General features: G+C 49.0%; 46 protein-coding genes (2 of these 46 cut by a window edge). 24 read left to right on the forward strand and 22 right to left on the reverse strand.

Annotated elements, in window-relative coordinates:
- Both BTJ40_RS12350 and BTJ40_RS12355 read right to left on the reverse strand, forming a co-directional pair.
- On the reverse strand, window positions 1-129 hold the start of the coding sequence (locus BTJ40_RS12350; protein WP_108735257.1) for a MotA/TolQ/ExbB proton channel family protein. The gene continues 480 nt to the left of window position 1, outside the view; 129 of the gene's 609 nt are visible here — the first part of the coding sequence; the start codon lies at window positions 127-129; its stop codon lies off the left edge, out of view.
- 149 nt (window positions 130-278) lie between these two features.
- Window positions 279-2,837: a DNA internalization-related competence protein ComEC/Rec2 gene (locus BTJ40_RS12355; RefSeq protein WP_192879331.1), complete on the reverse strand. Its 2,559-nt coding sequence runs from the start codon at window positions 2,835-2,837 to the stop codon at window positions 279-281.
- 283 nt (window positions 2,838-3,120) lie between these two features.
- Here BTJ40_RS12355 and BTJ40_RS12360 point away from each other — a divergent pair, with 283 nt between their 5' ends.
- Window positions 3,121-4,056, forward strand: a complete 936-nt coding sequence (locus tag BTJ40_RS12360; protein WP_108733382.1) for a porin — start codon at window positions 3,121-3,123, stop codon at window positions 4,054-4,056.
- 109 nt (window positions 4,057-4,165) lie between these two features.
- Here BTJ40_RS12360 and BTJ40_RS12365 read toward each other — a convergent pair whose 3' ends face one another.
- A complete protein-coding gene (locus BTJ40_RS12365; RefSeq protein WP_108735258.1) occupies window positions 4,166-5,650 on the reverse strand; it encodes a bifunctional 2-methylcitrate dehydratase/aconitate hydratase in 1,485 nt (494 codons plus the stop codon).
- 137 nt (window positions 5,651-5,787) lie between these two features.
- Between BTJ40_RS12365 and BTJ40_RS12370 the strand changes: the two genes are divergently transcribed.
- The 3 genes from BTJ40_RS12370 to yegQ all read left to right on the forward strand — a co-directional run bounded on the left by BTJ40_RS12370 (window position 5,788) and on the right by yegQ (window position 8,677).
- Entirely contained in the window at window positions 5,788-6,432 is a 645-nt protein-coding gene (locus BTJ40_RS12370) for a Crp/Fnr family transcriptional regulator (protein ID WP_108733383.1), read from the forward strand.
- A gap of 87 nt (window positions 6,433-6,519) precedes the next feature.
- On the forward strand, window positions 6,520-7,089 hold the full coding sequence (locus BTJ40_RS12375; RefSeq protein ID WP_108733384.1) for a cytochrome P460 family protein: 570 nt from the start codon (window positions 6,520-6,522) through the stop codon (window positions 7,087-7,089).
- A gap of 244 nt (window positions 7,090-7,333) precedes the next feature.
- A complete protein-coding gene (gene yegQ / locus BTJ40_RS12380) occupies window positions 7,334-8,677 on the forward strand; it encodes a tRNA 5-hydroxyuridine modification protein YegQ (RefSeq protein ID WP_108733385.1) in 1,344 nt (447 codons plus the stop codon).
- 152 nt (window positions 8,678-8,829) lie between these two features.
- On the opposite strand, the gene BTJ40_RS22320 is transcribed toward yegQ, so the two are convergent.
- Window positions 8,830-9,051 (reverse strand): hypothetical protein, encoded by a 222-nt coding sequence (locus BTJ40_RS22320; protein ID WP_157954049.1) that lies wholly within the window; start codon window positions 9,049-9,051, stop codon window positions 8,830-8,832.
- A 114-nt stretch (window positions 9,052-9,165) separates the two neighbouring features.
- On the opposite strand from BTJ40_RS22320, the gene BTJ40_RS12385 reads away from it, so the two are divergent.
- From BTJ40_RS12385 to BTJ40_RS12420, 8 genes are all read left to right on the forward strand, one after another.
- Window positions 9,166-10,416, forward strand: a complete 1,251-nt coding sequence (locus BTJ40_RS12385) for an efflux RND transporter periplasmic adaptor subunit (protein ID WP_108733386.1) — start codon at window positions 9,166-9,168, stop codon at window positions 10,414-10,416.
- Between the two features lie 301 nt (window positions 10,417-10,717).
- A complete protein-coding gene (locus tag BTJ40_RS12390) occupies window positions 10,718-11,434 on the forward strand; it encodes an ABC transporter ATP-binding protein (protein ID WP_108733387.1) in 717 nt (238 codons plus the stop codon).
- Window positions 11,431-13,866 (forward strand): ABC transporter permease, encoded by a 2,436-nt coding sequence (locus BTJ40_RS12395; RefSeq protein WP_108733388.1) that lies wholly within the window; start codon window positions 11,431-11,433, stop codon window positions 13,864-13,866. The genes BTJ40_RS12390 and BTJ40_RS12395 overlap by 4 nt, the downstream gene beginning before the upstream one ends.
- A gap of 89 nt (window positions 13,867-13,955) precedes the next feature.
- Entirely contained in the window at window positions 13,956-14,852 is an 897-nt protein-coding gene (locus BTJ40_RS12400; RefSeq protein ID WP_108733389.1) for an alpha/beta fold hydrolase, read from the forward strand.
- Window positions 14,853-15,411: 559 nt separating this feature from the next.
- Window positions 15,412-16,089, forward strand: a complete 678-nt coding sequence (locus tag BTJ40_RS12405) for a hypothetical protein (protein ID WP_108733390.1) — start codon at window positions 15,412-15,414, stop codon at window positions 16,087-16,089.
- Window positions 16,090-16,232: 143 nt separating this feature from the next.
- Window positions 16,233-16,901: a hypothetical protein gene (locus BTJ40_RS12410; RefSeq protein WP_108733391.1), complete on the forward strand. Its 669-nt coding sequence runs from the start codon at window positions 16,233-16,235 to the stop codon at window positions 16,899-16,901.
- A gap of 93 nt (window positions 16,902-16,994) precedes the next feature.
- A complete protein-coding gene (locus BTJ40_RS12415) occupies window positions 16,995-17,501 on the forward strand; it encodes an arsinothricin resistance N-acetyltransferase ArsN1 family B (RefSeq protein ID WP_108733392.1) in 507 nt (168 codons plus the stop codon).
- Window positions 17,502-17,989: 488 nt separating this feature from the next.
- Window positions 17,990-18,307, forward strand: coding sequence for a heavy metal-binding domain-containing protein (locus BTJ40_RS12420; protein WP_108733393.1), 318 nt, complete (start codon window positions 17,990-17,992; stop codon window positions 18,305-18,307).
- A gap of 80 nt (window positions 18,308-18,387) precedes the next feature.
- On the opposite strand, the gene BTJ40_RS12425 is transcribed toward BTJ40_RS12420, so the two are convergent.
- Window positions 18,388-19,449 carry an NAD(P)/FAD-dependent oxidoreductase gene (locus BTJ40_RS12425; protein WP_108733394.1) on the reverse strand — a complete coding sequence of 354 codons (1,062 nt, stop codon included), beginning with the start codon at window positions 19,447-19,449 and terminating at the stop codon, window positions 18,388-18,390.
- Window positions 19,450-19,674: 225 nt separating this feature from the next.
- Here BTJ40_RS12425 and BTJ40_RS12430 point away from each other — a divergent pair, with 225 nt between their 5' ends.
- From BTJ40_RS12430 to pbpC, 3 genes are all read left to right on the forward strand, one after another.
- Window positions 19,675-19,920, forward strand: a complete 246-nt coding sequence (locus tag BTJ40_RS12430) for a hypothetical protein (protein ID WP_108733395.1) — start codon at window positions 19,675-19,677, stop codon at window positions 19,918-19,920.
- A 297-nt stretch (window positions 19,921-20,217) separates the two neighbouring features.
- Window positions 20,218-25,341 (forward strand): alpha-2-macroglobulin, encoded by a 5,124-nt coding sequence (locus tag BTJ40_RS12435; RefSeq protein WP_108733396.1) that lies wholly within the window; start codon window positions 20,218-20,220, stop codon window positions 25,339-25,341.
- Window positions 25,338-27,704, forward strand: coding sequence for a penicillin-binding protein 1C (gene pbpC, locus BTJ40_RS12440; RefSeq protein WP_202862804.1), 2,367 nt, complete (start codon window positions 25,338-25,340; stop codon window positions 27,702-27,704). The genes BTJ40_RS12435 and pbpC overlap by 4 nt, the downstream gene beginning before the upstream one ends.
- 60 nt (window positions 27,705-27,764) lie before the next feature.
- Here the strand turns inward: pbpC and BTJ40_RS12445 are convergent, their stop codons facing one another.
- From BTJ40_RS12445 to BTJ40_RS12455, 3 genes are all read right to left on the reverse strand, one after another.
- Window positions 27,765-28,577, reverse strand: coding sequence for a NosD domain-containing protein (locus tag BTJ40_RS12445; RefSeq protein WP_108733397.1), 813 nt, complete (start codon window positions 28,575-28,577; stop codon window positions 27,765-27,767).
- A gap of 432 nt (window positions 28,578-29,009) precedes the next feature.
- Window positions 29,010-29,612, reverse strand: coding sequence for a nitroreductase family protein (locus BTJ40_RS12450; RefSeq protein ID WP_108733398.1), 603 nt, complete (start codon window positions 29,610-29,612; stop codon window positions 29,010-29,012).
- A 118-nt stretch (window positions 29,613-29,730) separates the two neighbouring features.
- Window positions 29,731-30,636, reverse strand: a complete 906-nt coding sequence (locus BTJ40_RS12455; RefSeq protein WP_108733399.1) for a LysR family transcriptional regulator — start codon at window positions 30,634-30,636, stop codon at window positions 29,731-29,733.
- Between the two features lie 103 nt (window positions 30,637-30,739).
- On the opposite strand from BTJ40_RS12455, the gene BTJ40_RS12460 reads away from it, so the two are divergent.
- Entirely contained in the window at window positions 30,740-31,672 is a 933-nt protein-coding gene (locus BTJ40_RS12460) for a DMT family transporter (protein WP_108733400.1), read from the forward strand.
- A gap of 58 nt (window positions 31,673-31,730) precedes the next feature.
- Here the strand turns inward: BTJ40_RS12460 and BTJ40_RS12465 are convergent, their stop codons facing one another.
- A complete protein-coding gene (locus BTJ40_RS12465; protein ID WP_108733401.1) occupies window positions 31,731-31,976 on the reverse strand; it encodes a DUF2164 domain-containing protein in 246 nt (81 codons plus the stop codon).
- Between the two features lie 199 nt (window positions 31,977-32,175).
- Here BTJ40_RS12465 and BTJ40_RS12470 point away from each other — a divergent pair, with 199 nt between their 5' ends.
- A complete protein-coding gene (locus tag BTJ40_RS12470; RefSeq protein ID WP_108733402.1) occupies window positions 32,176-33,012 on the forward strand; it encodes a DUF4349 domain-containing protein in 837 nt (278 codons plus the stop codon).
- Between the two features lie 140 nt (window positions 33,013-33,152).
- Here the strand turns inward: BTJ40_RS12470 and BTJ40_RS12475 are convergent, their stop codons facing one another.
- The 6 genes from BTJ40_RS12475 to BTJ40_RS12500 all read right to left on the reverse strand — a co-directional run bounded on the left by BTJ40_RS12475 (window position 33,153) and on the right by BTJ40_RS12500 (window position 43,124).
- Window positions 33,153-35,792, reverse strand: coding sequence for a TonB-dependent receptor (locus tag BTJ40_RS12475; protein ID WP_108733403.1), 2,640 nt, complete (start codon window positions 35,790-35,792; stop codon window positions 33,153-33,155).
- 647 nt (window positions 35,793-36,439) lie between these two features.
- Window positions 36,440-37,618: a 2-methylaconitate cis-trans isomerase PrpF gene (prpF, locus tag BTJ40_RS12480; protein ID WP_108733404.1), complete on the reverse strand. Its 1,179-nt coding sequence runs from the start codon at window positions 37,616-37,618 to the stop codon at window positions 36,440-36,442.
- A gap of 3 nt (window positions 37,619-37,621) precedes the next feature.
- Window positions 37,622-40,219 carry a Fe/S-dependent 2-methylisocitrate dehydratase AcnD gene (gene acnD / locus BTJ40_RS12485; protein WP_108735260.1) on the reverse strand — a complete coding sequence of 866 codons (2,598 nt, stop codon included), beginning with the start codon at window positions 40,217-40,219 and terminating at the stop codon, window positions 37,622-37,624.
- Between the two features lie 126 nt (window positions 40,220-40,345).
- Window positions 40,346-41,473: a 2-methylcitrate synthase gene (gene prpC, locus BTJ40_RS12490; protein ID WP_108733405.1), complete on the reverse strand. Its 1,128-nt coding sequence runs from the start codon at window positions 41,471-41,473 to the stop codon at window positions 40,346-40,348.
- Between the two features lie 88 nt (window positions 41,474-41,561).
- Window positions 41,562-42,440 (reverse strand): methylisocitrate lyase, encoded by an 879-nt coding sequence (gene prpB, locus BTJ40_RS12495; protein WP_108733406.1) that lies wholly within the window; start codon window positions 42,438-42,440, stop codon window positions 41,562-41,564.
- A gap of 3 nt (window positions 42,441-42,443) precedes the next feature.
- The gene (locus tag BTJ40_RS12500) at window positions 42,444-43,124 is read right to left on the reverse strand and encodes a GntR family transcriptional regulator (RefSeq protein WP_108733407.1); all 681 of its coding nucleotides are present in this window, start codon (window positions 43,122-43,124) and stop codon (window positions 42,444-42,446) included.
- Between the two features lie 312 nt (window positions 43,125-43,436).
- On the opposite strand from BTJ40_RS12500, the gene BTJ40_RS12505 reads away from it, so the two are divergent.
- Window positions 43,437-43,961 carry a DUF2062 domain-containing protein gene (locus BTJ40_RS12505; protein ID WP_108733408.1) on the forward strand — a complete coding sequence of 175 codons (525 nt, stop codon included), beginning with the start codon at window positions 43,437-43,439 and terminating at the stop codon, window positions 43,959-43,961.
- Here BTJ40_RS12505 and BTJ40_RS12510 read toward each other — a convergent pair.
- The 5 genes from BTJ40_RS12510 to BTJ40_RS12530 all read right to left on the reverse strand — a co-directional run bounded on the left by BTJ40_RS12510 (window position 43,958) and on the right by BTJ40_RS12530 (window position 49,383).
- Window positions 43,958-44,365: a hypothetical protein gene (locus BTJ40_RS12510; RefSeq protein WP_108733409.1), complete on the reverse strand. Its 408-nt coding sequence runs from the start codon at window positions 44,363-44,365 to the stop codon at window positions 43,958-43,960. The two genes, BTJ40_RS12505 and BTJ40_RS12510, sit on opposite strands and share 4 nt — an antisense overlap.
- 13 nt (window positions 44,366-44,378) lie before the next feature.
- Entirely contained in the window at window positions 44,379-45,638 is a 1,260-nt protein-coding gene (locus tag BTJ40_RS12515; RefSeq protein ID WP_108733410.1) for a lipoprotein-releasing ABC transporter permease subunit, read from the reverse strand.
- The gene (gene lolD, locus BTJ40_RS12520; protein ID WP_108733411.1) at window positions 45,631-46,383 is read right to left on the reverse strand and encodes a lipoprotein-releasing ABC transporter ATP-binding protein LolD; all 753 of its coding nucleotides are present in this window, start codon (window positions 46,381-46,383) and stop codon (window positions 45,631-45,633) included. Before lolD ends, BTJ40_RS12515 begins: the two co-directional genes overlap by 8 nt.
- A gap of 72 nt (window positions 46,384-46,455) precedes the next feature.
- On the reverse strand, window positions 46,456-47,697 hold the full coding sequence (locus BTJ40_RS12525) for a lipoprotein-releasing ABC transporter permease subunit (RefSeq protein ID WP_108733412.1): 1,242 nt from the start codon (window positions 47,695-47,697) through the stop codon (window positions 46,456-46,458).
- Window positions 47,698-47,748: 51 nt separating this feature from the next.
- Window positions 47,749-49,383 carry an alpha/beta-hydrolase family protein gene (locus tag BTJ40_RS12530; RefSeq protein WP_108733413.1) on the reverse strand — a complete coding sequence of 545 codons (1,635 nt, stop codon included), beginning with the start codon at window positions 49,381-49,383 and terminating at the stop codon, window positions 47,749-47,751.
- A gap of 247 nt (window positions 49,384-49,630) precedes the next feature.
- Between BTJ40_RS12530 and BTJ40_RS12535 the strand changes: the two genes are divergently transcribed.
- From BTJ40_RS12535 to asnS, 3 genes are all read left to right on the forward strand, one after another.
- Complete coding sequence (locus tag BTJ40_RS12535; protein WP_108733414.1) at window positions 49,631-49,927, forward strand: hypothetical protein; 297 nt, start codon at window positions 49,631-49,633, stop codon at window positions 49,925-49,927.
- A 269-nt stretch (window positions 49,928-50,196) separates the two neighbouring features.
- On the forward strand, window positions 50,197-50,670 hold the full coding sequence (locus tag BTJ40_RS12540) for a murein L,D-transpeptidase family protein (RefSeq protein WP_108733415.1): 474 nt from the start codon (window positions 50,197-50,199) through the stop codon (window positions 50,668-50,670).
- A 195-nt stretch (window positions 50,671-50,865) separates the two neighbouring features.
- The gene (gene asnS / locus BTJ40_RS12545) at window positions 50,866-52,272 is read left to right on the forward strand and encodes an asparagine--tRNA ligase (RefSeq protein ID WP_108733416.1); all 1,407 of its coding nucleotides are present in this window, start codon (window positions 50,866-50,868) and stop codon (window positions 52,270-52,272) included.
- A 51-nt stretch (window positions 52,273-52,323) separates the two neighbouring features.
- On the opposite strand, the gene BTJ40_RS12550 is transcribed toward asnS, so the two are convergent.
- On the reverse strand, window positions 52,324-54,285 hold the full coding sequence (locus BTJ40_RS12550; protein ID WP_108733417.1) for a GMC family oxidoreductase: 1,962 nt from the start codon (window positions 54,283-54,285) through the stop codon (window positions 52,324-52,326).
- Window positions 54,286-54,919: 634 nt separating this feature from the next.
- On the opposite strand from BTJ40_RS12550, the gene BTJ40_RS12555 reads away from it, so the two are divergent.
- On the forward strand, window positions 54,920-55,297 hold the full coding sequence (locus BTJ40_RS12555) for a hypothetical protein (protein ID WP_108733418.1): 378 nt from the start codon (window positions 54,920-54,922) through the stop codon (window positions 55,295-55,297).
- Between the two features lie 85 nt (window positions 55,298-55,382).
- Here the strand turns inward: BTJ40_RS12555 and BTJ40_RS12560 are convergent, their stop codons facing one another.
- The gene (locus BTJ40_RS12560; protein WP_108733419.1) at window positions 55,383-56,066 is read right to left on the reverse strand and encodes a hypothetical protein; all 684 of its coding nucleotides are present in this window, start codon (window positions 56,064-56,066) and stop codon (window positions 55,383-55,385) included.
- Between the two features lie 535 nt (window positions 56,067-56,601).
- On the opposite strand from BTJ40_RS12560, the gene BTJ40_RS12565 reads away from it, so the two are divergent.
- Together BTJ40_RS12565 and BTJ40_RS12575 are read left to right on the forward strand one after the other, a co-directional pair.
- Entirely contained in the window at window positions 56,602-56,856 is a 255-nt protein-coding gene (locus tag BTJ40_RS12565) for a DUF1330 domain-containing protein (protein WP_157954050.1), read from the forward strand.
- Between the two features lie 745 nt (window positions 56,857-57,601).
- Window positions 57,602-57,671 carry the beginning of a TonB-dependent siderophore receptor gene (locus tag BTJ40_RS12575; protein ID WP_108733422.1) on the forward strand. The gene runs 2,048 nt beyond the window's last position, so 70 of the gene's 2,118 nt are visible here — the first part of the coding sequence; its start codon is at window positions 57,602-57,604; its stop codon lies beyond the right edge, outside the window.

The following is a 57,671-nucleotide window of genomic DNA, read 5'->3' on the forward strand; positions in this document are numbered from 1 at the left end:
CCATACCTCACTTAACAATGCGCTCGGTGCAATATGCTGCGAGTGCAAAGTCCACAAGCGCTCGACACAAATAGCAATAACCGCTAATGAGCAAATCACGATTGGTAACATCAACCAGCCGCCGAGCATTAATAAATCGTACAGTTTTGTTTCTTCTACCACTTTTTTCGTCCCAAACAGCGAAAGGCTTTATCGGAAAAATTTTAAGTGCATCTGAAAATGCATGGAACAGCACTTTATCACAGCTAATCCCGGCGGCTAAGTCCTCCCACACTTCCTTACTCCCTGTTGTGACTCGCATACCAAAATCGTGGCGCCAAACGAGCTTGTTGAATTTGTGGCTCCGATTCTCCTTGCCGCCAGGAAAACTCAATCGCCCCGCTCTCCGCGGTATTAAAAATACTGACGCCCAAATTCTGATATCGCTTGACCACATCCCGGTGGGGATGACCAAAGTGATGGAGAAAACCAGCGCTGAAAACAACCCTTTTGGGTCGCGCCCATTCGAGTAAAGCGGGGGATGAAGAGGAGCGAGAACCGTGATGGGGAGCAACCAAAATATCAACATGAGGGAACTGTGGATACAATTTAGCCAGCTGAAGCTCAACTGCCCTGCTGATGTCTCCAGTCAACAATAAACGAACTCCTTGCCACTCGGCCAAAATTACACAGCTGTGCTCATTTTCTTCCCCATCAAGCACCTCTTCAGGTTTCATCGGCGCAAGGGGCCACAACCATCGAAGCGATATATCACCTATATAGTCAACCTTGCCAGCTGTACACTGATCAGTGAAAGTGCCTGGTGATAACGGTAAGTTGTCGGCTAAAGCCCCCGGCGCATAAACTCTTTCTACTTCGATCCTCCTGAGTAAACCCTCCACACCACCGGCATGATCCCTGTCTCCATGGCTGACAACCAACGCTTCGAGCTCAGTTCCTCCAGCCCCCATTAGATAAGGAGCGACGATTGAGCCTCCCGCACTCCAGCCGGAGGGAATTGATGGCCCGGTATCGTAAACAATACGACTTTTTCCTGAACTGATAACCACTGACAGTCCCTGACCAACATCCAAAACAGAAAATTTCAGATGATTTTCTGCCGGTGCTAATTCAACAAGCCATGGCTCGGCAACAGGAAGAAAAAATAACCAACCCAAATGGCGACCAGGAACCCCCCTGGGAAGCAGAATAAGTACCGCCCCAAGCCCAGCAATCAAAATTACCGGTGCACTGCTGGGGATAGCAAAGCCATAAAATCCTGGTACCGAGTGATCGACACAATTAAGCACTGTCATCAGCAAATTCAGTTGCCAGCCAGCAAACTGCAACAGCCAGACACCGAGCTGGGTATCAATTAAAACAGTACCCAACATAAGTGGCGGCAAAATAGATGACCCAACCCAGGGAATCGCAACCAGGTTGACCAATACACCAGAAAAGCTGAAACCAGAAAAGTACAAAATCGACGGGATAAACAACCCGACTGCAACCAGCCACTGGCTGCGCAATAACTGCCAGAACCACTGCAGAGAAAAACGGTTCGAGCCTGGAGGCACCTTATCGGCAGCACCTGCCTTATGCATCTGTGGAGCTCCTCTGCCCAGAGGAATTCTCCCCGCAAAGCCTAACAGCAGGCTGCCGACAGCAACGAAAGACAACCAGAAGCCGGCACTGTAAAAAGCCAATGGCTGCAAGGTGAGCACTAGTGACAGTGCCAGCGAGTAGGCAAAACCCGCTCCCAGCCTCCGCCGCCAGTGCCATGCCAGCAGTAAAACCCAGGCCATTACGATCGCACGCTGCGCAGATAAAGGCGCGCCGGCTACCAGGGTATACCCCAAACTACCTATCAGGGCGAGGCCTACAGCAATACCAAAGCGGCTAGTACCTGAGAAGAGCCCCACCCCCTTAGCTAACAGGGTGCCAAGCAGCATAAAGCAGCCGGCTACCATACCCACATGAAGACCGGATATAGCTATTAAATGGCCAGTACCAGTCCTTCTCAGAAGATCTGTATCGTTTTCGCTCAACTGACTGCGATCCCCCAGAAGCAGCGCCACTATCAGGTCCGACCGCTGTATCGGCAACTGAGTGATGCGGGAGCGCAATTTATCGCGCAACTCAATAATGCCACTCCCCTGCCCCAACCACTGAGGGGAGTAATCACGGGGGCGAACATAACCAGTAGCTGTAACCCCCTCTCGCAAGAGCCAGCCTTCATAATCGAACGTATTTGGATTAACACTCCCCCTGGGGCTTCTCAATCGCACTGGCAATATCCATTGGGAACCACCTCGCAGGCGCGTCAACGTTTTATCATCAACACGATACCAGGTTAGATTGAGAAGACTGCCTGGGGCTATCCCGCCCGTAGCTAACCCCTCTGGAAAAGGGCTGGAAACAAAATCTACAATTCGAGCCCGAAAACGCACAGTTCGAGAATGTTGATCCCTGCCAAATCCACTGCTCTCCTTTACTGCAGGTAGGGAAGCCACGTCCAACTGAAGTACAAAATCTGCCCCATGGGCACCTTGAGGTAGCCGCCGATCCAGGGCTGCTTGATTGGACCAAAGCGCCCATTCCGCACCAATCAAGGAGATAAAAATCAGTGCCAAAACACCCCAACAACGCGTTATCCACCAAGCAAGTAACATCAGGGAGAGATACAGCAGCCCCAGTGTGCTTATTGCAGGCAGTTGAGCCAGGCAGCCCACTGCGATAATAGATAGCGAATAGCTCCAAAGATATGCACTGGGCCCAAGGTAGCTAATAGCATCACTCACTCGAGCCAACCGCCGAAAAGACGAATGAGCCGAGCCCCCCAAATTCCGTAATTCCATTCGCAGTGCCACTCCCTGCACCACCTTGTTGATCAATTTATAATCGATACTACTAAGAGCTGGCTATGATGAGAAACCATCCCCTCAGGCGCTTAAAACCGCGCTTAAACTAGCTAAGCTGCCATTCATAGCACTGGCTAGTCACATATTTTTAAGAAAAATGCCATTTTTAACATGTTTGTAATATTCAAAACGCAAAATCCGCACCAAATCGAAAGGCAGCCAACTAGGACGACACGGAAGGCACCTTTCAACCCAAAACCATAAACTGTGCGAGACGATTATGAATAAGACCGCTCTCTCTCTGGCCATCGTTGCCATGGTACCTGCTCTGGCCAACGCCCAAGATGAAGGCGATGTACTCGACTTTTACGGCAAAGCCAATGTCACTTTCCAGGCTGCTGACGAAGGTGACGATTCCGTTACTGACGTTCAGAGCAACGCTTCCCGCCTGGGCGTGAAGGGCGAAATCGCCCTGGCTGACGGCATCAAAGGTATCTACCGTATGGAGTACGAAGTAGATATGGATGGCGACGCTGACGACACTTTCTCACAGCGCAACATCTACGCTGGTCTGGAAGGCGGCTTCGGTCAGGTAATCGCAGGTAAATTTGACACCCCCCTGAAAGTTGCCCAGAAGAAAGTTGACCTGTTCAACGACCTGGAAGGTGACATCAAGAGCCTGATCACTAACAGCGACAATCGCGAAGAAGACGCTCTTCAGTACACTACCCCTTCTTTCGGTGGCTTCAAAGCCTCCGCTGCTTTCATCAGCAACAAAGAAGAAGTTATTGACGACGTAACTGGTGAAGAGCGCAACAACGGCGTATCCGTGTCTGTCGCCTATGACAACAATGGCGTTTACATGGCCTACGCTATGGACCAGGACGTTGAAGGCCAGGACGTTGACGTCCACCGTTTCGTAGCCCAGTACAACATCGGTCCTGTACAAGTAGGCGCCCTGTTCGAAGAGCAAGACAATGATGGTGAAACTGTTGATGGCTGGATGAGCTCTGTTGCTTACAAACTGGACCAGTGGACTCTGAAAGCCCAATATGGCCAATCTGACATCAAGGAAGACGGTGGCGAGACTTATAGCCTTGGCGTTGACTACAAGTTCAACAGCGCAGCCAAAGTTTTCGGCTTCTACACCGACGAAACTGCTGACGAAGACTACGATCGTAGCTACGCCGGAATCGGTGTTGAATACAAGTTCTAATTACTCCTGAAATGCAGCGATCCAAATTGGGAATTACGATGCGTTCGCATAGGGAAGGTTAAGCTTGGAAAAAGGCGGCCAAAGGCCGCCTTTTTTAGTTTAGGTATTTTTATATAACTAATAAATCCATAAAGCGATTAACTGGCAACTGCTTTAACTCTTGAAGATCATTAATAACTGCAAAAAGCTTATTAGCCCGCATTTGTGGGAATCGCGTGGCCAGGTTCTTGCGGAACTTTTCCTTTAGCAAAGGAATTCCTTCCCGTCGACGACGGCGGTGCCCTATCGGATATTCAACCTCAACTTTTTCTGATGTATCTCCACTTTTAAAAAATATTTGTACCGCACTGGCAATAGAGCGCTTATCCGGATCCAAATAATCTTTCGAATAACCCTGATCCTCCAGTACTTCTATCTTATCTCGCAGCTTATCGATCTCTTTGTGCCTATGATGAAAATCATCTTCGTAATAACCGGGCAGCAAGTCACCAAAAATCAGCGCCACTGCCACTACATATTGCAAGCAGTGGTCCCGGTCTGCCGGATTGTTTAATGGGCCCGATTTAGTGATGATGCGAAGGGCTGATTCATGAGTGGTCACTACCACTTTAGCTATATCATCTATACGACCTGCAACTTGCGAATGTAAAATGATTGCAGCCTCACAGGCTGTCTGGCTGTGAAACTCTGCGGGATAGGAAATTTTGAATAGGATATTCTCCATAACATAGCAGCCAAAACTCCTGGGAAACTGAAAGTGGCACTTTGATGGTGGTTTTAGCTGCTGCTCAGCATTCGTCTTGCTAAATAAGACATCATAAAAACCCCATTGCTTTGCCGTGAGCACTCCGGGCACCCCCATTTCACCACTCATCGCCAAATCTGCCAAACGAACCCCGCGGGAACTGGCATCACCTGCAGCCCAGGACTTACGTGATCCAGTATTCGGTGAATGCCTATAGGTCCGCAGCGTCCCTCCATCCACCCACGCCTGGGATACCGCCGCCATTACCCCCTCTCTTCCAGCACCTTTCAACCAGGCAGCCACAGCGGCTGAAGCAACTCGTACCAGCAATACATGATCGAGCCCAACCCGGTTAAAACTATTAGCCAGCGCCAAAACGCCTTGGATTTCGTAGGCTTTGACCATCGCTTCCAGAACGGTCCCCATTTTTATCGGGCTTTCACCCCGAGTTAATTGCTCTTGCGACAGGTAATCAGAAACCGCCAATATTGCACCAAGATTGTCAGAGGGGTGCCCCCACTCGGCCGCCAACCAAGTATCGTTGTAATCGAGCCAGCGAATAATACAGCCGATATCCCATGCGGCTTTTATAGGGTCCAAGCGGAACCGGGTGCCTGGGACTCGAGCCCCGTTCGGAACCCATGTCCCCTCCACCCAGGGGCCTAACAACTTTGTGCATTCGGGGAAACTCAACGCCAGAAAGGCACACCCCAAGGAATCCATCAAGCTTAAACGAGCTGTTTCCCAGGCGTCACTGGAGCCCACTTTAAAATGAAGCACATAATCCGCGATATCCTGTATCACCTGGTCGTAATCGGGGCGGATATTCTGGGCGGGGTCAGGGAGCATGATTGAATAGCCTGTAAAATTGCCGGAAGACATAACAGATGAAATAAGGTTAGCTGCTTCGTAATGTACAGATAGCCAAACAAACGACCGAAAAATTCTATATTGTTAGAAATCTTTAAAAACAGGAGCCGACACACTTGGAAAAAACAGGCGAACTAATAAAGAAACTTCGATTCCTCAAAGAAACGGTATTACTCCGACAAGGGGATTCTGGTTCCCAGGTTTATTTTATTCATGCCGGCTACGTCCTTATCCAAAAAGTGGACTACTGCGGCAACCTAGCCATTATCGATCTCTATGGCCCCGGATCATGGTTTGGGCCTGGTCTAACTGGGCAAGATGTAGATATCCAGGCAACCGCCAAATCCGGCAGTGAACTGGAAGTTACATCCATTCAACATCTAAACGCCATGATGGAGCGCCAATCACAGACCCACGATGGGCTATTGCAACAACTAGCCACAAGGGAGTCTCAGCTTCAGCAACGTCTTTTCCTCCACATCACCGCCCCCTTACCGGTTCGGCTGGCCAACTTGTTAGCACAACTATTTAATTACCGGGGACAGCCCTGTGGTCATGGACATCAACTCGACATCAAATTAACCCAGTCCGAATTGGCCGCCATGGCCGGTGGCAGCAGGCAAACAGTCAGCCAAAAGCTTAAACAGTGGAAGTCTGATGGAGTTATCGACTATACGCGCCAATATATCTGCCTTCTCGATCAAACCGCGTTAAACAGCCTGGCAGAAAACCAAATATATGCGCCAGTGTCAGCCAGCTGACAGTTTTACCCTTCCCGCCTTCATATACTTTCCAGCAGCTGAAACCCGGGTATAGCTCTCCCACATCAACAGCAATGGAAAAGGATTATGCGCAGCGCCTACTTATTTACCTCTTTAGTTCTGACACTCGTATTGGGTATTTCTGCAAAGGCCGATGAAAACCTCAATTCAACCTATAAAAGCATGGTTGATAGCCAGGGAAATATTACTTTGCCAGATAATTACCGCCGAGAATGGGTCTTCCTGGGCTCCTATCAGGTAAAGTCCTCGAGTGGCGATGGATGGGATACTCATAATGTTTATACCCAACCCCAGGCAGTCGAAGGGTATCGCAAAAAGGGGAAGTTTCCAGACGGGACAGTTTTGGTAAAGGATGTTAATAGCACCCAATCGGAGCCCTTAACCACAGGATTAGCTTATTACTCCTCAGACCTTCAATTCACTTTTATGATGGTAAAAGACGATAACAACCGCTTCCCAGAAAACCCGGCTTGGGCCGAAGGCTGGGGATGGGCTTTATTTAAGCCAGGAATAGCCAAAAGTGAAACTGAAACCTGGAAAGGCACCGGGCTTAACAACTGCTTTGGATGTCATTTGCCTGCCAAGAATAATGACTGGGTATACACACAGGGTTATCAGCAGGTCCTGCAGAAATAATAAGAGATAAGTAATGCCGCTTTTCGGGGACTCTCACAATTATCAGTGGAACGAGGGTCCCTCCTCAAAATAGTTTACCACCTTAACCTCAACATCAATTGATTTGTATCAATAACCCCGCCTTTAAAGTGCAGTAGTTGCACTAAACAGCAGAAATAATAAAACCCCCCTTAAACAGCTGCTTCGGACCATTGGCAGGCCATTTTTATACCGTTAACATGCGGCCGCGTCCGACTATTCCACTATGAGTTTTTCCGTGTTTAAACCTGAGTTACTGTCCCCCGCAGGGACTTTAAACAATATGCGATATGCGTTTGCCTATGGTGCCGATGCCGTTTATGCCGGCCAGCCCCGCTACAGCTTGCGTGTGCGCAATAATGAATTTAAAAATATTGAAACCCTGCGCCTAGGCATAGAAGAAGCACACCAGCAAGGAAAACAGTTCTATATCGCCTCTAATATCGCCGCTCACAACGACAAAGTTCGCAGTTACCTGCGGGACCTGGAAGAAATTGTCGAAATGGGGCCTGACGCCCTGATTATGTCCGACCCAGGCCTGATAATGATGGTAAGGGAGCGTTGGCCTGATTTGCCAGTCCACCTATCCGTACAGGCCAATGCGGTAAACTACGCAACCGTAAAGTTCTGGCATCGCCAGGGGTTATCTCGGGTGATACTTTCCCGGGAACTGTCCCTGGATGAGATTGAAGAAATTCGCCAGAGAGTGCCTGAAATGGAGTTGGAAGTCTTTGTCCACGGTGCACTCTGTATCGCCTATTCCGGGCGCTGCTTGCTATCCGGCTATATGACACATAGAGATGCCAACCAGGGCGCCTGCACCAACTCCTGCCGCTGGCAATACCAAGCTCATGAAGCCAAAGAAAATGAAGTTGGCGAATTGATTCATGTGCAAACCCAGGAACCTATCCAGCAACCCACCTCCGCCAGTGACAATACTTCCCAGGCCTTTTTACTACAGGAAGAAGGTCGCCCTGGAGAATATATGCCGGCCTACGAAGATGAGCACGGTACCTACATTATGAACTCCAAGGATTTGCGGGCCGTACAGCATGTCAAGCGCCTCACGGAAATGGGGGTTCACTCTTTAAAAATCGAAGGTCGCACCAAATCCCACTACTATGTGGCTCGTACTGCTCAGATCTATCGTCGCGCGATAGACGATGCTGCAGCAGGAAAAGACTTTGACATGAAAATGATGGACGAATTGGAAACCCTCTCGAATAGGGGCTACACGGAAGGCTTCTACCGCCGCCATCCACCAGCGGAATACCAGCAATATGAAAAGGGATTGATATCAACTCCGGGCCAACAGTTCGTAGGCGAGCTTATTGACGGAAGTCCTGAGTATTTGACGATTGATGTTAAAAATCGCTTTGAACGCGGTGATAAATTGGAGTTAATGACTCCCAGCGGTAGCTTGTTCTTCCCCTTGGAGCAAATGGAGAATACGAAAGGCAAAGCGATCGATATAGCTCCGGGATCCGGGCATATCGTCCAAATACCCCGACCAGAGGGCGTTGATGACGATCAACTTCAACAGGCGCTATTAGTCAAAGCTCTGGGATAACCCTCGGTCTGTAATTTGCACTAAGGCTTATCAAGCCCTTCGTTTTACAAATATATTTTGTTAAAGGTGTAGTGGTTTAGATAATCTACCGGATTCACTAAGCCACGACTCCTTTATCTCTACAATTTTACTTGTGAACCTACCCTCAAAATTCATTGGGTCATCGTTAAACTTCTCAAGTGACTGCCCACTTCATAATATTCAAACCGTCCTGTATTTCCCCACCATTCACCGCAAGCAACTGGTTCTTGTACCAATTTTCCTGCATTTTCAGCCTCACCTAAAGCCCTTTTAAAGCCCTGAGTTTTGATCACAAAAATATGCTCGACAGTACTAATTACAAGATAAAAACCCGCCCTCCCTTGGAGTTCCAACAGGAATACACCCTTTTTAAATAGTTATGATTTTCCACCTTTAACTCGCCCCCTCATCAAGGTTTCACAGTAGAGAAGCGTGCAACGATTGCTTAACCAAGGAAATGCCGCAATATGGATATTATTAAACCTAAGAAACGCCCCCTGATTAAGCACCCTTTAATGCTGGGTGGTGCTGCTCTTGCTTTTGTGGCATTTACCAGCCCCCTCCTGTTACTTCCTGACAGCGCCTACAAGGTTGAGCGGGAACAGCTGATGTTGGGTACCGTCCAACGGGGAGACCTGCAGGTTGTGGTAGATGGCTATGGTAGGCTGCGTTCAGACAAGCAGACGTTAATTACCGCTCTAACCGCAGCGAGCGTTGAAAAAATTATGTTGCGTCCCGGTGCAGAAGTACAAAGTGATAGCGTCATTATGCAGCTGAGTAATCCAGAGTTAATGCGCGATCTGGATGCAGCCGAAACCTCCCTGGAACAAGAGGAAGCTAATCTGCGTCGGCTTGTTCTGAACAACCAGCGCGATGTGCTCGCGGAGGAAGCCATACTCGCGGAACTGAACTCCAATTACCAAGTGATCAAGTTGCGTCGCGAAGCTGAGGACGAGCTGGTAAAAAGTGGAGTGGTTTCCCAGCTCACCTACCAAACCACCGTCTTACGCCAAGAGCAGATGAAAAAACGTGTGGACCTGCAAAAACAGCGTATCAATCACTTGCGCAAAGTCGCCGTCGAATCAGAGTTAATCCAGCGCGAGCAAATCAACCAAGCCCAGACCCAATTGCAAAGTATCCAGCAACGTACAGACCGACTGACAGTACGCGCCGGCCTGGACGGCATACTACAACGACTACCGGTAGAGCTGGGGCAAGGTGTTGATCCCGGGCAGGAGCTGGCACTGATTGGCAGCGAGACTGATCTTCTCGCTTTGGTTCAAGTACCACAATCCAAAGCAGAGCAACTGGAGGTTGGCCAGCCCGCTGAAATTGATACCCGCAGAGAAAAAGTCGAAGGTATGGTAACCCGTATTACTCCTGAGGTTCGGGACGGCAATATTGAAGTGGAAATTGCTTTTAGCGCGGGCGCCCCAGAATCTGCCAGGCCACAACTCAACGTCGATGCTCGGATCTTCACTGCCACTATGGAAGATACGCTGTTCGTCGAGAGACCTATCAATGTGCAGAGGCACAGTGAGGCCAATCTCTTCCTGATTAACGAAAACGGGGAGGAAGCGGCACTCCAGCCCATCAGCTTCGGCGAGGAGTCAGGTCGATATATCCAGATCACCCAAGGTCTCAATGAAGCGGACCGCATCATCCTCTCAGATATGGCCAATTTTAATGAAGCTGAGCATATCCAGATTGTTGACTAAAGCCTGAAACTAGGGAGCCTCTGAATAACTCCGTAATACCTCTGCGGGTCTTGAAGGCTGTAGATGTTAGGCGCAGCTCGCCGCGAATGGCCGTAGCCCTTTGCAAGAGCTGCAACGCAGCAGATGCGGCCTTCAAGACCCGCCCTTCGGGGCTTGCAGAGCGATTCACACTCCGCGTTGCGACTTCTTGAAAGGTCTAGACATTCCTGCGAAGCCGCGCCTTGATTGTGAACCGCTCTGCAAGCCAGAGGCATCACGGAGTTATTCAGAGGCTCCCCAAAGCGAGAACAGGGAGTTCGCTATGTCCAAGCCAATCCTTCATATGGCCGGGATCACCAAGGTGTTCAGCACCGAAGAAATGGAAACTCACGCCCTGCGGGGCGTTGACCTGAGTATTTACTCGGGGGAATTTGTTTCTATCTGCGGCCCCTCGGGTTGCGGTAAATCCACACTTCTCTCGATTCTCGGCCTGCTGGACCTCCCCACCAGTGGCAGCTATCAGATTGAAGGCATTGAAGTCGCTCAATTATCGCTGAGTGAGGCAGCGACTATTCGCAACGAGAAAATAGGCTTTATCTTTCAGTCCTTTAACCTGATTGACGAACTCTCTGTCTACGACAATATCGCCCTGCCCCTGCGATACCGCCGCAATCCCATTCCCAAGTCTGAAGCCGACAAAAAAGTGAAACACTGCCTGGAGAAGGTGGGAATGAGTCACCGGACCTCTCACAAACCTAACCAGTTATCCGGTGGCCAACAGCAGCGAATCGCCATAGCCCGGGCGCTAGTTGGCAATCCATCCCTGCTGCTGGTGGACGAGCCCACCGGCAACCTGGATTCCCACAATGGCGATGCAGTAATGGAAATGCTGCAGCAGCTCAACAATGAAGGGACCACCCTGTGCATGGTGACCCATGACCCTCGGTATGCAGACATGGCCAGCCGCCAATTGCATCTGCTGGATGGAAAAATCTCAACGCCGCAGCCCATAAAAGAGCCACACGAGATGGCCCTATGATCACCACAAAGGACCTATCCATTGCCCTCCAGTCCCTCAATCGGGCGCGGAGCTACGCCACCACTATTATTCTGACCCTGGGTATCACCCTCGGCGCCCTGGTAACACTATTTAATCTCAACTACCAACTGTTAGCCGCACCCCTACCCTACCCGGACGAAGATCGGCTGTATGTCGTGAATGGTAATCTCTACCAGAACAAGCAGCTGCGGCTGGAAAACAACAGCCAATACCCCGCCCTGGTTGAAATCTATAAGAACGATAGTTTCTTCGAATCCAGCGCCCTGGTGTACTTCTGGGAAGATGTGGTTCGCAACTTATCCGGATCACCACGGGTTAATGTTTCCTATGTCTCTCCGGAATATCTCCAGCTGGCTGGAGCACCCCTGGCCTTGGGCAGACAATTCAATACCGATGAAGGGCTCGACAGCCGGGTTCCCGTGGCGGTTATCAGCTATCAAACCTGGGAGCAGATGTTCCGGCGCAGCCCAAATGTCTTGGAGCAAAGCCTGCAATTTGGGGAGGTGGACTTTCGTATTGTCGGCGTCACCGCCAAAGACTTCATTGAACCCCAGATCTATAAGCAGGGCCGACAAACGGCGGTCTGGCTGCCCTGGGACTTTAACGATACACAAGTAGAGCGCAGAAATAATTGGAGAGGCTTCCTGCCTTTTCGCATGCTCACAGGAAAGCTGAAGCCGGGCATTGACCCCGCCAGTGCGGGGCATGAATTGAGCACATTAATGGATGCCCAGTATCAAGCGGCCCTAGCGGGAAGATCCTCTTCGGTAGAAAGGTCCGTTGAATACCGACTCACCCCCTTCGCCAATAAAATACTTGGCGACAGTGCCACGCGAACTCTAATGGTAATGGGCGGTACACTGGTGCTTCTGTTAATTGCCTGCGCCAATGTTACCAACCTGATTCTTTCTCGCGCAGCCAAACAACAACGCAATATGGCGATACAGGTCGCGTTGGGCGCACACAAAAAACATATCTTTTTGGCCCTGCTGTGTGAAATCGGCCTACTTATGTTAGGGGCTGCATTACTTTCTCTACTTTTAGCCCTGGGGTCGACGGAAGTATTAAAGGTGATGGCTACGGAACAAATTCCTCGCATTCAAGAGCTCACCTTAAACTGGCAGACACTGGTTTTTGCACTGTTGTGTGCCTTACTGCTCGCTCTGCTCTTCTCAGCCATAGTCAGTCGCCAGGTTAATTACCGCGCACTGAATCAAATGCTGCAGAGCAGCGGCAAAGGTTCTGGCGTACAGATCTCGCCTCTAATCCGCAAGGTACTCATCAGTAGCCAAGTGGCAATGACCAGCTTACTCATAGTCGCTAGTTTACAGATATTCCTGCAAGCCAATCGCCTGATTAACCAACCATTTGGTTTCCCTTTGGACAACGTTCAGGTAATGACTCTGAATATCGGCAATCTTAGGAGCGCCCCCACTACCGAGCGAGAGAGTTATCTGAAGGCCATCAGGCAAAGATTGCTGGAGCACCCTAAAGTACAAAATGCCAGCCTGAGCTTAAACACTCCTATCTCTATCAACCGGCCACTCTGGACCACATCCCTGAGTCATGATGCCAGCCGACAAAACCCGGTGATGGCCAAGACCACAGTAGTCGACGAAAACTACCTTTCCATTTTGCGTATGCCACTGGTAGCTGGCCGCCATATCAGTGCGGCTGAGTTTTCCGATAACAATCGCATGATGCTCGTCAACGAAACCCTGGCCCGGCAACTGGAACCGGATGGAGAAGTGTTAGGCAATCGCTACTACTGGCGAGGTGATTTGCCCTACCAAGTGGTCGGTGTAGTGCGTAACGCAAGTCTGCCCGGCAAAAAGGAACCCGCCCGCTTATTTGTGCGCGGTATCAACGTGAGCTATCCCCTACTGGTACTCAGACATAAGCCTCACCAACCACTCAGCACCACAGAGATAAATCGGGAATTTACCCAAGTAAACAGGCAGTACAAGGTTTCCGAGCTATTCTCCCTGGAGCAGGCGCGAGACCTACTCCTAAGCAATGATCGGGTCTCAGTTTGGGTAACCACCGCCCTAACATTACTGGCACTCAGCCTCGCAGCCATCGGTATCTTTGGAGTGCTCAGTTACAGTGTACAACTGCGGCGTACCGAGCTTGGCGTGCGCATGGCAATCGGCGCCCGCCCAGCGACGATTTTCTATCACACCCTGATCGATAGCCTGATTCCCATAGTTATCGGTATCGCTGTAGCGACTTTGGTAGTAGTCCCACTGGCACTTTGGCTTGAGCAAAGCGAGTTCAGTATTGAAACCAGCTTCTGGGGCTGGCTGCTACCACCACTACTTATTATCGGCCTAACCGCCTCGGTTACCCTGCTTTCTGTATGGAAGATAATCAACAAGCCCGCGATTTACGCATTGCAAGGAACAGGATAATTACTTTCCACCTGATAGCCGCTGCTTGAGGTTGCGCGCTCATCGTGCAATCTTTACAGCAAATACAACAATAAGAAATGGAACAGCCAATGCAGCCTCAGCAGTGGTTATCAAACGGAAAGATTTTTGATTATCAAAACCACCAACTCTTCTATGTCGATAGCAACCCAAGCTGCCGACATAAACCAGTACTGCTTTTGATTCACGGTTTTCCAACCAGTAGTTATGACTGGCAAAAGGTATGGGCCCAACTGACAGAGCACTATCGCTGTATTGCTATGGATATGCTGGGCTTTGGCTATTCAGACAAACCCAAACAGCATAACTACAGTATCCACGAGCAAGCTGATTTACATGAAGCTCTTCTACAATATTTAAACATCAATAAGGTCCACCTGTTAGCCCATGACTATGGGGATTCCGTTGCCCAAGAGTTACTCGCCAGAGCTAATAGCGGTGGTACCACGGGATATACCTCAGCATGCCTGCTGAATGGCGGTCTATTTCCAGAAACTCATCAAGCGCGTTTCGTACAAAAACTGCTGCTCTCTCCCGCAGGCTTCCTGGTCAACAAACTGATGAGTTACCGGCAGTTTTGCCGCAGCTTCAGTGCCATTTTCGGACCAGACACACAACCCTCTGACAGAGAATTGCGAGACTTGTGGCAAATTCTCCAATATAAGAATGGCAACCAGCTCCTCTATAAACTAATCAGCTATATGCGCGACAGGCGCCAACATCGTCAACGCTGGGTTGACGCCCTAAAGCAATACCCCGGCCCCCTATTACTAATCAATGGCTCATTGGACCCAGTTTCAGGGAAGCATATGGTGGATCGATTTCGTCAATTGATTGATCGTCCAGCAGATATTGTTAAGCTGGGAACGATTGGGCATTATCCCCAGTGGGAAGCACCTGATAGTGTGGTAAGTGCGTACCTGAGGTTTGTTAATGTGCGTCGAGCGAATGCCTCATTGCATATTTGAACTCCAAAGTAAAATCTTTGTGAGCAGGGCCATCGCTAAGGCTGCCACCTCTTGTTGAATTCACTTTTAGATTAAATCGGCACCAAACTATTTTAAAGCCAGGAAAATAGCGTTTGAGTTAATTTTTTAAAAGTGGAAATTTATCAGTTTGAATTAAAATTTGGCATATTCTATAATTTCCCGCTGCACGTTCAGAAAAAAACATCTTGCGATGAATGTGAACATTCTGAAAGTTAGAAATTTTAAACTAAATGCAGGCTACTCCTTCACGGTAGGAATTGGTAAGACTGAAGATATAGTACTCCCGAAGGGTATATCGCTTCTAATTCTAGGGAGCTTATCTTGAATTTGGCCAGATAGGGCTTCATACACCTAGATACCCATCGAATTAAAGAGTAAATCTGCGACTACATTTTTTTGAAGCACTGAAGGTGAACCTAGCTTTGTCAAAATCGAAGATCTTGGCAGACCTAGGCCTCCAAAAAATCAATTAGCTACACCTAAAAAACATAGAGACAGGCCGTAGCACTCCGAAATTTGAGGTAGAGAAGGTATTGCAATGCAAAATGTATGGTTTAGACCTATAGTCGGGTTGTTGGCGGGACTGGCATTCACATATCTTCTTGGGATAGATACTATATTTGCATTTATTATCATACTACTCTCAGGGGTCATTGAAGCCGAATACAATCTATCATTAATTCTTTTAATAGATACAGTATCAACATTTATCATCTTACTGTTTGGGGTATTTTTATCATTTTATATCTGTCGCACCTGGTATTTGACTACAAGTATATTATTTTCCACCCTATTCACTTTATGGGCACTGCTTAACCTCTCAACCTCAGAAACGACCCCACTGTGGTATGTAGCAGCTCTGTATACAATATATATTGTAACACCGGCACTTGCCTATAAGATGAGAAAATACATATTCGAGCTGCTGCCAAATTTAAGTGATGAGCAAGTAATTCGCTTCTTTCTAGCCACTATCATTTCTATGTGTATCTGGCCCATTTTTACGGTAAACATATCTGACAGCTCCTGGTTAATACCATTAAAAATGACACTACTTCTTGGCTTTACATCTGGATTTTTTGTTATAACTTCCAGGCAAATGCAGAGATGGTATGGAATAATATCTTCCGTAGCTTGTGGTTCAACTATTATGTTTGTATTCTTTGCCTTCATAATAGTACCTTTAGACAAAATTGGGTTTTTCAAAATGATGTGACTAGCCTAACAAAGCTTTCATTACTAACTTTACCTTTGCTGCTTTTATTCTGTACTCGGACAGTAGAAGCAAAAACTAAGGGGAATTACCGATTATTGCGACATTAAGACTAAGGTTTACCCATGGTGAACAAGAGGTTCCAAATGCCTAAAAGAAGGAACGCCATCAAAATCCCTCACCTTACAAGGGGGCATGAAAAATCTGTGTTATATCCAACCTCCAAGCTTCTTATTTTTTTCATCTGTTTTACCATCTGTAACTCCCTTGCTGAAGAGAAAATTAATACACATCTACCGCAACTAGATCACCCCTCAAAAGAAAATAGAAGACTAGCTGAGCTATTTAACGCAGATCAAAGTGCACGCAATATACCTCACAGTGAAATTGACTGGAGTTTACTTGACCGAGAAGACAAGAATCGACGAGAAAAAGTCTTAAAAATTCTAGCGGAAGGCCGAATCAGGACCTCAAAGGATTATCATCATGCGGCACTTATCTTCCAACATGGTAATAAGTCAGAAGATATAAGACTAGCTCATGCTCTTGCCACTATTGCAGCAACCCTGGCAGAGGATAAGAATGAAGCTAATTGGCTAAAAGCGGCCACTTGGGATCGCTTAATGATGAATCTTGGCCGGCCACAGTGGTACGGCACTCAGTTTGTTAAAGATGACTCTGGGAACTGGAGCCTGTATAACATTGATTCTGATATAGTCTCTGATCAGCAGCGAATAGATTGGTCCGTTCGTACACTAGAAGAATCAAAGGCCATGGAAAAGTCGCTAAATAGCAAAAAGAAAAGTGAGTATTAATGAAGCTCTTCAGAGCCAGCCAGTAGATACCAGGTTAGTCAGTTAACCACCAATCTCTGGCCACTGTTATCAAACATAGGGAGAGACAATAGTATGATACGAGCAGTTAAAGCTTCTGATTCTGCAGGGATTGCTAAAATCTACAATTACTATGTAGAGAATACTTGTATCACTTTTGAGGTAGAGCCAGTTTCTGCGGAAATTATCGCCGACCGAGTCGAAGAATGCTCAAAAAACAATCTTCCCTGGTTAGTTGCTGAGAATGAGGGCCGTTTAATTGGCTATTGTTATGCCAGCAAATGGAAAGGACGCTGTGCTTACCAATATTCGGTGGAGGCTACCGTGTACTTGGACACGAACTATTCTTCAAAAGGCTGGGGCTCGAAGCTCTATAATGAACTGTTTAAACAGTTAAGTGAACTCAATGTCCACGCGATAATCTGCGGCATAGCTCTACCAAATGCAGGCAGCGTAGCACTTCATGAGAAGTTTGGAATGGAAAAAGTTGCTCATTTCAAAGAGGTCGGCCGAAAATTTAACCAGTGGATAGATGTTGGTTATTGGCAGTGCTTACTCCCCTTAAGAAAGGAGAAAGCATGAAATAAGCACTTCATGAAGGGGTACATCTTAAGCAACTTCTGTGTACCCACATTTACCCTATTAGGGATTTTTAACCTAAATACTACCAAACCCTCTCTAAGGTCATAACTGCGAGCTTTTACGCAGCAAGAGCTATTACATAGAGTTATCGAGGCATTATTTAGGGCAGTGATTTCCCCCTCACATTTATACTCAAAATAAAAGTGGATGACTTGCTATCGAGAAAGCTGCAGCAATTACTGGATTACATTTAATTTAGCTCATATTCCATCAAAAGTTACTGGCTTATATGATCATTACACTTTTCACCCCGGAACCCTACCCCATTTAATGTAAGATAAAAGCTAAAAGCCAGAAAAGACACAGTAGCTGAAAACAAACATTCGACTACCACCAAACAATTAAATATATTCGCATAACAGATCCAGGTTAGAGTAAGATTACCAATAGAGCCGAAAATATAAGTATTTATAATTAAGGGAAATGATATGATTTTTTCAACTACAGAAACAATACCAGGAAGAGAAATATCGGAAGTACTGGATATCGTTACGGGAAACGTTGTTCAATCAAAACATATCGGCCGTGACTTAATGGCAGGTATAAAGAGTATTGTCGGTGGAGAGATACGAGGCTATACGGAGATGCTGACCGAAGCGAGAAACAAAGCTTTTCAAAGATTGAGTGAAAGTGCCCAGCAAAAAGGCGCTGATGCCGTGGTAGGCATTCGTTTTACTACAAGCGCAATTATGGATGGCTCCTCGGAAATTCTTGTTTTTGGTACAGCTGTAAAACTAAAGAGATAGGTTGGAATATCCCTAAGATTTGACTCACATACTCGCAGATAACTTGCTCAACCTACAAATGAATACAAATTTATTAGACCCTAAAGTTCTACCGCAAACTGCCCCAGTTTTCTCCGCACCGCAGGAATAGAACTGGCGGCAGCGATTAACGCTCGAAATTCAAATCTTGCTTTCAGGGATTGTCCAGTGATCATTTTCCGGCCACGCTCAGTAACCTCAATAACCTTTTTATCTTCTTGATGGCGCAATTCAGAGTAGCCTAAGAGCTGCCCCTCAGTGATTCGTTTTGCCAATTCGGCTGCATCAGCTATCCCAAGGTTCATACCTCGACCTCCAACCGGAGAGTGACAATGGGCAGCATCCCCAGCTAGATGTATCCTGCCCTTTGAGTAAGTTTCCGCTTGCCGAATTGAAATTTTAAAGGTTCCCTCCCGCCTAACCCTCTTAACATCCACCGCCATCGGAAATGCTTTAATTGCATTATCACAGCTAGCTACCAGACGGTGTCGGCCTTCTCCCAATGGCACTGCAACAGCGACCACGCCAGATTCCATTTTGACCAAGGTGAACTTTCTTCTAGGGGGCCAATCCCCAGTATCAACATCCGCGATTGACCACACTTCTTCCAAATCAAATCCAGGATAACTGATACCTGCAGCTTCACGAACAGTACTGCGAATACCATCCGCTCCTACAACCAGGTCAAATCGCTCCTCTTCACCATTATCAAAAAAAGCCACTACCCCACTCTTTTCCTCGGTAAGGGTTTTGAGTTCTTTCCTGTATTCAACTTCGACTCCCATACCAGATAAAACCTGAGCCATGAGAGCTTCAGTTCTGTCTTGAGGAAGTCCAAGAATGGCTGGAAAATAGGTCCGGTCGGAATGAAGGGGGAACTCTAGCGCTAAATGCGTATTTAGGTAAATGCATGCGCTCTGAACCGCGATCCCCTCAGCAATCAACTTTTCAGAAACGCCAGAGTACGAAAGTAACTCAAGACTGCGAGAAGTAACTCCCACCGCTCGACTAAGAGTTGAAGCGCTATCCCGGCGGTCCACAATTCTTGGCAATAGCCCTCGCCGAGCAAGCTCGACTGCCGTTGTAAGGCCCGTGGGCCCAGCCCCAACAATCAGTACTTTCACAGGCTACCTCATATAACCCCATATAACAGTAAGATAGTACATATGAAAGAGTATGAGTGACTACAGGGTCTAAGACTCTTAATGAAAAAACCAGGCCGCAACCTATAACTTCTTTAGAGCAATACTGGTCTCGCTTTGTGAGAACATAATTAAAAAGGCATGGCCGCCACAAACTCTATCTGCCTTTAGCGTTCTGTTCCATGGTTCTATGCGTGGGAATTATTTATGTTGGGTTTAAGTCTGGTATTCAGTATCGTCTTTGAAGTAGGACAAGCTTTGACTAGCACTGAGACGCCACAAAGGGGTATCAAATTGAAAAGAATTGCCACCGCACTGCTATTTTTATTAGCGGCGATTGCCTGCTACGCTTTCGGAGTCCCTGCGGGAGGAGTAATCTTCCTTGCTCTTGGCATTATCTTTGAAGGAATCTTCTGGATTAAGCTATTTAAACGTAAAAAGAAGCCAACATAGGTGTAGTGATATAACGTTATTTCGGCTAGATTCAAACGAGCTAGTGATTGTCGAATAAACTGCACGCCTCAACCTGGCACCATAGAACAGGAAGATCGCTTACTCCCTAAGCCACCTAATTGCCATCCCATCATTCTATAAATTTATTTTCCAGCCATCAGTAATCCCCACCTCACTATTGGTACACACTTGCATCAGAAATAGATACCGAGCACGGAAACCATGTAGGAAACTTGAGACATATTTAAAGACGGACTAAATTGTGCGCCGTTAAATGGATTCTATAAGGAAATACCCATGTCTCTTCACCGCTCACCACGCTGGATTGCGGTCATTCTTCTTTGTCTTATTGCTATGGCTTGCTCACAAGAAAAGTCAGAGAAGAAACTCGCTGAAACCCCCAAGTTCGCGGAAGGCGGGAGCGTTGAAGAGGGTAACAACCAGGCACAAGCTCTCAGCGCCACTGAGAAAGTGCATAAAAAAGAAGCGGCCTCTGCTAGTGAAGTAAGCTCGAAAGCTGATGAAGCCCAGCGCACTTCTGAAAGAAATTCTACTGAGCTGACAGAGAATGATGCTACCCCTTCACAAGTCACAGCCAGTGCCAGCACTCAAATCTCCGGGGATCACTTCCTAAAGGTCCTCCATGTTGGGGAGCGGACGTTTAAAGATGCACGGGCCATCGCTGTTATCTTTTCTGAACCTTTACTGGGCAATGCCCATTTTGCCTCCTACTTGAATCTATCCCGCGACGATGGCGAGCGTGTAGATGGCGGTTGGGTCCTCTCCGATAACCAAAAAATTCTCTATTTTCCTCATGTTGAACCTGATACTCGCTATAGACTCACCGTACTCCCAGGTCTGCCCGGCGAAAACGGCTTGGAGTTACAGGAAGAGAAGCAGGAGAGGATCCGTACCCGACGGATTGAGCCCAGTATCAGCTTTGCCAGCAATGGAAGTATTTTTCCCGCGACGGTAACTCCCGGCCTACCTGTTACTGCAGTCAGTGTTGAGGCTGCACAGATTCACTTCCATAGAGTGAAACCTGAGCATTATTCCGAGTTCTTCAGGCTGATCAAAAGCCAGTCACTAAAATACTACTATCGCTTAAAGTCCCTCAATCAAGTTGCCGATTTTGTCTATAGTGCCCAGTTCGATCTCACCAAGGAGAAATACGTCCAGCGAGATTTCGACCTCTCTATCGGGCATATAAAGCCCCTGCAACAACCAGGTATCTATGTCGCGGTTATGCAGCCGGCAGGCATGTATGACACCAATCTCTATGATGTCACCCACTTCTCTATCTCCAACTTAGGCCTTCATGCGCGGTACTACCCAAACAGTGTGGACCTCTATGTTTCATCTCTAGATGAAGGGCAGGCTCTTAAGGGCATTGAAGTTGAGCTGCTCAACAACAAAGGGGAGCTAATCCAGCAATACACAACCGGCCAAGACGGCCAGGTGCGCTTTGCTCTGACGCAGGAACAGGAAGACTCACAGCGCTTCTTCATCGCAAGAGATCCTGATACCGGTCACTTCTCCATACTCGACCTGCGTGAACCTGCATTGGACCTTTCGGATTTTCAGTTGGGCCAGCGCCCTTCGAGACCGCTGGAGTTTTTCATGTATGGCCCGCGAGATCTGTATCGCCCCAATGAATCGATCCAGGTGAGCGGACTGCTGCGCAACTATGATGGTCGCTATATCAAAGACCTACCGATCAAGGCAGAACTCATAAAACCGGACAATACCAGCGCGCGCGCATTCACATGGCACGCCAGCGCGCCCGGATACTACGAAAAGCTTATCCCACTTCCACAAAATGCACCTACCGGTGACTGGCGCCTGGATGTTGAGCTAGCCGATGGGCGCAAAGTGAAATATCCATTTAAGGTAGAAGAATTCTTGCCAGAGCGAATGAAGCTGGTTTTGCAAGACGGTGAAGAGCGCAGTCTGGTAGAGGGCCATAAAGAATCTTTCGAACTTCAAGTAGAAGGTAGTTATCTCTATGGTGCGCCAGCGGCAAAGAACCGCCTGGAAACTCTGGTGCAAATTAGCCACTATCGCGAGCCCTTCCCCCAGTGGAAAGGGTTCTTATTTGGGAACACTAATGAATCTTTGCCCACGCGACAGTTTCATGCCCCAACGATTGAGCTCAATGAGGAAGGGTTGAGCAATCTGAGCTTGCGCTCTCGTTGGAAACGAGCAAAGAGCCCGCTGAAAATCAACTTGGTTTCCAGCCTGTTCGAATCCGGCGGCCGCCCGGTAACTCGCCAACATCCAGTCCTGGTATGGCCCACACACCCGGTGGTAGGTATTCGCCCAAATTTTGGAGAGGAAAACCCATCGGCCAACAGCAGGCCTGAATTTGAAATAGTGGTTGCCGACGCACAGGGCGAGCCTGTTATCGGGCGGGATCTCAAAGCGGTGTTAATTTCCGAAGACCGCCAGTACTTTTGGGAGTACTCTGCAAATCGGGGCTGGCACTATGAATACTCAAGTGCTGAATTTGAAACTTTCAGTCGCCAACTCCAATTCACCGAAGAGCAGCCCCTGAAGCTCACAGTCCCAGTAGAACATGGCCACTACCGCTTAGAAGTCACTGATACCAATACGGGGGCAACCAGCAGCTTACGCTTCCACGCCGGCCGGGACTGGTATTACTGGTGGCGTAAGGATCAAGTAGCCAAAGGCCAGGCTGCGCGCCCGAATACCGTGGCCCTGTCACTGGACAAACCAAGGTACTCTTCTGGAGATCTGGCGCAACTCACCATAGTACCGCCCGCTGACGGAGAGGCGTTGGTGTTGGTGGAGAGCGACCAACTATTGTGGTCCAAACGACTACCTGTAGAAAAGTCGGGCACCAATATCGAAATCCCAATCTCTCCTGAGTGGGATCGCCACGACACCTATATTTCTGTTACTGCTCTGCGCCCTGCGGACAAGAATGAGCGTATCGCCCCCAATCGCGCTTTTGGTCTCGCCCACCTGCCCCTGGATCGTGATCCTCGGCGTCTGCCCATTTCACTAGAAGCGCCCACGAATGCCCTGCCCGGCTCGGAAATTGAAGTTACCATTTCTGCCGACGAAAATTCTATCGAACAAAACGGAGGCAAAGCCTGGGCCACCCTGGCCGCCGTCGATGTCGGTGTACTCAATATCACCCGCTTCAAAACCCCGGATCCCTTCGAGGCCTTTTTTGGCCAGCGCCGTTACGGTGTGGATGTAAGGGATATCTATCATCGCATTATTGAATCCAACAGTGGCAAACTGGTGGAGCAACGTTTTGGCGGCGATGCGGAACTGGCCCGAGGCGGCGACGAGCCCAACTCCGACGTACAAATAGTATCTTTATTCTCAGGACCCGTTGAATTTGATACTCAGGGCCAAGCAAAGGTCGCGCTACAACTACCGGAGTTTAACGGACAGCTGCGCCTGATGGCGGTTTCTTTCAGCAAAGACCGATTCGGTAGCACCGACGGAGAAGTAACAGTCGCCTCACCGGTTGCCACCCAAGCCGCCTTGCCTCGCTTTATGGCCCCTGGTGATAACAGCACACTGGCCCTTGACCTCAATAACTTAAGTGGCCGCTCCCAAAAACTCACTGTAAATATGCAATCAGTGGGCGCGGTAGATTTGGAAATGGGTGAGCGGATGCTGGAACTGGCGGATGGTGAACGCAAAACTTTGCGCTTCCCAATCACCGCCAAAGATGCCACCGGAGATGCAGAGTTCAAACTGGTCGTGCAGGGTACCGTCGATAAAGATGGAAATGATATCGATATCGAACAGCAGTGGCGCCTGGGCGTGCGCCCCGCTTGGCCGGCAACCACACGCAACCAGCGCAGACTCCTGTCCCAGGGCGAGAGCTTCAGTGCCGATAGCAGCTTCCTGGATTCCCTAATGCCTGGAACTGTTCAAACCCTGGTATCCCTGGACAGCCGACCGCAACTGCAGTTACAGGATCACCTATCCAACCTCCTGCAATACCCTTACGGCTGCCTGGAACAAACCTCCAGCCGGACCTTCCCGCTAGTCATGGCAACGCCGCAGCGACAGCAAAAACTGGGCCTTGAACCTCTGGATGAGAATGAGCGGGCCGAACGTATCGACGCAGGTATTGAGCGCATTTTCAGTATGCAAAAAGGGAACGGCAGCTTTGGCCTATGGAGTTCCGAGTCTTCCGAAAGCCAGTGGCTAACCGCCTATGTAGTCGATCTTCTATTGCGGGCCCGGGACCAGGGAATCGTATTTGACGATAACCGCCTGGAATCCGCACTCAAGCGCCTGCAGGACTACGCCCGTGAGCGCGGTGCTTTCTATCAGCAACGCTATAGCTATAGTCCCGATTTCTATGCTTATGCCTCAAGAGCTTACGCAGCTTATGTGCTCTCACGAGTACAAAAAGTGTCTCTCGGGCAACTGCGTACCCTTTATGAAAGCGGCTCAAGCCTGACCCAATCTCCCTTACCAAATCTGCATATGGCAATCGCTTTGCACACCACGGGCGATGCTACCCTGGCCCAGGAGGCCCTGCAAAAAGCGCTTAAAATCGAGCGCAAACGCCGCAGCTACTATGGCGATTATGGGTCAGACCTACGGGATACGGCCCAAATGATCTCCCTGCTCCTAGAGCACAATTTCGCTGGTGATAAAACGGAATCCCTGGTGTTCGAACTGGCAGATCTTCTCCACAGTCGCCAATATCTCAGCACCCAGGAGCGCAATAGTGTGTTTATGGCTGGAGCACAGTTGCAACTTAATAGCAGTGCAAACTGGTCTGCGACTTTGGCCAGTATTGATGGCTTGCGCGAGCTCAATAGCGATAACCCGCACAGCGCATTATTCCGCGGGCGCGAAGCCGCCAGCGCACTTGAGGTAACCGCACAGATAGAAAAACTCTATGCAGCAATTACCATCAATGGTTACAGCAAGAAGTCACCTGAGGCGGCGATGGATAAAGGTGTCAGAATCAAACGCAGCTACCACAATTTGGATGGCACGGAAGTCATTCCCAACCAGGTTCGTGAGGGCGAGCTTTACCTGGTGCGCTTGCAAATTGATGCGGACCAGCGCCTGCCCGACCTACTTGCAGTGGACCTATTGCCCGCAGGTTTTGAGCTGGAAAATCAAAACCTGGCCGACAGTGTCAAAGTGGATGAACTCGAGTTCGATGGCAAAAGTATCGCCCAGTGGCAGGACACCCAGGACAATATCCAACACACTGAATATCGCGATGACCGCTTTGTGGCGGCACTGGATCAGCTGAGATACAAAACCACCAATCTCTTTTATATCGCCCGCGCAGTAACCCCCGGCAACTATCAGGTGCCCCCACCCTACTTAGAGGATATGTACAAACCGGAACGCTTCGCTATCGGTGAAAATCCCCTAACGCAAATGCGGGTAATCGGTAAACAGTGAAGCTGTTGGCCACTATCCGGAAAGCCTGGCAAAGCAGCAGTCGCAGAGTTCGCGCACTGCTGCTTGCGCCCGCCGCCCTCACCGCGGTACTGCTACTGCTCGACTTTGCTTTCCCTCCACCTCTTCCCGAAACTCAAGATTTTGCACGGGTCGTTGCAGATCGTTACGGCAAACCACTACGTTTCTTTGCCGACAGTCGCGGAGTTTGGAGATACCCAATATCTCGGGAAAATGTATCGCCGCGCTTTATCGAAGCTCTTCTCACCTACGAAGACCGACACTTCTATCGGCACCCCGGAGTAAATCCGCTAGCCCTATTGCGAGCTTCAGTCCAATACCTTCGCAATGGACGAGTCGTTTCCGGGGGTTCCACTCTCACTATGCAGGTAGCGCGACTACTGGACCCCCACCGCAAAACTCTCCCGGGCAAAACCAAGCAGATATTGCGTGCATTGCAATTGGAGTGGCACTTCAGCAAGGATGAAATTCTCGATCTTTACCTGAACCTGGCACCTTACGGTGGCAATATTGAAGGCGTGGAAGCAGCCAGCCGCCTATACCTGCGTAAATCGGCCTCCGACCTTACCCATGCGGAGGCTGCACTGCTAGCTGTACTCCCTCAGGCGCCGAGCCGCCTGCGGCCAGATCGGCATCCTCTAAAGGCACAAAAAGCCCGGGACAAAGTTCTGGATAGACTGCAATCATTTACCGTCTGGAGCGCAGAGGATGTTGAGCGCGCTCAACTTGAGCAGGTCTATGCGGAACGCTTGGAATTCCCGCAAAACGCCCCGCACCTAGCCCGCAGGCTGGTGAATACCATCAGCGATCAAGAAGTTATTCGCACCACAATCGACGGCAACATCCAGCGCGGATTGGAAGATTTTCTGCGCGATCATATGGATAGCTATCCAGCCAAAACATCTGCAGCTGTTGTAGTTTTGGAGAATTCCGATTTATCCGTGCGCGCCTACGTGGGAGCTTCTCATTTTGGTAACGGGCGCCGCTATGGCTATGTGGATATGGCCAGGGCTGTACGCTCACCGGGCTCTACGCTCAAGCCCTTTTTGTACGGACTTGCCATTGATGAGGACCTGATCCACAGCGCCTCCCTACTCAGCGATGCGCCCCGCATCTACGGCGATTACCGCCCTGAGAATTTCCATCGAGGCTTCGCCGGCCCTGTCACCGCTACCGCCGCCCTTCAGAAATCTCTCAATGTCCCTGCAGTACAGCTACTGGAACATTACGGCCCCGGTCGATTGGCTGCAGCCCTGGAAAATGCCGGACTAGCACTGGAGTTTCCCAGTAACGGTAGACCCAACTTGTCCATGATTTTGGGGGGCGTAGGTGCTCGTCTTGACCAACTGACAGGTATTTATGCCGCACTGGCACGGGGAGGCCAGACTGCAGCTCCCCGCTATTTACCCGAGGAGCCCGTACGTGAAAGGCATCTAATGTCTCCTGAGGCGACTTGGATTACATTTGAAATGCTCGCTTCCAATCGCGGAGGTTCCCGCCGTTGGCGCAATCTGGTGCGACAAAACAAGGCAGATATCGCCTGGAAGACAGGCACCAGCTACGGCTATCGGGATGCCTGGGCGATTGGCGTAACTCCCGGCTACACCGTCGGCATTTGGGTAGGCCGACCGGATGGCACTCCCCTACCCGGTTACTATGGCTCCATTAGTGCCACACCTCTGTTGAACGCAGTTATCGCCGCATTACCAGACAACAAACAACAACACCTGAAAAAGCCAGACTCAGTAACTCAAGAGACTATTTGTTGGCCGCTTGGAGGCCAGAAGACGCTCACACAAACCAGCCACTGCCATCTGCAACACAACGCCTGGTTAATCCAAGGGCGCACACCCAGAACACTATCGCCGCAAGGTGAACCTCTGCGGGCAGCACAAACCTTTAGTTTCTTTACAAATCGGCAAGGTATGCGAGTAAAGCCCAGTTGTATGGATTCTTCTACTCAAAGGCATAGCCTAGCCCTTTGGCCAAAAGAACTGGAATCCTGGCTACCCGCAAACCAAACCCGTGCCCAGCAAATTCCTCCGACGGCTCCCGAGTGTTACACCCCGACTGCAACAACAGGGACTCCACTAAAAATTATCGGAGCTGGAGATGGTAACCAGTATCGACCTAACGGCAAAAATGCCCCTCTGCCGCGTTTAACCCTGAGTGCGATTGGCGGGCAGGGAAAGCGCTATTGGTTCCTAAATGGAGAGCCCAAGGGCGAAACCCTCGGTAACGAAAACCAGGCACTACTTCCGGGAAGTGGTAAGCACCAAATTGCTGTACTGGATGCTAGCGGGAATGTCGATCGGATTGAGATTTTTGTGGGAATTGGCGATTGATAGCGACTAACCACCTCCCCAAAATATGAATTCTTAATGTTGGTTACCCAACTCGAATCATCAAGGATCTACACAAACCCCATCTGAAGTATCAAACACATTGCCTATCCAAGTGTTCAGGCAAGGTGCAGAGTTCAGATCTTGCAAATCAAAAGCAAGGTTATTCTCTGCTTGATTTCCTAAAATCCTGTTACCTGATTGCCCCAAAGCAGGCATATAAATACCTGCGTCCCCTGGACCATTATCCTCTACAAAATTTTGTGCAATTAAATTATTGGAAGATTCGATTACGATACCTGAATTTAGGCTTGAATAGACGTGGTTATTTACAACTACAGAGCCACTGGCTATATCCTCCAATCGAATGCCTTCAAATTCATTTTGTCCCACTTCATTATAAGAGACATTATTGTTAATGCCTGTGACAACAACACCCACACCTGCATTATTTATGATAACTGACTGAATCAAGTTGCTGTTATTTGCAGGGAATAAGATGCCCAGACTCTGGTTATCCATGACATTCACGCCAACAATATTATGGAAGTCCCCAAGCACAACCATACCTGCACCACAGTTAGTGATCACACCATCCTGTAAGGCCCCACCTGTCAGGTTTGCAGCCGTTCCCTCTAGCCGGATACCTACACCAGATCCGTTACAACTTACTGTAAAGCCGTTTAAGTCCAGGCTTCCCGGCCCTACTACTGTGACAGCGGGATTTGTTGTACAGCTGAGGCTCTGGTCCAACACCTCAGCCAAAGTAACTATGTCACCGCAATCCACAGCTTTAGCGCTGATGGGCAAAAATGCGCTAAAAACAAATACAAAAATAGCTATTCGCTCAATAAACCAATTGCCTGATACCTTCATATCCAATACTTCCTACCCTGCTACTTGCCAAAGCCCAGACCTGCCTAAGCTTGGTCCAGGCTTCAAAAAGAACCATAAGAAATTTTTCTTATTTCGCAAAGTAGGAATATTAAATAAAGCACAGGGAAATTATTGCCAGTTATTAATTCCCAACTGAATATGGCCAAACTTACCCCGCCGCCAAGCCTTTTATAAAAAGCAAAAAATTCTGAACTGAACGAATAAATAGCTAGGTAAGAAGCTCTCTATAATTTAACAGTAAAAAATTGTCCCGCGTATGTGAACGTTAAAAATCAAACAAGATATATCTTAAAACACCATGACCTCAAGCTAAATTTATTTAATACTTATAAAAACAGCTAATATTCCGATTTAGTTAGATACTGATTCTAACGCGGCAAATGACCTGGGAAGATTTACCGCAACAAAAACTCAAAACGTGTTTTCAAACAAGACCTCATCTATCGGCAGCTGCCCACCACGCCCATTCGCAACTTTTGCCGCTTTTCCAATCACAATCATCATCCCGATCAAATAACCTTCGGGCAAATTAATCAGCTCAGCAACCCTCTCAGGATCAAACCCAACCAATGCACCTGTGTCATATCCCATAGATTTTGCAGCGAGCATCATAGTTTGTGCCGCCAATCCACAGCTTCGAATGGCCTCGTCCCGCTGCAACTGCTCCTTACCCTTATAAAACTCAGTTAGCATTGGTACGAGCACATCCCGGGCCTCTTTCGGCGCATCGGCCCAGTACCGCTCCGGCCGGTCGCTCCAGGCATTAATATCTGCACAAAGTATGATCAACTCAGAAGCACCTTCTACTTGCTGCTGCCCCCAGGCTGCATCTTTAAGCTGGCTGCGGAGGGAAATATCGGTGATGCGCAGGAAGCGCCAGTGCTGAATATTGTATGAAGTCGGCGACAACATGGTCGCCTGGACCAGGCGGGTAAAGTCCTCGGCGGGCATCTCTGCGGTGACATCGAAATGCTTTACCGAGCGGCGGGATTCAACTGCTTTAAACAATTCCATAAGTTTCTCTCTGACTATTGTTCGTTGATTGAATGTCGATGAGAAGAAGCTTATTAGGTTTCCTTATAGTTGATAATGGGTTGTCCTAGAGAATTATTGTTGACAAAAAGTTAACAGTTTACCGATCCCAATAAGGTGTATCACCACCAAAGTACTCTATTGCAAAGTCTATAAAGGCGCGGACTTTGGCTGGCATAAACTGTCGCTCAGGGAAAACCGCATAGATAGACTTGGCAGGCATCTGGTACTCCTCGAATAGAGGAATTAGCTTTCCAGCCTCAATATCTGGTCCAGCTACGAAGGTAGGTAAGCGGCCAATTCCTACCCCTCGAAGAAGAGCTTCCCGCAGTGCCTCGCTATTATTTACCTGGTAGTTACCCTTCACCTCGATGGTATGTAAGTGATTATCTTTGATAAAACCCCACTCTTTCACATCCCTGGAATAAGTAAAAATCAGGCAATTATGGGCACTCAACTGCTCCAGTTCTGTGGGCTCTCCGAATTCCTTCAAGTAGTCAGGTGACGCACAGAGTATACTTTTCAGAGGTGCAAGTTTGCGGGCAATCAGGCTAGTATCGGGAAGGTCACCACCGCGAATGGCGATATCAAAGCCTTCCCCCACCAAATCTACAACTTTATCGTCCAGTACCATATCAATACTGATTTCGGGGTAACGCTTCAGAAATACAGGAATTAACGGAGCCAAATGCAGTCTGCCAAAAGACATAGGAGCATTTATCCGCAAGCGACCCCGGGGCTCACCCTGTAACTGCATAACCGCGTCTTGAGCATCTCTGGCCGCTTTATAAGAAATACGCGCGTGCTCATAAAAATGCTCCCCGACCTCCGTCAGGCTCAACTTTCGCGTAGTTCTGTGCAAAAGCTTCACCCCAAGCTGCAATTCCAGCTGGGTAACCCGCTTGCTTACCGCTGACTTTGAGATACCAAGTAACTTTGCCGCCGGGGAGAAGCCACCGGTTTCTGCCACAGTCACAAATATTGGAATCGCTGAAATTGTCTCCATAAGTGACTGTTTCCTTCTCCTCAACAGTAAGTGTCTAAAATGCTGGATTATCAGTTTACCAGAAACGACATACACTTATCTCTCGCAGATAGAGGGGAGAAGCATGAGTGAACTTACCAGGGGATTAAACCCATCAACCGCAAGCGCTAACACATCACTATGGTGGGTTCACTGCCTGATGATACTTAGCACACTACTGGTCGCCGGCTCATTTCCCGTAGGTGAGTTAATCGCCGATTCACTCCCGGCGGATTCCATGATGATGGTTCGGTTCTTAATTGCGACAGGGTTATTTGCACCATTTATATTCTTAAAGCACGGGCTCCATCTGCCTCAACCCAAAAAACTACTCGGCTATGCACTACTCAGCATCCCATTAGTTATCTTTTTCTGGTGCATGTTTGAAGCACTGAAATACACGACCGCAGTGAATACCGGCGCCCTTTTTACAACCGTTCCGGCAATGACTGCCATCTTTGCCTTGATCATCAATGGTGAGCGAAGCAACACCCGAAAAATCATCGGCCTAGTCCTTGGAACACTGGGTGCGGCTTGGATAGTGTTTAAGGGGAGTATTACTACAGCAATAACACTGGACCTAAACAAAGGAGACTGGATATTCACCTTAGGTGCTATATCGCTCAGCTTATATAACCCACTTATCAAGAGAGTTTACTCAGGGGAGCCTGCAGAGGTCATGACATTCTGGGTTATTCTATTTAGCGCCCTCTGGCTACTATTGCTCTCTTTTCCAAATTTGAACCATATAGAATGGCGAAATATACCCACCGAGACTTACGGCGGGCTGTTCTATTTAGCCTTATTCTCAACTTTAATCAGTTTTTTCCTTCTGCAATTCAGCACATTAAGGATCGGGGCAACCAAAGTTGCGGCATATAGTTTTTTGAATCCGATATTTGTACTAATAGTGGCCATAGTAATGGAAATGGCAAACTTTAATATCAAGTTTATACCAGGAATAGTTTTGGTTTTTACAGCCATGCTATTTATCCAGGCAGAAAAACCTAAGAACTAATATCGCTGAAAAACTCTCAAGAGATAGAATCGTACTGCCATCAATAAGGACTGTATTTCTAATCGACAGACTTTTCTATCTCATAAATTGCATCAGAAATATCTTCCAACTTAGAGGACACTATTACCTGAGCATCGTGCAAACCTTGATTATAAAACCCAGCCCCCATCTCCTTTGCAAGGAAATCAATAAAGAACTCCGCTTCAAAACCGCCAATTTCCAGCTCAAATTCTTTAGACAGATAACCCCTAACCTTTTCGATTAGCTCTAATTTACGTCTTTCTTCCAGCTCTATTGTAGACATTACTTATTTTCCACCAACACACAGATTTAGAACAAACACCCAAACTCGCAGGAGAATAACACAAATATTCAGCCCGTTAATGAAACCCAGATACACAACTCCAAATAACAACATGCACACCGATGCTAATCTTTATTAGCAAAACGAAGGGTGTTAGATTCAAATATATTCGGATTAACTAAAATAAAATAGGATCTAAATGAGACTCTTTAACTACTTACTTGCCTTATTCATATTGTGTAGTAACTACGGCTGCTCCGAATCAGGCAGCGAAAGCTCAGTAACCTCATACAACCACAATGCTCGCGCTTCCAGTAAGGTAGTTGCAGATATCCGGTTCCCGGAACCTATCACAGGGGTCAATCAAGGAGAGCGAGGTGAATATATTGCTTACGAACACTTCCTGACAACTGAACTACCTGCTGAAGAGGTTGAACCTGTATTCCACAAACTCCAATTACTCTGCCAACAAGAGATGGAGAAAAAATGCACTATATTGCATTCTAGTCTCAGTAATGATGAAAAGCCCTACGGAAGGATTCACCTTAGAATCCACCCCACCGGGGTCGATAAAATCATTGATCTGGCATCAGAGCAAGGAGGAGTGATACAACGAGAAACCAAAGCAGAAGATTTACAAGATGTCATTATCGACAACCAAAAGCGCCTTGAAATGTTACTCCAGTATCAATCGAGACTTATAGAACTGGAACAAAAATCTGCCAGTGATATCGACACACTAATCAAGGTTGCTGAAAAGTTAGCATCGGTACAATCTGATATTGAGTATTCACAGGGGAAAAAAGCTAAACTGCTCAAGCGAACTCAGATGGATGTAGTTCAAGTTGAGTTACACTCAAAATCTTACACTTCTTTCTGGAACCCCATATCAGACTCCCTATCTCACTTTGGTGAAAACTTGTCTGACGGGCTATCTGAGGCAATCACTGCAATCGCATACCTTTTTCCCTGGACACTTATCGTCCTGTTTTTATTTTATCTGATTCGCATAATCTGGCGTAAAACCAGAAGTTAGCAGCTTATATAATCCAACTTAGTAAGAGCTTTTTAACAGAATTAAACCACTTTCTAGAGGTACCAACACCACACGCCAGATATAAAAAAGCCGAGCCACCCAAAATGGCTCGGCTTTTTACTAGGAAGTACTGTAACTACTTAGAAGTTGTAGTTAAAGCGTACACCGTAGCTCATTGGAGTAGAGAATGGTCCAGATACGAGACCATCACTTCCATCTGCATAATACGGAACAACCTCATCAGTTATATTGTTGCCGTAGGCTTCAATATTCCATTGATCATCCGGGCTCACATATTTGATAGATGCATTAATCATCCAGAAGGAATCACGGCTATCATCATAAGCAGAAGTATCACCAACTGGGAAGTCATGCTTATCAACATTCCAGTAGGTCAGGTAAGACTCATCTTCCCAGTGAATTCCGATAAACGGAATAATTGCTCCACCATGAGCCAGCTCAAAGGTGTGATCGTAATTGATGGTGAAGCTGAACTCCGGTGATACCGGCAGCTCATTGCCCTTCAGGTTGCGGTACAACTCTTCATTACTATTGTCGTGAGCTGCACCCCAATCATCAATCTCAAACAGAGACTGGTTATTGAAGTTCCAGCGGTTCCAGAAATCAGAGGTAATCTCTGTTTGCATCCAGGTAGCAAAACCACTGATTCGGCCATTCGGGTATGGGGCCCAGTCAAACTCAAGCTCCAACCCCATGATGTCTGCTCTGGCAGCATTTTTGGTGAGATAAATTACATAAGGCTCAGTGGTAACTTCGCCTGTTAAATTACCCTCTTCATCTCGCTCCTCAACATAATAGGTATATGCCGTATCCGGTGCAGCCAGCTGCATATCCTTATATTTTGAAAGAAAAAATGTGCTAGCAAGATTCAATCGACCATCAAGGAATGTACCTTTTGCACCCAGCTCCCAGGTTATAACCGTTTCTTCATCGTAGTTGGTACTGATTTCTCGTTGAATGATACGGTTGCCATCGCTATCCAAGATATATTCAGCAGTATCGGCATCTTGCTCGTACTGAATTATCGTGTCTCCAAGGCCACCTGACTTAAATCCTGATGCAATATACGAATAGAGCATTACCTCATCAGTTAAATCGTAATCTATACCGATACGGAAGTCTGTATTTTCCCAGTCATCACTAGCATCATTAGGCGCAATGGCAGTGTAAATTGAACTATCGACAAAGTAATCTGTAGACAACTCATTAAAGAGGGCTTGGTCATATGCAGGGAAGCAACCATATTCCCCAGTTGTTTCAGTATCAGCGGACCAATCTCGGACACAGCTTAAATTGTAGCCGCCCTCGTCACTCTTCTTATCTTTGGTATAACGTGCGCCAACTGTTAAATGTAAAACATCGGTAAGATCATAAGTAGCCTGTGCAAATGCAGCACTGGCTTCGATTGTCCTATCCGGTTGATCCCAAAATGTCGCATTATCAAGTGATGCAAGGAAGTAGCCATTCAGATCTGTAGTCTCATGGAAGTAGAATAAACCTGTAATCCACTGAAGGGGGCCATCTCCAGTTGATTGCAGCTGTAATTCATGAGAATAAGAGACATTTTCTGAGTCAGTAATACTCATACTCATATCCCAGGTATTGCGACCTGCATCTACATCAATCAGGTTACTACGCTCTTGAACTGCGTAACCCGTGTTATAAACAAAAGCCATGGTATCACTGAAATCCCAACGGAAATTAGACCGAAGCGAAGTCATGGTGAGATCAAGTTCACCGGGAACGTTTACAGCTACCGTATACTCATCGGCTCCAGAACCGTAATAGGTTTCGCAGTTTACGCCATCTTCACGTTCATCAGCCTTATCGCAGTCAATAGTGTTAATACCACCCGCACTACTGTCCTGATAATGCTCCGCAACAGCATACCAAGAGATATCTTCTGTTGGCTCCCACAAGGCACCAAGACGCACTGCCTGTTGGTCAACATTGCCATAAAAATCTTCAGGATCGGCTTTTACCAGGGAGACATCCTCAGATGCCCACCAATTACCATTCTGGGTAAAGGTGCGCTCAGCATCATCTGAAAGCGCGGTCGCTCCAATACTATCCGCATTAATATAGCGGTTGTCATACTGATTAGCATCGTAGTAACCAGTCAGGTAGGAATCCCGCGTTTCATCCATAAAGGATGCACGAAGAGCAAAGGTGTCTGAAACCGGGATATTAATAACACCCTTAACCAGCTCTTGGTTCCAACGGCCAAGCTCAACGCCTACGGAACCTTCAAACTCATCGATTACCGGTCTTTTTGAAATAACATTGATCGCGCCTACTGTGGAGTTACGTCCGTAAAGGGTACCCTGGGGCCCACGCATGGCCTCTACCCTTTCAGAGTCAAACATCATTGCCATAGCAGACTGCGGACGGGACGAGTAAATACCGTCAAAGTGCAAGCCAACGGCTGGATCACCAAATTCCGTAGTATTAGTAGAACGCACGCCGCGCATAGAAATCACGGGGGAAGACTGGGAAGCGTCGTAGCCGATATCAACATTAGGGATTGTATTCCCCAAGTCTTTTACGTTTTTTACCCCTTGTCGATCCAGCTCTTCTTGAGTAAATGCACTGATCGCTACGGGGGTTTCCATCAGGTTAGTTTCACGCTTGGTTGCGGTAACCGTCACCTCTTCCAACGCCCAATCATCATCCTGTTGGCTTTCTTCCTGAGCCCAAGCCGACACTACCGCGACATTTGCCATTGCAATTGCAAAGGTAAGTGGTTTTTTAATTCTCATTGATGTCTCTCCAATCTGCTGCAAAAGGAAAGCCACATTTATTTTTTAATGCATGGCCATCCCAGAGGGCCGTCGGCAGTACGGCGGCTAGGCTAAAATCTCAAAAAGAAGGGACGTAAGAAACTCAGATACGATAGAGCGGGTCGCGACTAGGACAAATAGGACTAGCTCACAATTTGTTGTCACCCGGTGCCGACCAACAAGTCAATCAAGCGCCGGTACCATAGGACATATACACCAGCTCTCTACGAATATTGGGAGTTTATTTTAAAATATACCCGCTTGTTTTCCCAACGCCTCGCATCCCAACAGCAGACCTTAAATATACGTTCCCCGGGCTATAAAGGCCACATTTGGGGGGGACTAGATGTGACTCTTAAGCCAAGAGCTGTCCTGCAAGGATAAAAAGACACTATTAATTCTTAGTTTTACAGCCCTATTTAAAATATGAATAAACCTCAGGAAACGTATTTACTAAAATGCCTGAAAAAAATAAATCTTAGATATAAAACCCAAATAAAAAATAAAATTAGAAACAAAATTCCCAATTATATTTATGCTTTTGATATGCGGTTTATGTAAGAACATAAAGAGACGGGAAAAGAAAAGGGGCCGGAAGGCCCCTCTATGCAGAAGCTCCGCAGAGCCTAAAAGCTATCGCCCGGTACTCGCACCCACCCTTCCATCAGGATTCGGGCGCTACGACTCATGATTGCCTTGGTTGCTGTCCACTGCCCATCGACCTCATTGGCTTCAGCACCCACACGCAAGGTACCCGATGGGTGGCCGAAGCAAACAGAATTCCGCTCCCCCCCGCCAGCTGCAAGGTTGACCAATGTGCCCGGAATCGCCGCGGCGGTACCAATGGCTACTGCTGCCGTGCCCATCATGGCATGGTGCAACTTGCCCATAGATAAAGCGCGCACGAGGAGGTCGACCTCGGAAGATGCCACTGCCTTACCACTGGATGCAGCGTAATCCTGCGGTTTAGCGACAAAAGCAATCTTAGGGGTGTGATGGCGATTGGCAGCTTCTTCAATGGTAGAAACCAATCCCATCTTTACCGCACCGTGAACGCGAATACTCTCAAACATCGCCAGTGCTTTGCTGTCACCATTAATGGCATCCTGCAATTCAGTGCCGTTATAGCCAATATCTTCTGCATTGACAAAAATCGTGGGAATGCCGGCATTGATCATAGTGGCCTTGAGCACACCTACATCGGGCACTTCAAGATCATCGACCAGGTTACCGGTAGGAAACATGGCACCCTCACCGTCGGCGGGGTCCATAAATTCCACTTCCACTTCAGCCGCAGGAAAAGTCACACCGTCCAGCTCAAAGTCTCCGGTTTCCTGCACCTCACCATTGGTCATAGGTACATGAACAACAATGGTCTTGCCAATATTGGCCTGCCAGATGCGCACGGTGCAGATGCCATTTTCTGGCACTCTGGCGGGCTCTACAAAACCGCTATTGATCGCAAAGGCACCCACGGCGGCGGTGAGATTGCCGCAGTTACCACTCCAATCAACAAACGGCTTATCGATGGAAACCTGACCAAAAAGGTAGTTCACATCGTGATCGGCTTTATCGCTGGGCGATAAAATTACCGTTTTGCTAGTGCTTGAAGTAGCGCCACCCATACCGTCGGTTTGCTTACCGTAGGGATCCGGGCTGCCAATCACGCGCAGCAGCAGGTTGTCACGGGCCTGCCCGGGTACCTGGGCAACTTCGGGCAGGTCTTGCAAGCGGAAGAAAACACCCTTGCTGGTTCCCCCGCGCATGTAAGTCGCGGGGATTTTTACTTGAGGAGCAAACTTCATAACTCAGGCCGTCGCTTCTGCTTCGAGGAAGTCTTTGGCAAAGCGCTGCAAAACACCCCCAGCCTCATAAATGGAAACTTCTTCTGCGGTATCCAGGCGACATGTAACAGGAGCCTCAATCGTCTCACCATTAGCGCGGTGGATAAGCAAGGTCAGCGTGGCATGAGGAGTGCGCTCACCGATTACATCGAAATTCTCGGTACCGTCGATACCCAGGGTTTCACGGGTAGTGCCCGGCTTAAACTCCAACGGCAATACACCCATGCCAATCAGGTTGGTGCGATGAATTCGCTCGAAGCCTTCGGCCACAATCGCCTCCACACCGGCAAGGCGCACACCTTTCGCAGCCCAGTCACGAGAAGAGCCCTGCCCATAATCAGCGCCTGCAATGATAATCAGTGGCTGCTTGCGATCCATATAAGTCTCGATGGCTTCCCACATACGGGTAACCTGCCCATCCGGTTCGACACGAGCCAGGGAGCCCTGACGGATCTCGCCGTTATCATCGCGCACCATTTCGTTGAGTAACTTCGGGTTAGCGAAAGTTGCACGCTGGGCAGTGAGGTGGTCGCCTCGGTGGGTCGCGTAGGAGTTAAAGTCCTCCTCCGGCAATCCCATCTTAGCCAGGTATTCACCAGCAGCACTGCTGGCCAGAATGGCATTGGACGGAGACAAGTGGTCGGTAGTGATATTGTCACCCAGCACCGCCAGCGGGCGCATGCCCTTCAAACTGCGCTCGCCTGCCAGGGCACCTTCCCAATAAGGTGGACGGCGGATATAGGTGCTCATCGGGCGCCAGTCGTAGAGTGCGTGGCCCTGCTCTTCTGCGGCATCCCGCTCTTCGAACATGGGAATATACACATCGCGGAACTGCTGTGGCTTCACGCTCTGACGTACGATCGCATCGATCTCTTCATCGCTGGGCCAGATATCTTTCAAGGTAATCGGGTTGCCATCGGCATCGTATCCCAGCGCATCTTTTTCAATATCGAACCGGATGGTGCCGGCAATAGCGTAGGCAACGACCAGTGGCGGTGAAGCCAGGAAAGCCTGCTTGGCATAGGGGTGGATACGACCGTCGAAGTTGCGGTTTCCGGACAGGACAGCGGTTGCATACAGGTCGCGGTCGATCACTTCCTGCTGGATTTTCGGGTCCAGGGCACCGCTCATGCCGTTACAGGTAGTGCAAGCGAAAGCCACTACGCCAAAGCCCATCTGCTCCAGATCCGGTAGCAGGTCAGCCTCTTCCAGATACATTTTTACCGTTTTGGAGCCCGGTGCCAGGGAGGACTTGACCCAGGGCTTGCGGGTCAGGCCGAGCTTGTTCGCATTGCGGGCAATCAGGCCTGCGGCAATCATATTGCGCGGGTTACTGGTATTGGTGCAGCTGGTAATCGCGGCAATAATCACAGCACCATCGGGCATCTCACCGGCTTTCTCTTCCCAGGCTTTAGCGATACCGCGATTAGCCAGTTCCGAAGCCGGCAGAAGCGCATGGGGGTTGGAGGGGCCAGCAAGGTTGCGACCCACTGTGTCCAGGTCAAACTTCAGTACACGCTCGTATTCGGCATCCTTCAAGGTGTCGGACCAGAGGCCCGTTTCCTTGGCAAACTTCTCTACCAAAGCTACCTGCTCATCATCGCGGCCGGTGAGTTTGAGGTAGTCGATGGTTTGCTCATCGATAGAGAACATGGCCGCAGTAGCGCCATACTCCGGAGTCATATTGGAAATAGTGGCGCGATCGCCCAGGGTCAGGTTGGAAGCCCCCTCACCGTAAAACTCCAGGTAGGCTCCGACCACGCGCTCGCGGCGCAGGAATTCAGTGAGAGCCAATACCAAGTCGGTACCAGTAATACCCGGCTGCAACTTTCCGGTGAGCTCCACTCCAACAATATGCGGCAGACGCATATAAGAGGCGCGGCCGAGCATCACGCTCTCAGCTTCCAGGCCGCCAACACCCACAGAAATCACACCCAAAGCATCTACCATCGGCGTGTGGCTGTCGGTACCGACACAGGTATCCGGGAAGGCCACGCCCTCGCGCACCTGCACCACCGGAGACATTTTCTCCAGATTGATCTGGTGCATGATGCCGTTACCGGGGGGAATCACATCGACGTTTCCAAATGCGGTTTTGGTCCAGTTGATAAAGTGGAAGCGATCTTCGTTACGACGCTCCTCTACCGCACGATTTTTTTCAAAAGCATCCTTCTCAAAGCCGGGGTGCTCTACCGCGAGGGAGTGATCCACAATCAACTGGGTGGGAACCACTGGATTTACCTTGGCGGGATCACCGCCTTTATCGGCAATGGCATCGCGCAGACCGGCTAGGTCTACCAGCGCAGTTTGGCCGAGGATGTCGTGGCACACAACCCGGGCTGGAAACCAAGGGAAGTCCAACTCGCGCTTGCGCTCAATAATCTGTTTCAGGGAGTCGGTCAGTTTTGCCGGCTCGCAGCGACGCACCAGGTTTTCCGCCAGAATACGTGAGGTATACGGCAGTTTGGCATAGGCTCCGGTCTGGATCGCGTCAACAGCGGCTCGGGTATCGAAATAATCGAGGTCTGTACCGGGCAGTGATTTGCGGTAATCAGTATTCATAGCAGGTAAATCAGTCGAATCTTTTTTTAAAATCGTGTCTCTTCTGAGGGTGGCTCCAGGCCACTCACCAAAGGCAACCTGGAGCCGGCACACCGGGTGTGCCTCATTTCAAAAGTGAAATGAAAATTAACCGCGCTCAGCGATTGGAGTTACTGTACGGGGCTCAACACCTACGTACTCCGCACTCGGGCGAATAATGCGGTTATCAGCGCGCTGCTCGAATACATGTGCAGCCCAGCCGGTAACGCGGGACATTACAAAAATCGGGGTAAACAACTTTGTGGGAATACCCATAAAGTGATAAGCGGAAGCGTGGAAGAAGTCTGCATTACAGAACAATTTTTTCTCACGCCACATTACTTCTTCACAACGAACAGATACCGGGTACAGCACAGTATCACCGACATCCTCAGCCAGTTTTTCAGACCAGGCTTTAATGATCACATTACGTGGATCGGACTCGCGGTAAATCGCATGTCCAAAACCCATAATCTTTTCCTTGCGCTCCAGCATACCCAGCAGTTCTTTTTCTGCTTCATCCGGGCTGGAGAAACGCTCGATCATTTCCATCGCCGCTTCGTTAGCACCACCGTGTAGTGGACCACGCAGGGTGCCGATGGCTCCAGTGATACAGCTAAACAGGTCGGACAGAGTGGATGCACACACTCGCGCAGTGAAAGTCGACGCGTTGAACTCGTGCTCTGCATACAGGATCAGGGAAACATTCATGACCTGCTCATGCAGTGCATTGGGTTTTTCATCGCGCAGCATATGCAGGAAGTGCCCGCCGATGCTGTCATCATTGGTTTCAGTTTCAATACGCACATTGTCGTGGGTGAAACGGTACCAGTAGCAGATTATGGATGGGAAAGCAGCCAACAGACGGTTGGCTTTTTCCAATTGCTGGGCGAAAGACTCTTCACCTTCCAGGTTACCCAGCATGGAGCAACCGGTACGCATTACATCCATCGGGTGGGCATCAGCGGGGATGCGCTCAAGAACTTCTTTCAGCGCTTGCGGCAGGCCGCGCATGCTTTTTAACACCGCCTTGTACTCAGCAAGCTGACCGCTAGTAGGTAACTCTCCGTAGAAAATCAGGTAAGCCACTTCTTCAAACTGACAGTGCTCAGCCAGATCTTTGATATCGTAACCACGGTAAGTCAGGCCGGAACCGGATTTGCCCACCGTAGACAGTGCAGTTTTACCCGCAACCTGACCACGTAGACCGGCACCACCCAATGCTTTATCTACCATCTTCTTTATCTCCCCTGTTTTGCACACACTTGATGTGTTCATCCAATTGAATGCGAATCCCCGGACACAAGGCCCGGGAAACCCATCCTTACTTGTTGAAAAGCTCGTCCAGCTTTTGCTCAAACTCGTGATAATTCAGATAATCGTACAGCTCCTCACGGGTCTGCATGGTATCGACAACAGCTTGTTGATCACCATTTTGCAGAATGCTGGTGTATACGTTTTCCGCCGCGCGGTTCATCGCACGGAATGCCGACAGTGGATACAGTACGATATCTGCGCCCGCTTCGCCCAACTCTTTGGCGTTATACAACTTGGTTTTACCAAATTCGGTAATATTGGCCAAAATCGGCACATTTAACGCATCTTTAAAGGCACGATAGTGCTCCAATTCAGTTACGGCTTCCGCAAAGATGCCGTCTGCTCCAGCCTCGATACAGGCCTGGGCACGCTCAATGGCTGCGTCGAGCCCTTCCTGCGCAAAGGCATCGGTGCGGGCCATCACAAAGAAGTCATCATCGGTGCGTGCGTCCACTGCCGCCTTAATGCGATCGACCATTTCCTGCTTGGAGACAATCTCTTTGTTGGGGCGGTGGCCACAGCGCTTTTGCGCTACCTGATCTTCGATGTGTACCGCAGCGGCACCAGCACGGATCATTTCTTTAATGGTGCGAGCAATATTGAAAGCGCCACCCCAGCCAGTATCAATATCCACCAGCAGCGGCAATTCACTGGCGCCAGTAATTCGACGAACATCTTCCAGCACATTGTCGAGGCTGGTCATACCCAAATCTGGCAGGCCATAGGAGGCGTTAGCGACACCAGCTCCAGATAAGTAAATCGCCTTGTGACCAATACGTTCAGCCATAATGGCGAAATAGGCGTTAATGGTTCCAACCACTTGTAACGGTTGGTTCTCGGCGAGTGCAGCACGGAAACGTGCGCCAGCAGAAGGCTTTTGACTCATGCTCTACCTCAGTTTCTTTTCAATGTTTATTCTTGAGGCGCGGATATGCCGGCGCATCAACAGCTCTGCCAGCTCTCCATCCCCTGCCTCAATGGCTTCAATAATATGGTTGTGCTCGCGAAATGCCCGCTGAGCCCTGGGACTGGCCATTCCCAACTGGTAGCGATACATACGAACACGGTAATAAAGTCGATTGCATAGGGTGTCGATCAGGAGATCATTTTTTGATGCCTGCACTATGCGGAAATGAAAGTCGAAATCCCCTTCCGGCTGGAAATACGCCTTACCGGCCTGCAACTCTTCCTGCTGTTCATGGTGATAGAGCATTTGGCGCAACTCAATCAGGTCTTCCTCGGTGCGCTGCTCTGCCGCTAAACGGCAAGCCATACCCTCCAGAGCTTCACGAACTTCATAGAGCTCCAGCAAACCGCGCTCACTTAACTCTACAACCCGGGCCCCTACATTGACCTTGCGTTCCAGCAGCCCCAGAGACTCCAGGCGCATCACAGCTTCGCGCAAACTCCCGCGACTGGCATTAAAGCGGCGCGCCAGTTCCGGCTCGCTAATTTTACTGCCAGAGGCAATTTGCCCCTCCACAATTTCAGCGCGCAAAGTCAGAAATAAACGCTCAGCCAGGCTTTGGCGTTCCTCCGAAGCTGAACCGGTAGTACCAACTACAGTCATGTAAAACCTGGATTGTCGACAATCTTTAAGGGGGCAGACATTAAATCACCAGCATTGTCCCGTCAACCGCCGAAAAATCGGTGTAAACATTAAGGATTGTTGACAGTAGGGCAAAATGGGTGACTTTCAACAGAGCAGTAGTCTTGCCATGCTTAAGTGGGCATAATAGCGCCCGCGCCAGATGAGCCTGTTCGACTAAAGCGAGCGCTCTATGCTTTATTTGGGGCTTAGGGAAAAACCCACAGAAAGAATATCCAGGCCTCGGAACAGCGCTTGTTTTAGGCTGCCACCACCCAGGTTACAGACAGAGTTATGCCGAAGAGTATTATCAGGCGATGGCTGCCAAGCCCCGAAGAAGTTAGAGCCAACAACGGCCTCAAATTTCTGGGGACTCTTCTCCACGACCCCAACCTTTTCCACCTGAACCGACACTCAGTATCGGTCGCATTTGCAGTTGGCGTATTTACCAGTTTCCTCCCACTGCCGGGGCAAATGGTCATTGCCGCCCTGCTCGCACTCTGGCTGCGCTGCAACCTGCCTCTGTCGATGATTCTTGTTTGGATCAGTAACCCGATTACCATGCCGGCCATTTTCTTTAGCACTTACAAGCTCGGTGCATGGGTTCTGGGAACACCACCAGTGGATTTCAGCATAGAACTATCTTGGGAATGGCTGACCAGTGAAGTCGGGAAAATCTGGCTGCCATTATTTACCGGCTCACTGATTGCCGGGGCATTCTTTGCAACGCTTGCCTATTTTGCAATGCGCGCCCTATGGCGCTGGCATGTTGTGAAGAGATGGAAACTCCGAATCCAAAGGCGGTCAGCCGTCAGTTAATGCTTCCCGCTGAAAATTCGATGTACGACCCAGCAGGCAAATGCCCCTGAGGCGATTGCCAGCAGTGCCTGCAGGTAATATTCAGTAAAAAACCCCAGCACTGAGGCTGCGACAGTACCGACAAGAAAAGCTCGATGAGCCACTTTGATTTTGGCGGTTGCCGCAGCCAGGACTGCCACGCATACCACCATAAACGCTGAAACTATTGCCCCAAGAGCAACAATCCAGGCGGACCAGATCTCCCAACCCTCTTCATAACAAACCGAGCCATCACGCATATCTGACGGACAAAAGGTCAGCAAATGCCACTCATCCAGCAGCAAAGTAAAGCAAGCGGCCAAAACCCAAGCCAAAACCGCAGCGGGCACTGGCAGGTATCTGCGAAAAGCAGCGCCCTTTTTCAAACCCCTACCCTAATTACTCATTGCGCAAAGCCGCTGCCGGCTGCACCTGGCTGGCCTTAAGGGCCGGATATAACGTTGCCAACAGGCTGAGCACAAAGCCCGCAGCCACTACCAGGGCCACATCTCCCCACACCAACTGGGACGGCAGATAATCCACGGGATACACATCGGACTTTAAAAATTGAATGCCCAGCATTGACTCAAGCCCCGCCACCAAATTGGTGACCGTCAGAGAGCCCAGCACCCCCAATGCACCACCGACCACAGCACCCACAAGCCCAACCAAGGCTCCCTGACTCACAAACGTCAGCAGGATTTGTCGGGTACTGGCCCCCATAGTGCGAAGGATGGCGATATCGCTGTGCTTATCGATAACCACCATCACCAGAGTAGAAACCACATTGAAAGCGGCAATAGCAATAATCAGAAACACCAGCAGCCCCACCAGATTACGGGACATCTGGATAGCCTGATAGAGATTACCGTGGGTTCGGCTCCAGTCAGTACCGTAGAAATTTCCACGGGGCAGTTCCTGCAAAAGGCGCCGCATAATCCAGTTGGCCTCAAGCATTTCATCGACCCGTAACTGGACCCCTGCCCCACCACTGCCTCCAGCAAGGGCCTTGGCCTGCTGCCACGAAACCAGAGCAAGGGACTGATCCAAAACCGTGCCGGAGTGAAAAACCTCAGCCACCTTAAACCCGGCAACCCGGGCAGCCCTGCGCGCGCCGGTGGCGCTATCGTTGTTCGGTACTATCAGGGAGAGGTAGTCACCGGCCTCAACACCCAATTTTTCCGCAATACCTTTACCCAGGACCACACCTGGCTCTGACGGATTAACCAGAGCATCGAAGGATGTGGATTTAAGGAAGTCTCCGATATTGGAGACTTCGGTAATCGTCTCCGGATTAACTCCCTGCACCAACAGCGGCGTCACCTCGGCACCACGCCTGGCCAGTGCATTGACTTGCCACACTTCAGCCGCAGAGAGAACGGCCGGATCGGAAACCACCTGTTGGCGCACCTGACTCCAATCCACATCGGGGCTGGCGTTATAAATAGTGACATGGGGCATAATCCCCAGAATCCGCTCGCGCAACTCCCGATCAAAACCATTCATTACCGACATCACCACAATCATCAGGGCAACACCGAGGATCAGGCCGATCATCGATAATCCGGAAATAAATGACACCAAACCGGCCGAATCATCGTTTCGGCGCTGGGCTCCGGCGTAACGCAATCCAATAAAGGCGGGAAGTGGCTTAAACATGGTCACCCTGGTGCCAGTCAGCGGTTAACTGCCCATCAATCAAATGGAGACAGCGATCCAAGGCCGCCGCAAGATCAGGATCATGGGTAACGATCACAAAACTGATGCCCATTTCCTGATTCAAGCGGTCCATCAGCTTGTGAATTTCTGCCGCCGTCGCCCTATCCAGGTTACCGGTAGGCTCATCCATTAATACACAGGCGGGCCTTGTCACCAATGCCCGGGCAATAGCTACTCGCTGTCTTTCGCCACCGGAAAGCTGGGATGGTTTGTGACCCATTCGCTCGCCAAGCCCAACCGCCGTGAGCATCGCCTGGGCCTCTTTGCGGGCGTCAGCGACAGAGCGCTTGCCGATCAACAGCGGCATAGCGACATTTTCCAAAGCGGAAAACTCGTTCAGCAGATGGTGAAACTGATATACGAAACCGAGACTGCTGTTGCGCAACCACCCGCGCTCATTGGCATTGAGATCGGCAAGATTCTTCCCCGATACCCAAACCTCACCGGAGCTGGGGGTATCGAGGCCGCCGAGCAAGTTGAGGAGAGTCGACTTGCCGGAGCCGGAAGCACCGACGATAGCCAATTTTTCTCCCCGCTTAACCTCCAGTTCGACGCCACTCAGGACCTCCAGGTCCCTGCCTCCCTGGCGATAGTGCTTGCGCAATTGCCGGCAAGCCAAAACAGCATCACCCGGGGCCGGTGCTGGCCGCGCTTTTTCCGTATCTATTTCCACTCGACTGTTCATCAATCTATTCGCTGTCTCTCAACATCTATAAATCGCGCCGATCAAACAGATCGACCATGGATTTATACAAATTTATTCATAACGGAGAGCTTCCGCCGGCTCAATCTGTGCCGCCCGCCAAGCGGGAAATATGGTTGCCAGCAAGCTCATACAAATTGCCGCCGTCAGCACCACTACCGCATCGCCAACACGAAATTCAGATGGCAGGTAACTGACAAAGAAAACTCGGGGGTCAAAGATCTTTGCGCCTACCACTGACTCAATCCAGGTCACCATCTCGGTCAGATTCATCGCTATGAGGATGCCCAGTAGAGCGCCGGAGAAGGCGCCGATAATTCCTATAGCACTCCCCTGGATCACAAACACCGCCATAATCTGGCGCGAAGTCAGCCCCAACGTTCTCAATACGGCGATATCGGAGCGTTTATCCGCAACCATCAGCACCAGCGCCGAGACAATATTAAATGCGGCTACCGCGACAATAATCATCAGCATCAGTGTGACAACTGTCTTCTCCATCTTCACCGCCTGAAAAAGACTTCCCTGGGAATCCCCCCAGTCTTCACCCTGAAACCCTTCGCCAAGCTCATTTGCATAAACGGCAACTCGACCCAGCGCATTATCCATATCGTCAAAACGCAGCTGTAACCCCTGGACTTTGCCGCTCATACGGGTCAAGCGAGCAGCATCTTCAATATTGATCAGTGCAACATTCTGATCCACCTGCGCACCCACAGAGAAAACGCCAGCAACGGTAAAACGTTTGGTGCGAGGAAATATACCCGCCGGCGTGACAGCCACTTCCGGCAGCGTCAGGATTACCGAGTCTCCGGGAATTACATTGAGCTGGTGAGCGAGGATTCTCCCCAAAACCACCCGGTAGCTGCGGGGCTCCAGCAGATCCAGGTTGCCCATCACCATATGTTCGCCAACTGTCGACACTTTGCGCAACGCCCGGGGCTCCACACCCTGGAATTGAGCGCCGTGACTGCTCCCATGGGCACTCAAAAGGGCATAGCCATTCACAAAAGGACTCGTTGCCTCGACATGGGGCTGTGCTTCCAGCTGCCGCGCGGGCTCCTGCCAGTCCACAAGGCCGCCTTCCCTCTCAACAAAGCCGTGAGGTACAACACTCAAGATTCGGGTTTTAAGCTCACGATCGAAGCCGTTCATAACAGAAGCTACAACGATCAAAGCAAGAACACCAAGAGCCATCCCCAGCAGGGAGAAGCCGTTGATGAAAGATATAAACTGCTGTCTGCGGCGGGCAGCCACGTATCGCAAGCCAATAAAAAGGGGAACAGGTTTTAGCATAGGGCCGATTTAAACGGAAAAACGTCAGGAAATCCAAAGATTTAGGCAAGTTTACCGCACGTTGTAGGTCTTGAGCTTCTTATTCAGCCGCTCCAGGGTCTCTTCATCCCAGCCATCAGGCTCCGTCATGGCGACCCAAGCCATAGTGTAACCCTTTGGAGTATATCGATGGCCAAAAGACAGAGGAGCTAAACCTACATTCAAATCTGCCAATAGCTGCAGACCTGTGACCAATGGGTACCATTCAAGATCAGGCGACACATCCGGCCCCCGGGGGTGATTCAGCCAGTCCGGCCTCTCAATCGCCCAGCGCACACGAAAAAACACGATGGGATCACTGGCGTGCTGGAGAAATACAATCCTGAATTCCCCCCAGGGCTCACTGCCAATATATCCGCCGTACTGGTTACCAAAACGAACAACTTCTCCCCCCTTGTAGATAGGCAGCCAGGCAGGTGTGCCAGGATCACGATTATTGACTATCCGACTCCAAATACCATCTCCCAATGGAGGGCCCGCCCACAGTGCGCCATCGATTGGGTCATCAACAATATCGTAGAAGTCGAAAGAATCCTCGGATAACTGAGCCCCAAGGCTAAGACCGAACAAATAAACTCTCGGGCGATCTTCAGCCGGCAACTCCGTCCAATAATCATAAATTACTTTAAACAGTGTTCTCGCCGATTCGAGCCCCTCTGAGTCATCCGCCATCAGTGCGATAGGGCTGGGCAAATACGAGTATTGAGTAGCAACAATCGCCGTGTTTCCCCGGTATAGAAACTCAAGGGAATTGACAGCACCCGGGTCTACCCAACCAGCACCGGTTGGTGTTGCCACCAATAGGATCTCACGCTTGAATGCGTCCACCCGCTTCAATTCCTCAAGAGCTAGTTGTGCGCGCTTTAACGGTGTCTCAGCACTTTCAAGCCCAACAAAAACTCTTATAGGCTGGACTGCAGAACCTGCCACTTCCTGTATGTCCTCAACTGCTGGTCCAAGTGTCAAAAAACGGCGTCCCTGGTGCCCGATACCTTTCCAGTTAACTAACGAATTTGCCCCTCCCGGACTATCCGGGTTTTTTGGCTGCACAATATTCGCTGCGACAGCGTCATCGAAGCGCTGATAGATAGACGAAATAACATCCAGGCCCGCATTCAGCAGCACCCCGGTAAACAAGCCCCAGTAAAGCAGAACAGCAGCAACCACCCCTACCAGCAGCGCCACACGTTCCGGCACATGCTGCTCAACATAACCCGCTACAAGGCGCATAACACGCTGGAACCCTTTGCCCAGCAACCAGAAAACAAAAAAAGTAAACAGTGCGACTGCAGCGACAGTTATTGGTCCTATAGTCGTCACAGGCTCCATTCCCATCAATGCGCGAATAGAGTTTTGCCAATAAACACCCTGCCAAAGAAACGCGAATATCAGGAGAGCACAGAAAATCAACACGGAACGATCAAACGTACGTCGCTGCCAGGGCGTTACGGGTAAATTAGGAATTTTCAGGAACTTCCAGAACCAACAAATGAAAACACCCAATGCATAGCCAAAAGTAAATGCCACACCGGCCAAGAGCCCCTGCATAGGGCTACTGCGAGGAATAAGAGATGGAGTCAAAGAAAGGGCAAAACAGATGGAGCCGATAAGCAGACCGAGGATTGAAAAAGTTTTTACCAGCCTCATTCTTATCCGCTCGACAAACCAAGCCCAACTATCAGCCTAGCCCTAACCCCATTTCTGTGTTTGATCGACACAAAACTCAGCGCCATAACCTTACCAGTATTTAAACTTAACCAATTGGCACCTAATCACTTGGATAGGCGTATTTTTCTCCGGTTATGGCGTTAAAACGTGAAGAAAAACAGGAGCTTTGGCGGAAATTCTGTTCTAATGGGACGGCTAATGGAACATCTAAATCGGAGAACAAAAAATGTTCAGCAGACTCCGCAGCGGATTGAATTGTCTCGCTGGCTCAATGGCCCTACTCCTTTCTTTTGGCGTCCAGGCGACAACAATAGAGGTACCCGTAGGCACCCAGGGTGGGGAACTCACCATTGAAGAAGTCCGTGGGTTAAAAAAAGATGATGTCACCTCGCGCCTGGGAGAGCCTCTCGGTATCCAGGGGCCAATTGGCGAGCCAGCCATCACTCGCTGGGAATACAATGATTTCTACGTCTTCTTTGAGCAGGACACTGTTTTGCATACCGTCAAAAAACCCAGCGGCTGATCATGAAAATTTCCCGGCAGGCACTCAACTTGAGCTGCCTGCCCTCTAGCTGTTCCCCTCCGTACAAAAAAGATCATTCAAAATTTTCTCCGCAAAAGTGGGTTCAGCAACCCCTGGGTAGCAGGTAAGAGCCCAGTCCACCTAAAAACTAACCGTCAGCGGTTTATAGTGCCACCAAGACAAGCCACGCGAACCCCCCTCTTTTCCAGAATAGGTAAAGCAAGTTCACGATAACCGGGCTCGACCACTTTCAAATGGAGTAGAAAGTTGTGCGTTATATCGTCATCCTTTTTTTAGCATTAGCCAGTTTTGCCCAGGCAGAAGTCACTCTGGTGCAAGTTATTAAATCGCAAAACAGGATGCACTTGCTCAACGGAGATAAAATTATCAAGAGCTACCACGTAGCCTTTGGCGGACAACCCCAGGGACACAAACGGCAAGAGGGCGATGAAAAAACACCCGAGGGGCGCTACACCCTGGACTACAAAAAAGAAGACTCATCCTATTATCGGGCAATGCATATCTCCTACCCCAATGCCGAAGACCGCGCCCAGGCTGAAGCCCGAGGAGTCTCCCCAGGTGGATTCATAATGGTACACGGCCAGCGCAACCGACTCGGCTGGCTCGCCCCGCTCACCCAGCGCTTTAACTGGACCGATGGCTGTATTGCCCTTGCCAACGACGAGATGGATGAATTTATGCTACTCGTGCAAACCGGTACTCCCATTGAAATCCACTGGTGACATATCTGTACCAGACAGACCCTAAAGGGTCCAAGAGAACATTGCAGGGATATTCAGCCCCCCAATTACCAAGGGACTGGATTTCCCCTCTACAACCAGTCAATATGCCCGCCGTAACTTCACCTTGGTGGTTGGTCAACTTTTAGGCAAGCTGGCAGAACACCACCTTCCGGACTAACGAGAAACCGATAGAAAATGACAGTAAAAGTCGAATCCGTAGATAGCCTATTGAAATCCAGTGGTCGCGAGGGCGAAGAAGTCCGCGTTCAGGGCTGGATCAGGACACGCCGCGACTCTAAAGCCGGCCTCTCTTTCCTGGCCGTACACGACGGCAGCTGCTTCGATCCAATTCAAGTAGTAGCAGAGAATCATCTGCACAATTACCAATCAGAAGTGCAACGTCTGACTACCGGCTGCGCGGTAGATATCCTCGGCACTATCAAGCCATCCGAGGGCAAGGGACAGTCTATCGAGCTGCTTGCCACTGAAGTCCAGGTTGTAGGTTGGGTGGAAGATCCGGACACCTATCCCATGTCCCCCAAGCGCCACACCATGGAGCACCTGCGCGAGCACGCACACCTGCGCCCGCGTACCAATGTCAGTGGTGCCGTCGCCCGCGTGCGCAACTGTATCGCCCAGGCTATCCACCGTTTCTATCACGAGAACGGCTTCCTCTACGTGCACACCCCAATTCTCACCGCTTCTGATTGTGAAGGTGCCGGTGAGATGTTCCGGATCAGCACTCTGGATATGGAAAACCTGCCACGCACTGATAAGGGTGCTGTGGATTACAGCAAGGATTTCTTCGGCGAGGAGAGCTTTCTCACCGTATCTGGCCAGTTAAACGTAGAAAGCTACTGCCTGGCTATGTCCAAGGTTTACACCTTCGGTCCAACCTTCCGTGCAGAAAACTCCAACACCACTCGCCACCTGGCAGAATTCTGGATGGTTGAGCCTGAAGTCGCCTTTGCGGACCTGGCAGATGTGGCCGACCTCTCCGAGCAAATGCTGAAGTACGTTTCCAAGGCGGTACTGGAAGAGCGCGCCGACGATATGGCCTTTTTCGCCCAGCGCATCGACAAAGAGGCTATCAGTCGCTTGGAAAACATCGTCGATAACGATTTCGCCCGCATCAACTACTCCGAAGCGATTGAGATCCTGGAAAACTGCAAAGAGAAGTTCGAATTCCCCGTATCCTGGGGTATCGACCTGGCCTCTGAGCACGAGCGCTACCTGGCTGAGAAGCACTTTAAGAAGCCGGTTATCGTGATGAACTATCCCAAGGACATCAAGGCCTTCTACATGCGCATGAACGACGACGGCAAGACTGTTGCCGCTATGGACGTTTTGGCACCGGGCATTGGTGAAATTATCGGTGGCGCCCAGCGTGAAGAGCGCCTGGAAAAGCTCGATGAGCGTATGGACGAGATGAATGTACCCAAGGAGCATTTGGACTGGTACCGCGACCTGCGCCGCTACGGCACAGTGCCCCACGCAGGCTTCGGTCTCGGCTTTGATCGCATCGTGTCCTACGTGACTGGAATGGGCAACATCCGCGATGTTATCCCCTTCCCGCGCACCCCCAAGAATATTTCGTTCTAATCAAATAGCCCCGCTACGCGGGGCTTTTTTTTATCCCCACAGCAAGACCTGTCAGGCACTCAGCCCAGACGCTGCGGCAATAATGTCATCGCTCGCCTTTTCACTGATCATGTAAACCGGCACCACAATAAAGAAGCCGGGAATTCGAGGAAATACCGAAGCATCAACGACTCGTAAATTATTGGTGCCATGCACTCGGAATTTACTGTCAACCACCGCCATAGGGTCACTGGCCGGCCCCATTTTATTGGAGCAGGAGGCATGGTGCCCCCATGCTTGGTTTTTCACAAAATCACCGATTTGCTGATCTGATTGCACATCATTACCAGGTAGTAACTCCCTGGAAACACGCTTACTCACAATGGGACCCGACATAATATCTCTGGAGATTTTTACCCCCTCAATAACCGCCTGAAGATCCTCCCCCAAGGCATCATTACCTTCACCAAAGTAATGGAAATTAATCTCCGGTGTATCTCTTGGGTCTGCAGATCGCAGGGTCACACGCCCAGCAGTATTATTGGTATGCCCTTTAAGCACGACCCAGGAAAAGCGATCCTTGTAGTCTCTCAACGCCTGGGAGTAGCCGGGAAAGTAGCCATGGAAGTCTGTCGGTACCCCAAAAATAAACAGGTCCGGATCTTCCAGCTCCGGTCTTGAGCGCTTCACCAGTGATAATACCGGGCCATTCCCACTGTAAGGGCCCTGGTTAAACCAGCCATATCGATAGCGATTCAAACAGGGATCATTCCCCTCCCCCCAGGTGCAATCTTTCAGCAGGGAAAGATCTTCACTCATCTCACTGACAATACCGACTTCATAGCGGTCCTGAAGGTTCTCTCCGACTCCGGGCAGATCTACCAAAGGTTCTATACCGTGATCTCGAAGCTCATGTGCGGGACCTATCCCCGACAGCTTCAAAAGCTGCGGACTATTAAAGGCCCCGCCCGATAAAATGACCTCCCGATTTGCACGCACTTGCCTCAGGACTCCGGCAGTGCCACCTTCGTCGTGGTGTGGGTCCGCTTTATACAGGCTCGCCCCCTCTAGAAACTCCACTCCAACAGCAGTATTTCCTTCAAACAACACTCGGGTGGCCAATGAATTTGTGCGGATATGGAGCAGGTTTGGGTAAATGGCCTGAGTCTCCAAAAGGTGTTCTCGCACACTGGTACGCCGGTTTCGGCTATCCGCTGCCATAGGGGCAATAAAAGGTCCCTCCTGCCCACTGGCAACATCCCAGTGATTAATATCCAAACGGAGATTGCCACTGACAATCTGCTCCAAAGCCCCCTCAAGCCCATACTTGGCCAGGGCTGCCTGCACGACTTTCAGGATGGTAGGGTCTTCAAACAGTAAAGCGGGGTTGCCACGATTGGTTGGCAGCCAACCATCAAAACCATGGCGGGAGGGGTTAGAGAAGATTGGGCGAGGCACATATTCACAGCGCTCCAAGCGCTCAAAATATCGTCGCATGTTTGCGCTGTCCCAGGAAATATCCCCTGTATCCTTCGCTATGCGATCAAAGTCATTATTATGCGGATAAACAGTAATTAATGCGTGGTGTGTGGTACAGCCGCCGATAGTACTAGCGCGAGGGTAGAGAATCCCCTTCCCTGAAACATATTTATCGTCTAGTTGCTGCTGGTTGATATCCGCATAGTGCTTAACAAAAAAGTCCCAGCTCAATTTGGGGTCTTCAGAAGCAAAGGGGTGCCACGCTGGGATATTATGAGTGTCATCGCTGGGGTCATCTGCACCAGCTTCCAGCACCAAAACAGAAAATCCCGCTTTCGCCAAATTTACCGCTAAGGGCCCCCCTCCCGCTCCCGAACCAACAACCACATAGTCATATTGATCATAAAAGTCGCGATCTAACATTGAGAGAGCGGAAACCAATCCCGTTGAAGCGGCACTGGCAGCGATACCTAATTGAATCGCTCCCTTAGTAAAATTTCTACGACTAATTTTTTGAGCCGATACTTTCTTTTTAATCGCATCCTTCTCTTCCATATTGCTTGATCCATTTTTTATAAGCTTTATTCCGGTCAAGCATTATGCGCACGAGATTATTATGTTTCGCGTACCTGAATAACGTTTATTCTTAAAACCCGACTTACTTATCAGAGTAAAGATGCAATAGGTGCCTGCCCTTATGGATCGTAGAGGGAAAGATAATCACACAATCAATAGTAAAATTTTCTGTAATTTAATATGCCCCAACCAGATTTGTAGAGGACGGATATTGAGCCTCAATAAACGAACCAATCCAGGGTACACCTCCCCGTGAGCTCAAGCCATTAAAATAAAATTGAATAAAAAGGGGACTAACTACCAAATAATAAAGCGAAAAACAGTGACACCCTACTTAAATTGAGTGGGTAACAAAACCAAGGTTAAACTAATTTTTTCGTGAATTTTCTACACACCAAGTCGCCTCAATTCACTTTTACTACCTGATTAGCACTTAAAATATTGCCCATAGTAGCAATCCATCGCTATGATTAATCTCATTGAAATTTCTTGTAATACAACTACCAACAACTAAACCTATACATAACAAAAAATACAACTATCAAAACCCAATAGAAGCACTCAGAAAAATCGCATTTCTGTTTTAGACGATGAACGTGAGAAGGAGATCAGTATGTCCGGGAAAGAGCTCTATATCACCTACGAAGAACTTTTGAAACTTGAAAGTTTTAGAACCCCCGATTCAAGCATCAGAAAGCCACAAAACATAGACACCACATACCTTGACACCATGCAGGTAGTTATCGCTAATGGAAAAGGGGTACTAGCTCTTGATCGAGAAGCTATTAACCAACTCCCTCTAACGGGGTGGGTGTGCAGGTTTCCAGCTCATGTTCACCCTCCCAAAGGGTTGAAGCTGGTTCGGGTAAATGAAAATCAGTTCAATATTGCCCCTGCTCGAAACATGCCACTGCAAAAATTTGAAGCTCTTGTGAAAGAGCTTACCGTAAGTGCTATTACCATATTCAAAAAACAGGGGCGCGCCGTCTAAAACTGGAGATACCTCACAGACACCAAGGGAACAACAAGCTGTGCGGGCTTGTTGTTTCCTATTGGAAATCATCCCAAACAGCTTTTCATTTTAGCAATTCTTGGAAGTCTATTAGACTCCTAAGATACGCTCGCATCTCAGGCGTATCAAACTGCCCCTTATAGCGATCAGGTGCATCAAGTGACCGCCCTTTAATGCCGGGACAGCCTCCGAAACGAATTAGCGTTGAAAATGCCGGCATTGACTGCATTTCTTCAATTGCAGCCTTAATCTTCAGATCCAAATGATCAGAGTACTCATCAACATATCGAGAAATCATTCCCATCCCGGTCAAAGTTTGCGAGCAAACCATGTTCCCTACCGTTCCAAATTTGGGAAAACGGTGGACTGCCTTGAAATCCAATTTATCAAAAGCAGACAATAAATTGTCTCCCAATACCAGCTCAGCAAACTCTACATGATCCCCTTTTTTCGGTTTGTTGCCTGTCACTTGATAGTGAAGTGCCTCAAAGGGAACAAACAGATTGCTCCAACCCTTTTCAATCTTTGAGATTGCATATTCCTTATAAGCTGCCTTTTCCTGATATTTATCGACAGTCTGAAAGATAGAAAGCGCCAGACCAACAACCGCCACTCCAGCTGCAATACCACCTGTTCTGGTCACCCTCCTCAGGCCAACTTGAGCTTCATCCCATGTCTTTCCATGAATCGCTAAAAGAGCTGCAATAGCGGTTAGTGCATGCCCTAAAATAGAAATAGTCAGATCCATACAACCCTCCTTGCATTACCCAGGTTTCAACGTGAACTAAAAATCAAGGATTATTTTCACACCCTATCAATATCACGTAATTTCAAAACGGTAGACACACGCCACACTACTGTTAAAAAACGCCAGTCAGCGCTTTTACAGTTAACAGGAGCAGATAGAAGGATGCCCCTGCTCGCAAAAAATTAACGTACCTGTTTCTTTTCATATCAACCCATAGGGTCAAACATTGATATCCAGAGCGAATACTTTTCAAGTAACTTTCTTCAGTAAGCAGATAAAGGGATAAGGGATATAAACGTCGAGTTATGAGGTAGCGCTCTGAAACACCTCGCCGGACAATAAAGTTACCCCCTCACCAGCTTCATTGCTGACAGCCTTGAATTAAAAGTCAAACTATCCATTTACAGTCGAGAGACTATCACTTGGAACCCTCTTTAGAACTTGACCCTTGATGGCTAACTACTATAACTATTCACAGGGTTTTATAACACTCAGTATCTACTGACCGGCTGGTATCCATATGATACATCTATTTATGCACGCGAATGTTAAGGACTTCAACGAATGGCACAGAGTGCTTAAGGATTTTATGCCTACCGTGGAGAAAATGGGAGCTACTTCTACATCCGTATACCGCGAAATTGACAACCATCACAATGTAACCGTAATTCACGAATTCCCTTCAAAGGAGCATGCAATAAAGTTTGTCAATAGCAGTGAGCTTGAAGAAGCCAGGAAAAAGGCTGGCGTGCTTGTAACTCCGAAAATCTGGTATACAGAAAAATTATAGTTATACCCCACTCTTGGTATAAAAATTCTCAAAGCTATATCTGTTCCACATTAGAGCATTCACTCAAGGTGTAAATCTTTAAAGAAAGCATTCCCTTTATGAGCGAAGCAGCTTGAGTGTGCTGCTACCATTGCAGCATCCATTAAACGACACTCATAAACCCTACTCTCAAAGTAACCTCAAATACTTAATTGAAACACTACCAACCATCCACACATTATTAGCAGAATTATAAAATGCAAAGCCATCGCGAAATATAGACCTTGTCCCGAAATTCTATCGCAACCTAATATCTAACATCCCCTGAGTTAAAATACTAAGCAGCTGCTCGCGCATACTTATAACCCCACAAAAAATCCGCTGCACGCAATTCCCTCCTCTTTACTACCCACATCAACCCACCAAAAGGCATCTTTACTATAAAAGTGGGGAATTCTCGATGACAGGTACTTAAGCACAGCATCATCAATTAGACATCGGACCAGTAATGTTTGATCATTCTTTTCAATAACCCTAAGCTCAACCATTTGCAAACCGTCACCCCTTTTGTATTCAATCTATATGCCCTAATAAAGAAGCAGGGCTCTAAAAGTCCTATCCCATAAACACGTTATGTTCCCACTGCTACTGCTGCAAACGCTCACAGTATTTAGCTTTACATGACTACTTAGTACCAACCACTTCACCCAGTTAATGATAACCATTATCATTTGAGAATCATTCTAACTGTACGGACTCCACAAATATGCACCCGCACCCACTCAGCCTAGCGGTCCTGGTCTCACTGGCCCCAGCAACTTTTGTATCTGCCCAGG

Source organism: Microbulbifer sp. A4B17 (assembly GCF_003076275.1).
Taxonomy (GTDB): Bacteria; Pseudomonadota; Gammaproteobacteria; order Pseudomonadales; family Cellvibrionaceae; genus Microbulbifer.

What these genes read in the sequence shown, in the direction of transcription:
- BTJ40_RS12465 (WP_108733401.1), bottom strand. Translation starts at nt 31,976, where the DNA reads ATGTCTACAATAGAGCTGGAAGAAAGACGTAAATTAGAGCTAATCGAA.
- BTJ40_RS12410 (WP_108733391.1), top strand. Translation starts at nt 16,233, where the DNA reads ATGCCTAAAAGAAGGAACGCCATCAAAATCCCTCACCTTACAAGGGGG.
- prpB (WP_108733406.1), bottom strand. Translation starts at nt 42,440, where the DNA reads ATGAGTCAAAAGCCTTCTGCTGGCGCACGTTTCCGTGCTGCACTCGCC.
- BTJ40_RS12400 (WP_108733389.1), top strand. Translation starts at nt 13,956, where the DNA reads ATGCAGCCTCAGCAGTGGTTATCAAACGGAAAGATTTTTGATTATCAA.
- BTJ40_RS12475 (WP_108733403.1), bottom strand. Translation starts at nt 35,792, where the DNA reads ATGAGAATTAAAAAACCACTTACCTTTGCAATTGCAATGGCAAATGTC.
- BTJ40_RS12525 (WP_108733412.1), bottom strand. Translation starts at nt 47,697, where the DNA reads ATGCTAAAACCTGTTCCCCTTTTTATTGGCTTGCGATACGTGGCTGCC.
- BTJ40_RS12505 (WP_108733408.1), top strand. Translation starts at nt 43,437, where the DNA reads ATGCCGAAGAGTATTATCAGGCGATGGCTGCCAAGCCCCGAAGAAGTT.
- BTJ40_RS12405 (WP_108733390.1), top strand. Translation starts at nt 15,412, where the DNA reads ATGCAAAATGTATGGTTTAGACCTATAGTCGGGTTGTTGGCGGGACTG.
- BTJ40_RS12515 (WP_108733410.1), bottom strand. Translation starts at nt 45,638, where the DNA reads ATGTTTAAGCCACTTCCCGCCTTTATTGGATTGCGTTACGCCGGAGCC.
- BTJ40_RS12375 (WP_108733384.1), top strand. Translation starts at nt 6,520, where the DNA reads ATGCGCAGCGCCTACTTATTTACCTCTTTAGTTCTGACACTCGTATTG.
- BTJ40_RS12455 (WP_108733399.1), bottom strand. Translation starts at nt 30,636, where the DNA reads ATGGAGACAATTTCAGCGATTCCAATATTTGTGACTGTGGCAGAAACC.
- BTJ40_RS12430 (WP_108733395.1), top strand. Translation starts at nt 19,675, where the DNA reads ATGTTGGGTTTAAGTCTGGTATTCAGTATCGTCTTTGAAGTAGGACAA.
- BTJ40_RS12385 (WP_108733386.1), top strand. Translation starts at nt 9,166, where the DNA reads ATGGATATTATTAAACCTAAGAAACGCCCCCTGATTAAGCACCCTTTA.
- BTJ40_RS12360 (WP_108733382.1), top strand. Translation starts at nt 3,121, where the DNA reads ATGAATAAGACCGCTCTCTCTCTGGCCATCGTTGCCATGGTACCTGCT.
- BTJ40_RS12470 (WP_108733402.1), top strand. Translation starts at nt 32,176, where the DNA reads ATGAGACTCTTTAACTACTTACTTGCCTTATTCATATTGTGTAGTAAC.
- BTJ40_RS12530 (WP_108733413.1), bottom strand. Translation starts at nt 49,383, where the DNA reads ATGAGGCTGGTAAAAACTTTTTCAATCCTCGGTCTGCTTATCGGCTCC.
- BTJ40_RS12420 (WP_108733393.1), top strand. Translation starts at nt 17,990, where the DNA reads ATGATTTTTTCAACTACAGAAACAATACCAGGAAGAGAAATATCGGAA.
- BTJ40_RS12560 (WP_108733419.1), bottom strand. Translation starts at nt 56,066, where the DNA reads ATGGATCTGACTATTTCTATTTTAGGGCATGCACTAACCGCTATTGCA.
- BTJ40_RS12500 (WP_108733407.1), bottom strand. Translation starts at nt 43,124, where the DNA reads ATGACTGTAGTTGGTACTACCGGTTCAGCTTCGGAGGAACGCCAAAGC.
- BTJ40_RS12395 (WP_108733388.1), top strand. Translation starts at nt 11,431, where the DNA reads ATGATCACCACAAAGGACCTATCCATTGCCCTCCAGTCCCTCAATCGG.
- BTJ40_RS12355 (WP_192879331.1), bottom strand. Translation starts at nt 2,837, where the DNA reads ATGGAATTACGGAATTTGGGGGGCTCGGCTCATTCGTCTTTTCGGCGG.
- BTJ40_RS12460 (WP_108733400.1), top strand. Translation starts at nt 30,740, where the DNA reads ATGAGTGAACTTACCAGGGGATTAAACCCATCAACCGCAAGCGCTAAC.
- BTJ40_RS12445 (WP_108733397.1), bottom strand. Translation starts at nt 28,577, where the DNA reads ATGAAGGTATCAGGCAATTGGTTTATTGAGCGAATAGCTATTTTTGTA.
- BTJ40_RS12535 (WP_108733414.1), top strand. Translation starts at nt 49,631, where the DNA reads ATGTTCAGCAGACTCCGCAGCGGATTGAATTGTCTCGCTGGCTCAATG.
- BTJ40_RS12415 (WP_108733392.1), top strand. Translation starts at nt 16,995, where the DNA reads ATGATACGAGCAGTTAAAGCTTCTGATTCTGCAGGGATTGCTAAAATC.
- BTJ40_RS12565 (WP_157954050.1), top strand. Translation starts at nt 56,602, where the DNA reads ATGCACGCGAATGTTAAGGACTTCAACGAATGGCACAGAGTGCTTAAG.
- prpC (WP_108733405.1), bottom strand. Translation starts at nt 41,473, where the DNA reads ATGGTAGATAAAGCATTGGGTGGTGCCGGTCTACGTGGTCAGGTTGCG.
- acnD (WP_108735260.1), bottom strand. Translation starts at nt 40,219, where the DNA reads ATGAATACTGATTACCGCAAATCACTGCCCGGTACAGACCTCGATTAT.
- BTJ40_RS12550 (WP_108733417.1), bottom strand. Translation starts at nt 54,285, where the DNA reads ATGGAAGAGAAGGATGCGATTAAAAAGAAAGTATCGGCTCAAAAAATT.
- prpF (WP_108733404.1), bottom strand. Translation starts at nt 37,618, where the DNA reads ATGAAGTTTGCTCCTCAAGTAAAAATCCCCGCGACTTACATGCGCGGG.
- asnS (WP_108733416.1), top strand. Translation starts at nt 50,866, where the DNA reads ATGACAGTAAAAGTCGAATCCGTAGATAGCCTATTGAAATCCAGTGGT.
- BTJ40_RS12435 (WP_108733396.1), top strand. Translation starts at nt 20,218, where the DNA reads ATGTCTCTTCACCGCTCACCACGCTGGATTGCGGTCATTCTTCTTTGT.
- BTJ40_RS12390 (WP_108733387.1), top strand. Translation starts at nt 10,718, where the DNA reads ATGTCCAAGCCAATCCTTCATATGGCCGGGATCACCAAGGTGTTCAGC.
- BTJ40_RS12555 (WP_108733418.1), top strand. Translation starts at nt 54,920, where the DNA reads ATGTCCGGGAAAGAGCTCTATATCACCTACGAAGAACTTTTGAAACTT.
- BTJ40_RS12365 (WP_108735258.1), bottom strand. Translation starts at nt 5,650, where the DNA reads ATGCTCCCTGACCCCGCCCAGAATATCCGCCCCGATTACGACCAGGTG.
- lolD (WP_108733411.1), bottom strand. Translation starts at nt 46,383, where the DNA reads ATGAACAGTCGAGTGGAAATAGATACGGAAAAAGCGCGGCCAGCACCG.
- BTJ40_RS12450 (WP_108733398.1), bottom strand. Translation starts at nt 29,612, where the DNA reads ATGGAATTGTTTAAAGCAGTTGAATCCCGCCGCTCGGTAAAGCATTTC.
- yegQ (WP_108733385.1), top strand. Translation starts at nt 7,334, where the DNA reads ATGAGTTTTTCCGTGTTTAAACCTGAGTTACTGTCCCCCGCAGGGACT.